Annotated in this window: 48 protein-coding genes (1 of these 48 cut by a window edge); 32 read left to right on the top strand and 16 right to left on the bottom strand. The window is 73.2% G+C overall.

What is annotated here, in order from left to right:
• Positions 1-760, bottom strand: partial view of a HelD family protein gene (locus ACWDX6_RS04595; protein WP_451483453.1) — the start only. 1,274 nt of this gene lie to the left of the window's left edge; 760 of the gene's 2,034 nt are visible here — the first part of the coding sequence; its start codon is at positions 758-760; its stop codon lies off the left edge, out of view.
• Positions 761-1,077: 317 nt separating this feature from the next.
• On the opposite strand from ACWDX6_RS04595, the gene ACWDX6_RS04590 reads away from it, so the two are divergent.
• Positions 1,078-1,422 carry a hypothetical protein gene (locus ACWDX6_RS04590; protein WP_451483452.1) on the top strand — a complete coding sequence of 115 codons (345 nt, stop codon included), beginning with the start codon at positions 1,078-1,080 and terminating at the stop codon, positions 1,420-1,422.
• Positions 1,423-1,437: 15 nt separating this feature from the next.
• On the opposite strand, the gene ACWDX6_RS04585 is transcribed toward ACWDX6_RS04590, so the two are convergent.
• Positions 1,438-3,093 (bottom strand): DNA repair helicase XPB, encoded by a 1,656-nt coding sequence (locus ACWDX6_RS04585; protein ID WP_451483451.1) that lies wholly within the window; start codon positions 3,091-3,093, stop codon positions 1,438-1,440.
• Positions 3,094-3,206: 113 nt separating this feature from the next.
• Between ACWDX6_RS04585 and ACWDX6_RS04580 the strand changes: the two genes are divergently transcribed.
• Positions 3,207-3,788 (top strand): Uma2 family endonuclease, encoded by a 582-nt coding sequence (locus ACWDX6_RS04580; protein ID WP_451483450.1) that lies wholly within the window; start codon positions 3,207-3,209, stop codon positions 3,786-3,788.
• Between the two features lie 338 nt (positions 3,789-4,126).
• On the opposite strand, the gene ACWDX6_RS04575 is transcribed toward ACWDX6_RS04580, so the two are convergent.
• Positions 4,127-6,772: a helicase-associated domain-containing protein gene (locus ACWDX6_RS04575; RefSeq protein ID WP_451483449.1), complete on the bottom strand. Its 2,646-nt coding sequence runs from the start codon at positions 6,770-6,772 to the stop codon at positions 4,127-4,129.
• A 63-nt stretch (positions 6,773-6,835) separates the two neighbouring features.
• Between ACWDX6_RS04575 and ACWDX6_RS04570 the strand changes: the two genes are divergently transcribed.
• Together ACWDX6_RS04570 and ACWDX6_RS04565 are read left to right on the top strand one after the other, a co-directional pair.
• The gene (locus tag ACWDX6_RS04570) at positions 6,836-7,798 is read left to right on the top strand and encodes a hypothetical protein (protein WP_451483448.1); all 963 of its coding nucleotides are present in this window, start codon (positions 6,836-6,838) and stop codon (positions 7,796-7,798) included.
• Positions 7,799-8,003: 205 nt separating this feature from the next.
• Positions 8,004-8,657, top strand: coding sequence for an HAD family hydrolase (locus tag ACWDX6_RS04565; RefSeq protein ID WP_451483447.1), 654 nt, complete (start codon positions 8,004-8,006; stop codon positions 8,655-8,657).
• Here ACWDX6_RS04565 and ACWDX6_RS04560 read toward each other — a convergent pair.
• Positions 8,645-8,914, bottom strand: coding sequence for a hypothetical protein (locus ACWDX6_RS04560; RefSeq protein ID WP_451483446.1), 270 nt, complete (start codon positions 8,912-8,914; stop codon positions 8,645-8,647). The two genes, ACWDX6_RS04565 and ACWDX6_RS04560, sit on opposite strands and share 13 nt — an antisense overlap.
• Before the next feature lie 159 nt (positions 8,915-9,073).
• On the opposite strand from ACWDX6_RS04560, the gene ACWDX6_RS04555 reads away from it, so the two are divergent.
• On the top strand, positions 9,074-9,457 hold the full coding sequence (locus ACWDX6_RS04555; protein ID WP_391143746.1) for a cold-shock protein: 384 nt from the start codon (positions 9,074-9,076) through the stop codon (positions 9,455-9,457).
• A 43-nt stretch (positions 9,458-9,500) separates the two neighbouring features.
• Here ACWDX6_RS04555 and ACWDX6_RS04550 read toward each other — a convergent pair whose 3' ends face one another.
• The 4 genes from ACWDX6_RS04550 to ACWDX6_RS04535 form a co-directional block, all read right to left on the bottom strand.
• On the bottom strand, positions 9,501-10,352 hold the full coding sequence (locus ACWDX6_RS04550) for a 1,4-dihydroxy-6-naphthoate synthase (protein WP_451483445.1): 852 nt from the start codon (positions 10,350-10,352) through the stop codon (positions 9,501-9,503).
• Positions 10,349-11,362, bottom strand: a complete 1,014-nt coding sequence (locus ACWDX6_RS04545; RefSeq protein ID WP_451483444.1) for a futalosine hydrolase — start codon at positions 11,360-11,362, stop codon at positions 10,349-10,351. The genes ACWDX6_RS04550 and ACWDX6_RS04545 overlap by 4 nt, the downstream gene beginning before the upstream one ends.
• A gap of 7 nt (positions 11,363-11,369) precedes the next feature.
• Positions 11,370-11,849, bottom strand: coding sequence for a DUF2771 domain-containing protein (locus tag ACWDX6_RS04540; RefSeq protein WP_451483443.1), 480 nt, complete (start codon positions 11,847-11,849; stop codon positions 11,370-11,372).
• Positions 11,850-12,029: 180 nt separating this feature from the next.
• Positions 12,030-13,394 (bottom strand): MFS transporter, encoded by a 1,365-nt coding sequence (locus ACWDX6_RS04535; RefSeq protein ID WP_451483442.1) that lies wholly within the window; start codon positions 13,392-13,394, stop codon positions 12,030-12,032.
• 387 nt (positions 13,395-13,781) lie between these two features.
• Between ACWDX6_RS04535 and ACWDX6_RS04530 the strand changes: the two genes are divergently transcribed.
• A complete protein-coding gene (locus tag ACWDX6_RS04530) occupies positions 13,782-14,693 on the top strand; it encodes a DUF3027 domain-containing protein (RefSeq protein ID WP_451483441.1) in 912 nt (303 codons plus the stop codon).
• A gap of 167 nt (positions 14,694-14,860) precedes the next feature.
• Positions 14,861-18,085 (top strand): sacsin N-terminal ATP-binding-like domain-containing protein, encoded by a 3,225-nt coding sequence (locus ACWDX6_RS04525; RefSeq protein ID WP_451483440.1) that lies wholly within the window; start codon positions 14,861-14,863, stop codon positions 18,083-18,085.
• Positions 18,086-18,097: 12 nt separating this feature from the next.
• Here the strand turns inward: ACWDX6_RS04525 and ACWDX6_RS04520 are convergent, their stop codons facing one another.
• Together ACWDX6_RS04520 and ACWDX6_RS04515 are read right to left on the bottom strand one after the other, a co-directional pair.
• On the bottom strand, positions 18,098-20,512 hold the full coding sequence (locus ACWDX6_RS04520; protein ID WP_451483439.1) for an HAD-IC family P-type ATPase: 2,415 nt from the start codon (positions 20,510-20,512) through the stop codon (positions 18,098-18,100).
• A 125-nt stretch (positions 20,513-20,637) separates the two neighbouring features.
• The gene (locus ACWDX6_RS04515; protein ID WP_451483438.1) at positions 20,638-20,901 is read right to left on the bottom strand and encodes a DUF2530 domain-containing protein; all 264 of its coding nucleotides are present in this window, start codon (positions 20,899-20,901) and stop codon (positions 20,638-20,640) included.
• 146 nt (positions 20,902-21,047) lie between these two features.
• Here ACWDX6_RS04515 and ACWDX6_RS04510 point away from each other — a divergent pair, with 146 nt between their 5' ends.
• Positions 21,048-22,499 carry an NCS2 family permease gene (locus ACWDX6_RS04510; RefSeq protein WP_451483437.1) on the top strand — a complete coding sequence of 484 codons (1,452 nt, stop codon included), beginning with the start codon at positions 21,048-21,050 and terminating at the stop codon, positions 22,497-22,499.
• Positions 22,500-22,532: 33 nt separating this feature from the next.
• On the opposite strand, the gene ACWDX6_RS04505 is transcribed toward ACWDX6_RS04510, so the two are convergent.
• The gene (locus tag ACWDX6_RS04505; protein WP_403287702.1) at positions 22,533-22,724 is read right to left on the bottom strand and encodes a ribbon-helix-helix protein, CopG family; all 192 of its coding nucleotides are present in this window, start codon (positions 22,722-22,724) and stop codon (positions 22,533-22,535) included.
• Between the two features lie 132 nt (positions 22,725-22,856).
• On the opposite strand from ACWDX6_RS04505, the gene ACWDX6_RS04500 reads away from it, so the two are divergent.
• From ACWDX6_RS04500 to thpR, 3 genes are all read left to right on the top strand, one after another.
• Positions 22,857-23,300, top strand: coding sequence for a MarR family winged helix-turn-helix transcriptional regulator (locus ACWDX6_RS04500; protein WP_451483436.1), 444 nt, complete (start codon positions 22,857-22,859; stop codon positions 23,298-23,300).
• A gap of 41 nt (positions 23,301-23,341) precedes the next feature.
• A complete protein-coding gene (locus ACWDX6_RS04495) occupies positions 23,342-24,679 on the top strand; it encodes an MFS transporter (RefSeq protein ID WP_451483435.1) in 1,338 nt (445 codons plus the stop codon).
• 115 nt (positions 24,680-24,794) lie between these two features.
• Entirely contained in the window at positions 24,795-25,364 is a 570-nt protein-coding gene (thpR, locus tag ACWDX6_RS04490; RefSeq protein ID WP_451483434.1) for an RNA 2',3'-cyclic phosphodiesterase, read from the top strand.
• 114 nt (positions 25,365-25,478) lie between these two features.
• Here the strand turns inward: thpR and ACWDX6_RS04485 are convergent, their stop codons facing one another.
• Positions 25,479-26,471 carry an aldo/keto reductase gene (locus ACWDX6_RS04485; RefSeq protein WP_451483433.1) on the bottom strand — a complete coding sequence of 331 codons (993 nt, stop codon included), beginning with the start codon at positions 26,469-26,471 and terminating at the stop codon, positions 25,479-25,481.
• Positions 26,472-26,595: 124 nt separating this feature from the next.
• Here ACWDX6_RS04485 and ACWDX6_RS04480 point away from each other — a divergent pair, with 124 nt between their 5' ends.
• On the top strand, positions 26,596-27,606 hold the full coding sequence (locus ACWDX6_RS04480) for an SGNH/GDSL hydrolase family protein (RefSeq protein WP_451483432.1): 1,011 nt from the start codon (positions 26,596-26,598) through the stop codon (positions 27,604-27,606).
• 71 nt (positions 27,607-27,677) lie between these two features.
• Here the strand turns inward: ACWDX6_RS04480 and ACWDX6_RS04475 are convergent, their stop codons facing one another.
• Complete coding sequence (locus tag ACWDX6_RS04475; protein ID WP_451483431.1) at positions 27,678-28,373, bottom strand: GDSL-type esterase/lipase family protein; 696 nt, start codon at positions 28,371-28,373, stop codon at positions 27,678-27,680.
• A gap of 149 nt (positions 28,374-28,522) precedes the next feature.
• On the opposite strand from ACWDX6_RS04475, the gene ACWDX6_RS04470 reads away from it, so the two are divergent.
• Positions 28,523-29,515: a WD40 repeat domain-containing protein gene (locus tag ACWDX6_RS04470; RefSeq protein WP_451483430.1), complete on the top strand. Its 993-nt coding sequence runs from the start codon at positions 28,523-28,525 to the stop codon at positions 29,513-29,515.
• 86 nt (positions 29,516-29,601) lie between these two features.
• Positions 29,602-29,967, top strand: coding sequence for a hypothetical protein (locus ACWDX6_RS04465; protein ID WP_451483429.1), 366 nt, complete (start codon positions 29,602-29,604; stop codon positions 29,965-29,967).
• A 58-nt stretch (positions 29,968-30,025) separates the two neighbouring features.
• Here ACWDX6_RS04465 and serC read toward each other — a convergent pair whose 3' ends face one another.
• Positions 30,026-31,144 carry a phosphoserine transaminase gene (gene serC, locus ACWDX6_RS04460; RefSeq protein WP_451483428.1) on the bottom strand — a complete coding sequence of 373 codons (1,119 nt, stop codon included), beginning with the start codon at positions 31,142-31,144 and terminating at the stop codon, positions 30,026-30,028.
• A gap of 50 nt (positions 31,145-31,194) precedes the next feature.
• Here serC and ACWDX6_RS04455 point away from each other — a divergent pair, with 50 nt between their 5' ends.
• The 13 genes from ACWDX6_RS04455 to ACWDX6_RS04395 all read left to right on the top strand — a co-directional run bounded on the left by ACWDX6_RS04455 (position 31,195) and on the right by ACWDX6_RS04395 (position 48,421).
• Positions 31,195-33,960 carry an FAD-binding and (Fe-S)-binding domain-containing protein gene (locus tag ACWDX6_RS04455; RefSeq protein WP_451483427.1) on the top strand — a complete coding sequence of 922 codons (2,766 nt, stop codon included), beginning with the start codon at positions 31,195-31,197 and terminating at the stop codon, positions 33,958-33,960.
• A gap of 1,241 nt (positions 33,961-35,201) precedes the next feature.
• Complete coding sequence (locus tag ACWDX6_RS04450) at positions 35,202-36,086, top strand: EamA family transporter (protein WP_451483505.1); 885 nt, start codon at positions 35,202-35,204, stop codon at positions 36,084-36,086.
• A 110-nt stretch (positions 36,087-36,196) separates the two neighbouring features.
• Positions 36,197-37,141, top strand: coding sequence for a TIGR03084 family metal-binding protein (locus tag ACWDX6_RS04445; protein WP_451483426.1), 945 nt, complete (start codon positions 36,197-36,199; stop codon positions 37,139-37,141).
• Positions 37,141-38,817: an acyclic terpene utilization AtuA family protein gene (locus ACWDX6_RS04440; RefSeq protein ID WP_451483425.1), complete on the top strand. Its 1,677-nt coding sequence runs from the start codon at positions 37,141-37,143 to the stop codon at positions 38,815-38,817. Before ACWDX6_RS04445 ends, ACWDX6_RS04440 begins: the two co-directional genes overlap by 1 nt.
• Positions 38,814-40,424, top strand: coding sequence for an acyl-CoA carboxylase subunit beta (locus ACWDX6_RS04435; RefSeq protein WP_451483424.1), 1,611 nt, complete (start codon positions 38,814-38,816; stop codon positions 40,422-40,424). The genes ACWDX6_RS04440 and ACWDX6_RS04435 overlap by 4 nt, the downstream gene beginning before the upstream one ends.
• 10 nt (positions 40,425-40,434) lie before the next feature.
• Complete coding sequence (locus tag ACWDX6_RS04430) at positions 40,435-42,414, top strand: ATP-binding protein (RefSeq protein WP_451483423.1); 1,980 nt, start codon at positions 40,435-40,437, stop codon at positions 42,412-42,414.
• Positions 42,411-43,544, top strand: coding sequence for an acyl-CoA dehydrogenase family protein (locus tag ACWDX6_RS04425; protein ID WP_451483422.1), 1,134 nt, complete (start codon positions 42,411-42,413; stop codon positions 43,542-43,544). The genes ACWDX6_RS04430 and ACWDX6_RS04425 overlap by 4 nt, the downstream gene beginning before the upstream one ends.
• A 46-nt stretch (positions 43,545-43,590) precedes the next feature.
• Positions 43,591-45,168, top strand: coding sequence for a 4-coumarate--CoA ligase family protein (locus ACWDX6_RS04420; RefSeq protein ID WP_451483421.1), 1,578 nt, complete (start codon positions 43,591-43,593; stop codon positions 45,166-45,168).
• Entirely contained in the window at positions 45,165-45,887 is a 723-nt protein-coding gene (locus tag ACWDX6_RS04415) for an enoyl-CoA hydratase family protein (RefSeq protein ID WP_451483420.1), read from the top strand. Before ACWDX6_RS04420 ends, ACWDX6_RS04415 begins: the two co-directional genes overlap by 4 nt.
• Positions 45,875-46,453 carry a TetR/AcrR family transcriptional regulator gene (locus tag ACWDX6_RS04410; RefSeq protein WP_451483419.1) on the top strand — a complete coding sequence of 193 codons (579 nt, stop codon included), beginning with the start codon at positions 45,875-45,877 and terminating at the stop codon, positions 46,451-46,453. Before ACWDX6_RS04415 ends, ACWDX6_RS04410 begins: the two co-directional genes overlap by 13 nt.
• Before the next feature lie 48 nt (positions 46,454-46,501).
• Positions 46,502-46,792: a hypothetical protein gene (locus ACWDX6_RS04405; protein ID WP_451483418.1), complete on the top strand. Its 291-nt coding sequence runs from the start codon at positions 46,502-46,504 to the stop codon at positions 46,790-46,792.
• Entirely contained in the window at positions 46,789-47,187 is a 399-nt protein-coding gene (locus ACWDX6_RS04400; RefSeq protein WP_451483417.1) for a DNA-binding protein, read from the top strand. Before ACWDX6_RS04405 ends, ACWDX6_RS04400 begins: the two co-directional genes overlap by 4 nt.
• Before the next feature lie 193 nt (positions 47,188-47,380).
• Complete coding sequence (locus ACWDX6_RS04395) at positions 47,381-48,421, top strand: isopenicillin N synthase family dioxygenase (RefSeq protein WP_451483416.1); 1,041 nt, start codon at positions 47,381-47,383, stop codon at positions 48,419-48,421.
• Here the strand turns inward: ACWDX6_RS04395 and ACWDX6_RS04390 are convergent.
• Positions 48,400-49,500, bottom strand: a complete 1,101-nt coding sequence (locus ACWDX6_RS04390; RefSeq protein ID WP_451483415.1) for a citrate synthase 2 — start codon at positions 49,498-49,500, stop codon at positions 48,400-48,402. The genes ACWDX6_RS04395 and ACWDX6_RS04390 overlap by 22 nt on opposite strands.
• Before the next feature lie 222 nt (positions 49,501-49,722).
• Between ACWDX6_RS04390 and pdxH the strand changes: the two genes are divergently transcribed.
• Positions 49,723-50,349: a pyridoxamine 5'-phosphate oxidase gene (pdxH, locus tag ACWDX6_RS04385; RefSeq protein ID WP_451483504.1), complete on the top strand. Its 627-nt coding sequence runs from the start codon at positions 49,723-49,725 to the stop codon at positions 50,347-50,349.
• Between the two features lie 419 nt (positions 50,350-50,768).
• Complete coding sequence (locus ACWDX6_RS04380; protein WP_451483414.1) at positions 50,769-52,133, top strand: PAS domain-containing protein; 1,365 nt, start codon at positions 50,769-50,771, stop codon at positions 52,131-52,133.
• A gap of 70 nt (positions 52,134-52,203) precedes the next feature.
• On the opposite strand, the gene ACWDX6_RS04375 is transcribed toward ACWDX6_RS04380, so the two are convergent.
• Positions 52,204-52,983 (bottom strand): SIS domain-containing protein, encoded by a 780-nt coding sequence (locus ACWDX6_RS04375; RefSeq protein ID WP_451483413.1) that lies wholly within the window; start codon positions 52,981-52,983, stop codon positions 52,204-52,206.
• A 149-nt stretch (positions 52,984-53,132) separates the two neighbouring features.
• On the opposite strand from ACWDX6_RS04375, the gene ACWDX6_RS04370 reads away from it, so the two are divergent.
• The 3 genes from ACWDX6_RS04370 (at position 53,133) to ACWDX6_RS04360 (ending at position 56,942) form a co-directional block, all read left to right on the top strand.
• On the top strand, positions 53,133-53,825 hold the full coding sequence (locus ACWDX6_RS04370) for a metal-dependent transcriptional regulator (protein ID WP_451483412.1): 693 nt from the start codon (positions 53,133-53,135) through the stop codon (positions 53,823-53,825).
• A gap of 423 nt (positions 53,826-54,248) precedes the next feature.
• Positions 54,249-55,127 carry an alpha/beta fold hydrolase gene (locus ACWDX6_RS04365; RefSeq protein ID WP_451483411.1) on the top strand — a complete coding sequence of 293 codons (879 nt, stop codon included), beginning with the start codon at positions 54,249-54,251 and terminating at the stop codon, positions 55,125-55,127.
• A 612-nt stretch (positions 55,128-55,739) separates the two neighbouring features.
• Entirely contained in the window at positions 55,740-56,942 is a 1,203-nt protein-coding gene (locus ACWDX6_RS04360; protein WP_451483410.1) for a S8 family peptidase, read from the top strand.
• The last annotated feature ends 65 nt before the right edge of the window (positions 56,943-57,007 follow it).

The following is a 57,007-nucleotide window of genomic DNA, read 5'->3' as shown; positions in this document are numbered from 1 at the left end:
CCGTCGCCTGCTTGACCTCCAACTCGCCGAGTGCGGGGAGCACTTGCTCGATGTAGTGGAGGAAGGAGCGGTTCGGGCCGATGACCAGGGTGCCGGTGCGGGCGAGCCGCTCGCGGTGCGCGTAGAGGAGGTACGCGACCCGGTGCAGGCCCACGGCCGTCTTTCCGGTGCCCGGCCCGCCCTGCACACAGACCGTGCCGGACAGGCCCGACCGTACGATCTCGTCCTGCTCGGGCTGGATGGTGGCGACGATGTCCCGCATCGGACCCACGCGGGGGCGCTCGATCTCCGCCTGGAGCAGTTTGCTCGTCCGCTCCAGCTCCGCGGGATCGGAGAGATGCTCGTCCTCGTACGCGGTGAGCTCGCCGCCCGTGTAACCGAACCGGCGCCGCAGCCCCACGTCCTGCGGGTCCTTCTTCGACGCGCGGTAGAACGGCTGGGAGACCGGTGCGCGCCAGTCGATCACCATCGGGTCGCCGTCGGCGTCGTGGACGTGGCGGCGGCCGATGTAGAAGCGCTGCCCCTCCTGCGTGGTGTGCAGATAGTCCAGCCGGCCGAAGAAGAGGGGCGTGTGGGAGAGGTCGGCGAGCGCCTTGATCCGCTCCTCGATCTGCGCCTCCAGGACCACGGCGTTGACCCAGTTCGCGGTGACGTCCTTGATGTCGAGCGCCTGCACGTCCTCGCGCATGGCGCGCAGCGCGGCGCGGGACGCGGTCAGATGGGCGCGCTCGCGCGCGAGCGGGTCGTCCGAAGCGGACATGGCGGTGCCTCCGGGGGTGTGACATGGCGGGACGGCCGCCGGTTTCCGACCGGACGGCGGGCTCTCCACTCAGGGAGGCGGGGAAGTCGGCGATTGTAGACGGATGCGGCGGACGGGGGCGAATGGTTTTCCACCGCTTCCGCCCACGCTTCCGCCACGGCTTCCCCAGCCTTCGGCGGCGCGGCCGTCGGCGTCGTCGTCCTCGGGGCGTACCCGGAGGAGGCGGGGGTCAGGAACCCCAGGCCTGAGTACCGGGGAGGCCCCGACTGAGTACGCCGACCGGTGCCCCCACCGCGTACGGCTGATGTGATCGGTCCATGACGCCACCCACCGCACCCGTGCCCACCGCACCCCTGCCCAGCGCGCCCGCCCCGTCGTCCTCCGCCCGCGCGCTGCGCTTCGCGGCCCTCGGCGGCTTCCTGGCCCTCTTCGCCTCGCTCGTCCTCACCGCGATCGTCGTGCTGAACGACGCCGTCGCGGGCGACGGCCGAGCGGGCTCGGCCGTCGACACGGCGTTCTGGGCCCTGGCGCTCGGCGCCGTCCTCGGCCTCCTGGCGGCGGTGCCGCCGCGCGCGGCGCTCGCGCACCGCGTGCGCAAGGGCGCCGTCCTCCTCCAGTACACGCTGGCCGTGATCGCCCCGCTCTTCGCCCTGATGGACTGACGGCCCCCCGCCCGGTCAGCCGGCCTGCCCGTCGCCCGCCAGCAGCTCGTCCGCGTCCACGATCCGGTACGCGTACCCCTGCTCCGCCAGGAACCGCTGCCGGTGCGCCGCGAAATCCTGGTCGACCGTGTCCCGGGCGACCACCGAGTAGAAGTGCGCCTGGTGCCCGTCGGCCTTCGGCCGCAGCACCCGGCCGAGGCGCTGCGCCTCCTCCTGCCGTGAACCGAACGTGCCCGACACCTGGATCGCGACCGTCGCCTCCGGCAGGTCGATCGAGAAGTTCGCGACCTTGGACACGACCAGGACGCTGATCTCCCCCTGGCGGAACGCCTCGAAGAGCTTCTCGCGCTGTGCGTTGGACGTCTCGCCCTTGATGACCGGCGCGTCCAGGTGCTCCCCGAGCTCGTCCAGCTGGTCGATGTACTGCCCGATGACGAGGATCTGCTGCCCGGCGAACCGCCGCACCAGCGCCTCCGTCACCTTCCGCTTCGTCGCCGTCGTCGCGCAGAAACGGTACTTCTCCTCGGTCTCGGCCGTCGCGTACGCGAGCCGCTCCGACTCCGTCAGATTGACCCGCACCTCCACACAGTCGGCGGGCGCGATGTACCCCTGCGCCTCGATCTCCTTCCACGGCGCGTCGAACCGCTTCGGACCGATCAGCGAGAACACGTCCGACTCGCGCCCGTCCTCCCGGACCAGGGTCGCGGTCAGACCGAGCCTGCGCCGGGCCTGGAGATCGGCCGTGAACTTGAAGACCGGCGCGGGCAGCAGATGCACCTCGTCGTAGACGATCAGGCCCCAGTCCCGCGAGTCGAAGAGCTCCAGGTGCGGATAGACACCCTTCCGCTTCGTCGTGAGGACCTGGTACGTGGCGATGGTGACCGGCCGGATCTCCTTGCGCGTTCCGCTGTACTCGCCGATCTCGTCCTCGGTCAGCGAGGTCCGCTTCACCAGCTCGTGCTTCCACTGCCGGGCGGACACGGTGTTCGTCACGAGGATGAGCGTGGTCGCCTTCGCCTGCGCCATCGCACCGGCGCCGACCAGCGTCTTTCCCGCCCCACAGGGCAACACGACGACACCGGAGCCGCCGTGCCAGAAGCCCTCGACGGCCTGCTTCTGGTACGGGCGCAGGGCCCAGCCGTCCTCGGCCAGGTCGATCTGGTGCGCCTCCCCGTCGACGTACCCGGCCAGGTCCTCGGCCGGCCAGCCCAGCTTCAGCAGCGTCTGCTTGATCTGCCCGCGCTCGGAGGGGTGCACGACCACCGTGTCGGCGTCGATCCGCGCGCCGACCAGCGGCTGCACCTTCTTCGACCGGAGGATCTCCTCCAGGACGGGCCGGTCGGTGGTGGTCAGCACGAGCCCGTGCGTGGGGTGCTTGGACAGGGTGAGCCGGCCGTAGCGGGCCATCGTCTCGGCGACGTCCACGAGCAGCGCGTGCGGCACGGGGTAGCGGGAGAACTCCACCAGCGCGTCCACGACCTGCTCGGCGTCATGACCGGCCGCGCGCGCGTTCCACAGCCCGAGCGGGGTCACCCGGTAGGTGTGGATGTGCTCGGGCGCCCGCTCCAGCTCGGCGAAGGGCGCGATGGCCCGACGGCAGGCGTCCGCCTGCTCGTGGTCGACCTCCAGAAGCAGCGTCTTGTCGCTCTGGACGATGAGTGGTCCGTTCACGTACGTACATCCCTTCCGCACGGGCCAAACGTCCAGTGTGCCTGACGCCCGGCCGTTGTCGGTGGGGCCTGCCACTCTGAAGGCGACCGGTTCCACGAGAGGGAGGTGGCGAGATGAGCGTCGCGCACGATCCGCACTACGGGCCCTGGACGATAGAGGAGGTCCTGGCACTGGGGGAGGACCGCGGTCAGCGTCGTGAATTGATGGGGGAAGCGCTGGTGCTGTCTCCGGCTCCGGGATTCAAGCACCAGAGGGCGTCCTCGAGGCTGTGGAGTCTGCTGGACGCGGCCATCCACGCCGCGGGGGCTCCCGCGGAGGTCCTGGAAGCCGTCAATCTCGTCCTGCCCGACGGGCTCTTCATCCCGGACATCGTGGTGGTCGAGGCGGCCGCCGCCGCCGAGGACCCTGTGACGTGCGATGCCGACGACGTGCTGCTCGTGGTGGAGATCGTCTCGCCGTCCTCCTCCGGTCGCCGCACCGACCGGCTGCTCAAGCCGCCGTACTACGCGGAGGCGGGCATCGAGCATCTGTGGCGCCTCGAACTGGAGCCGACGCCGACGCTGATCGTCTCCGAGCTGGAGGACGGCCGCTATGTCGAGCGGACGGTGGCCGAGGCCGGGCAGTCGACCCTCGTCGAGGGGCCGGGTTTCGTGATCAAGGTGGACCCCGGGCAGCTCGTGAACCCGAGCCGCTGACGTCCCGCGGCGCCGGCCCCACCGCGCCGGGGGCCGCCGCCGTCGGCCGGATCGTGCTGATCGGCATGCTGCTGACGGGGAACGTGCGCGCGCAGGACACCAGGTCCGACCTAGGGTCTTTCGTTTGGATCAGGCCGGATCAGGGAGCGGGGTCTGGTGCATGGGGTCTCCCCAGGCCCGCCAGGGCCGAGGGGACGGATCGCAAGGCGGAGGAGGGAGTCAACGCGCTGGGGGTACCGCCCGTGCCCGAAGGGCTACGGGGGAGTTGGCGACCGACGACAACGCGGCGAGGCGCGGTGCCAGGGCACGCGAGCCCGGCATGATCCAAACGAAAGACCCTAGACCTGGTCCTCCGCCAGTTCCGCGACGCCCGTGATCCGGTGCAGGGGGTACGTACGGACTTCGTCCGCCGTGTGGTCGTAGCCCGTGACGAAGCCGCCCTCCACCCGGACCGGGGCGATGACGCGCTGGCTGGCGGCGCCCTCCGCGTTGACGTAGCCGATCCACACCACGGAGCCGGTCATGGCGGCGGCCTGGACGGTGGCCAGGGTCTCCGCCGGGGACGTCCGGGGCAGTTCACCGCCGGCGAGCGGGGCGGCCTCCGGGCGTTCCTTCCGTACCGCCGTCGAGGCGAGGTCCCCGGCCCGGATCGCGCGGACGGCCGCCCCCAGCAGGGCCGGGTCGGGCAGGGGCGGCCCGTCCGGGACGGGCGCGGGCGCGGTGCGGGCGGGCGTGCGGTACGCGTGGGCCCGGGTGATCAGGACGTCCCCCTCCGCCGACTCGGCGGCCGGGGCGTACCCCATCGACCGCAGCCCGTCGAGCAGCGCCGCCGGGTCCGTCTGGGCGGCCAGGACGGTCGGCGCGAGCCGGCGCAGCCGCAGGGACGCGGACCGCTTGTCGGCCATGATCTCGCCGAGGAGCGCGTCGTCGTCGCAGCGCACGTACGCCGAGGCCGCCCCGATCCGCAGATGGCCGTGTCTGCGCGCCACGTCGTCGATGAGGTACGCGAGAGGCTGCGGGACCGGCGTACGGGAGTGCGCCGTCAGGAACGCGTGGAGGTCCGACGCGCTGCGGCCGGCGTCGAGCGCGCGCCGCACCGAGCCCGGAGTGAACCGGAAGACCGTCGCGCCACCCTTCGATTCCACGTCCGCGAGGACGGCGAGCATGTCGGCGAGCGGCCGCTGGAGCGGCCCGGGCGCGACGGCCGTCAGGTCGGCCTGGAGCAGGACGTGGTCGACGGCCTCGGGCAGCAGCGGCGCGAGCAGGGTCGCGGCCCGGGCGGCGGCCACGGACAGCTCGACCCCGCCACCGGTCACCGACTCCGGCGCCGGCTCGGTGAGGGGCAGGTTGAGCAGCGCCCGCGCGGGCGTGGAGAGGGCGCCGCGGCCGGTGATCCCGAGCATCTCGGCCTCGGTGAGGGTCCACAGGGCGATCCGGGACCGGAGGTCGGGGGAGTGGGCGCCGGTCTGGGCGCCGCGCGGGCCGCCGGTGACGGCCCCGGAGCCCGGTGCGTAACCCGTACCTCCGGCTCCCGCACCGGAGCCCGCGCCTCCTGCTCCGGCACCGCCCGCGCCCGGGGCGTTCGACGCCGTCCGCAGCGGGCGCTCCCAGCGCAGCCGGGCGAGCAGCGTCTCCGGGTCCGCCGCCGAGCCCGGCGGCAAGGTGGCCTGCAGGGTGAGGACCCGGCGGCGCACCTCCGGGGCCGCGGCGCGGTCGAGGTCCGGGCCGAGCGCGGACAGCGTGCGGCCTCTCGCGTCCTGGCCGCCGACCAGCCCCGCCGTACGGGTCGCGGTGAGCCAGACCGAGACGAGCCGGGCCCAGCGCTCCGCCGCCGGAAGGTCCAGCCAGTCGTCGTACGCGGGCGTCGGCGCGTACCGCTCGTCCGCCTCGCCGTCCGGGGCGAGCAGGCCCGCCCCGTAACAGAGCTCCAGCCAGAACGCCGCGACCTGCTCCGTCACGTCGAGCGCGGCGGCCGTCCGCTTGAGGTCCCGTACCGACAGGCCACCCGCCCGCAGGACGGCGGGCCCGCCCTGGTTCCAGCCCTTCAGCAGCTCCTCGACCGTCGCGAGCGCGGTGTACGCCTGTCCGGCCGCCGCGCTGTCCACCACCTGTGGACGGTACTCGCGCAGCACCGACAGCGCCGGAGGATGAGGTTCCGGCATCCGGTGCGCCCGGCCGCCGCGCAGATGGAGCGCCGCCTCCCGGGGCAGCACGACCGTGCGCGGGGAGGCGGGCAGCAGCAGGCCCCGGTCGCGCAGCCAGCGCACCGGCGGCGCCGGGTTCGCCGTCACCTCGCCGTACGGCGGACCCCACACCAGCCGGTCCAGGACGGCCAGCGCCTCCGAGGGCGCCGTGTCGAGCAGGGCGCCCATCCGCTCCCGGTCGGTGAACAGCCGCGTCAGCGCCGCCACCGCCGAGACCGGGTCGTGGGTCGCCGGCAGCCCGGCCGCCGCGAGGATCTCCTGGATCCGCCCCGGCGACATCCCGGACGTGGCTTCGGCGACCGTGGGGCCCAGGCCCGTCGGCGAGGGGTGCTGCGGCGACGGCGCGAGGAGTTCGCGGGCGGTCCGCACCAGCCGCAGCCGGTCGTCCTCGCCCCAGACCAGCGCCTGCTCGCGCAGCGCCTCCACCGCGCGCGGCAGCGCCGCCTCGATCTCCGGGTCCCCGTCGTCACCGGTGAGCAGGGCGAGGAGCACCGGGTACGGGGCGGGGTCCGGGGCCACGGCGAGCGCCTCGGCGGTCTGGAGCGTGAACCGGTCGAGCCGTTCCAGGGCGCGGACCACGGAGGCGCGGGTACCGGCCCGGGTGGCGAGCTGGGTCAGGTCGTTCGGCACCGGGGAGAGGAGGTCCGGCCGGGCGCGCAGCAGCGCGGCCAGCCCCTCGTCGCCTCGGGCGCGCAGCGCCTCCGCGAGCGTGCGCGGCGCGGCGGCGGCACTGGTTTCTGCGGGCACGTGCGCCTCCCGGTCGAGCTCACCGATCCCCATCCGCCCCACGTTAGCCCCTGCGCAGGCGCTAACGTCGGGGCGTACGGGCCGTGGAGGGGCATTGTGGGGATCGAGAGCGACCAGCTTGTCTTCGACTATCTGAGCCGGGTCGGCGATCTGGCTCAGCAGCGGCAGCTTCCGTCGGGTGCGCGGATGCGGCTGGTGGCGTCTCTGCGGAACGAGATCGACCGTCGGCGCGTCACGTCCGGCGAGGAGACCCCGGGTGCGGTTCGCGGCATCCTCCGGGAGCTGGGCACGCCCGACGAGGTGGTGGACCGGGCGGCGGGGAGCGCGTCGGTGCGCACGGCGCCGGAACCGCCTGTGGTGCCGCGGCCCCGTACGGCGGAGGGGTGGCCGACCCCGCCGCATCTGGCGGGAACGGACGAGGTCGGTGCCGCTGACACCGAACCGGACTGGTGGAGCACGGACGTACCCCGGGCACGACCGGGGGACGAGCTGGTGCCGGGGTTCAGGGGCGGGGTGGAGATCCCGGAGCTGCTGAAGCCGCCCCTCGATGACGAGGACGATGACGAGGCCAAGGAGGAGGACGAGGAGGGGGACGGGGCCGAGGCGCCGACGCCGCGGAGCCGCTTCGCCCGCCTCGTACGGTTCCGGCGGCGCGAGGCCCTCGTGCCGGCCGTCGAACCGGCCCCGGAAGCCGGCGCCGCGGGCCGCCGCCGCTTCCGTCTCGGGAGCCCGGTCCTTGTGCTGGCCGCGCTGCTGCTGCTCGGGGGCGCCGCCTTCGGCTCGCTCGTCGCCCTCGCGGTGGGCTGGCTCCTCGCCTACGCCTCCCGGCGGCTCACCCGCACCGAGGCCCGGTGGGCGGTCGTCATCCTGCCGGGGCTCGTGCTCACGGCGGGCGCCGTCTGGCTCTGGGGCCGGGTCGAGGGCCGGTGGGGTCTGCCGATCGCTCCGGGCGGCGAGGCGATGGGCGCGGCGCTGTCGGAGACCTGGCCGTGGGTGCTGCGCACGGCGGCCATCACCTCAGCGGCCTTCCTCCTCTGGCGCTCCCGCCGCCACACCTGAGCCCTGGGGAGGCCTGCGGCCGGCCTCCGCGCGCGGGGGGCGTCGCCAGGGCCAACAGTGTGTGCACCCCGGCGCCGCGCTCGGAGGGACGTGCGGAGGTGGGAACGTGCGGGCGTGGGGGTGGAGAGGCGTACGGGCATACGCAGGCAGGCTCGGCTCGGTCCGAGCAGCGGCCCGATTCGAACAGCCGGGCACAATGGCCCGCATGACTTCCGCCCCTTCCGCCCCACTGACCGCGCTCACCGTCGGCTTCGACCTCGACATGACGCTGATCGACTCCCGCCCCGGCATCAAGGCCGCCTACCAGGCGTTCTCCGCCGAGACGGGCGTCGCGATCGACGCCGATCTGGCCGTCTCGCGGCTCGGGCCGCCGCTCCAGCACGAGCTGGCGCACTGGTTCCCGGCCGAGGAGATCGACGAGAGGGTCGTGCAGTACCGGGCGCTCTACCCGGCGTACGCGATCACGCCGTCGCTCGCGATGCCCGGCGCCCGGGATGCGATTCAGGCCGTTCGGGAGGCCGGCGGCCGGGCGATCGTCGTCACCGCCAAGAACGAGCCGCACGCCAGGCTCCACCTCACCCACCTCGGCATCGACCCGGACGCCGTCATCGGGGGCCTGTGGGCCGAGGGCAAGGCGGAGGCGCTGCGTGAGCACGGCGCGGCCGTGTACGTCGGCGACCACATCGGCGACGTGCGCGGCGCCGCGCACGCGGGCGCCGTGTCGGTGGCCGTGGCCACCGGCCCGTGCGACGAGGCGGAGCTGCGGACCGCCGGCGCGGACGTCGTCCTGCCCGACCTGACGGAGTTCCGTGCCTGGCTGGCGGGGTACCGGGCCCGGGAGGCGTCCTACCGGCCCTGAGCGGACACGGTCCTCGCCTGACGCCGCTGGGCCGCGATCGAGCGCAGTACACCGGCGCCCGCGACCAGGAAACCGACGCCCATCAGCATGCACACCGCGTACGCGACGGGCGGGAACGGATCGGTCCCCAGGAACAGCGGGGCGACGGTGACCAGCGTGGCCACCGCGCCGATGATGAAGACGATCGCACCGGCGCGGACGAGCCCGTCACCCGGAGCGGTCTCGCCCGCCGGGGCCGAAAGGGTTTCATTACGCATTCGGCCAGGGTAGTTCCCAGGCCGAAGGAACAAACCGGCGACGTCTTGTCAGCAGCCGGAAGCCCATTAGCCTTGGTGCCGGCGGGTCGGGAGACCCGCTGTATCGCTCTCCAGGCCGGAATCCCGGCGCACCCATCGAGTACGAGGACGAGGACAGACGTGCCTACCGGCAAGGTCAAGTGGTTCAACAGCGAGAAGGGCTTCGGCTTTCTCTCCCGCGACGACGGCGGCGACGTCTTCGTCCACTCGTCGGTGCTCCCTGCCGGAGTCGACGCCCTGAAGCCGGGGCAGCGTGTGGAGTTCGGGGTCGTGGCCGGGCAGCGCGGCGATCAGGCGCTCTCCGTCACGGTTCTCGACCCGACCCCGTCCGTCGCCGCGGCGCAGCGCCGTAAGCCCGACGAACTGGCGTCCATCGTCCAGGACCTGACGACGCTCCTGGAGAACATCACGCCGATGCTGGAGCGCGGCCGGTACCCCGACAAGGTGCAGGGCAAGAAGATCGCGGGCCTGCTGCGAGCGGTGGCCGACCAGCTCGACGTGTGAGGTCCCGGTCGTTCCCACGGGCCGGGGGCCGGGGGTCGAGGCCCTAGGGGAACGCCAGCGCGTCCGGGCCGAGGGGCGGTACGAGCCCCTCGGCCGCGGCGCGCGTGAGCAGACCGCGGACCGCCGCGTAGCCGTGCTCGCCGAGGTCGGCGGTGAACTCGTTCACGTACAGCCCGATGTGCTGGTCGACCACCGCCGGGTCCATCTCCTGCGCGTGCTCCAGGACGTACGGGCGGGAGACGGCCGGGTCGTCCCAGGCCATCCGTACCGACGCGCGGGCCGCGTCCGCGAGGCGCCGCAGCGTGTCCGCGCCCAGCGAGCGCTTGGCGATGATCGCGCCGAGCGGGATCGGCAGGCCGGTGGTCTCCTCCCAGTGCGCGCCCATGTCGGCGAGCGCGTGGAGGCCGTAGTTCTGGTACGTGAACCGGGCCTCGTGGATGACCAGGCCCGCGTCGACCTTGCCGTCGCGTACGGCCGGCATGATCTCGTGGAACGGCAGGACCACGATCTCGCCGACGCCCTCGGGGACCACGTCGGCGGCCCACAGCCGGAAGAGCAGATAGGCGGTCGAGCGCTCGCTCGGCACCGCCACGGTCTTCCCCGTGAGGTCGACCCCCGGCTCGCGGGTGAGGACCAGCGGGCCGCAGCCCCGGCCCAGGGCGCCGCCGCAGGGCAGCAGCGCGTACTCGTCGAGGACCCAGGGCAGTACGGCGTACGAGACCTTCAGCACGTCGTACGAGGACGAGCCGCTCTCCGCCCATCCGTTGGTGAGGTCGATGTCGGCGAAGGTCACGTCGAGCCGGGGCGCGCCGGGGACGCGGCCGTGCGCCCAGGCGTCGAAGACGAAGGTGTCGTTCGGGCAGGGCGAGTACGCGATCTTGAGCTTGGGCGTCATGGGGCGGGCTCCACGAAGACGGAGTGGCTGAGCAGCTGGAAGGTGTACCGCAGCGAGTCCATGGCCTGGCCGATCCGCCAGGCGGCCCGGTCGCGCGGTCCGACGGCGTTGGAGACGGCGCGGATCTCGACGACGGGCACGCCGTGGGCGGCGGCCGCCTCGGCCACGCCGAAGCCCTCCATCGCCTCGGCGGCGGCGCCGGGGTGACGCCTCGCCAGTTCGGCGGCGCGCTCGGCGGTGCCGGTGACGGTGGAGACGGTGAGCACGGGCCCGACGGTGTGGCGTTGCGCGCCGCCGGTGAGCGCCGCGGAGATCCGCGCGGTCAGCCACTCCGGCACCCGGTGCACGGACCGCCCGAAGCCGAGCTCCTCGACGGCCAGATACCCGTCGGGCGTCTGCGCCCCGAGGTCGGCCCCGACGATCGAATCGGACACGACGACGGCCCCGAGCGGCGCGCCGGGCGGGAACCCGCCACCGATCCCGGCGGAGATGACGAGGTCGTACGGCCCGGGGGGCGGGGGCGCGGGGACCTTGGCGGGGGCCGACGGGTGGGGCCCGGGGCCCGGCGGGGTAGCGCCGGGCGCGGCCGTGGGGCCCCCCGGCCCGGCGATCGGCTGGGGCGTCGTGGCCCAGGGGGCCGTCCCGCCAGGGCGGTCCGGCCAGGCCTCCTCGCGGGAGGCCCAGGCGAGGGCGGTCGCGGTGGCGACCCCGGCCGCTGCCGGGCCGACGCCGGCGACGAGGACGTCGACGACGGGGCGGAGAGGCGTGGCAGGCGTGCGCGACCCGGCGACCGGTGTCGGGACCGGCTCAGCGCCCGGGCTACGGAACGCGTCGACCGGTGTCGGGATCGGCCCCTCGCCCGGTCTGGGGGTCGTGTCCGCGTGGCGGCGGAGGACGAAGCCGCCCGGGAGCGGGTGGTCGCCCGAGCCCGGGCCGCCGAAGGCGAGGCCGCGGGCGACGGAGTCCGCCTCCGCCGCCACGGCCGTCACGATCAGGATCCGGTGGAACACCGGAGGATCAGGAGTCCTTCTTCAGCGCGAAGTGCCAGATGCCGGTCAGCTTCTTGCCGTCGGTCTCGACCAAGGTGACCTGGGTGTCGTTGGGCGCCTCGCCGGTCTGGCTGGAGAAGAAGGCGCTGGCCGGAATGGTCCGGTACGTCTTCTTGTACGGCTCCTGCTCAGCGGCCTGGCCACCGAGGAAGATGGTCCAGCCCTTCTCGGCGATCTCCGGGTCGACACCGAACCGGATCTTGTCGTCCATGGAGACCGTGAGGGTCTTCTCGGCCTTCTTGTTGAGGCACTGCTGGATCTGCGACTCCTTGATGGCTTCGCCGTCGTTGTAGCAGGCGGCCTCGGAGTGGACGGAGTCGGTCCCGACCGTCAGGGTCGCGAGCGGAGTCGGCTTGTCGCAGGCGGAGAGTACGAGGAGCCCGGCGGAGACGGCCCCGAGGGCGACGGCGGCCCGGCGGCGCGAGCCGGTGAAGAACGCAACGGTCATGGCCCGAAGGCTATCGGGCGTGTCGAGCTGCGCCACGCGGGGGTGCGGCGCGCCGCGTTTTCCGTCCCGCCCGGCCCACCCGGCCCCATGTCCCGGCCCCACCGAGTCTCACGGCCCGGCCCGCCGAGTCCCACGTCCCGGCCCCACCGGCGAGGCCACCCGCCCCGCCGCCCAGCGGCGCTACGCGGGCCGCCGGAGCGGGAGCGGTCCGCGGGCCGCCCCGAGGAGGCCGCGGACCGCGAGAAGGGCGCCCAGGGCGAGGATGCCCGCCGCCACGGACATGCCCACCGTGCCGTTCAGCGGCAGCGCGATGCCGATCGCGCCGCCCACGACCCACGCCATCTGGAGCAGCGTCTCCGAGCGGGCGAACGCCGACGTGCGGACCACCTCCGGCACGTCCCGCTGGATCAGCGCGTCCAGCGAGAGCTTCGACAGCGCCTGGGTGAGGCCCGCCACCGCACCGAGGACCGCCACCATCACCCCGCCGAAGAACACCGCCGTACAGATCGCCGCGCCGAGCACCAGTGTGATCATCGTGGCGATGATCACTTCCGGGCCGTGGCCGCGTTCACGCAGCAGCGAGCCGACCGCCGTGCCGCACGCGTTCCCGACGCCGGCCGCCACGGCCACCACCGCCAGCGACACCGCGGCGCTCTGGCCCCCGAGCGGATGCTCGCGCAGCAGGAACGCCAGGAAGAAGATCAGGAACCCGGCGAGCATCCGCTGGGCCGCGTTGGCCTGGAGGCCGTGCAGCACGGACGGTCCGACCGTCCGCAGGCTCGGCTTCTTCTCGCCGTGCGTCAGCAGGTGCGCCCGGCGCTCACCCTTCGCCGAATCGACCTTGTGCGGCATCCGGAACGCCCAGAACGCGCCCAGCAGGAACAGCGCGCACGCCCCGTACAGCGGCCACGCGGGCCCGATCTGCTGGAGCCCCGCGCCCGCCGGCGCGGCGATCCCGGTGGCGAGGAGCCCCGCGAGCGTGACCCGGGAGTTGGCTCTGACCAGCGAGAAGCCGTGCGGCAGCAGGCGGGGCACGACCGCGCTGCGGACCACCCCGTACGCCTTGGAGGCCACGAGCACGCCCAGCGCCGCCGGATACAGCTCAAGCCCGCCCGTGGCCACCGCCGCGGACATGGTGAGGGCGAGGACCGCCCGGGTGAGCATCGCCCCCGCCATCGCCGCCCGCCGCCCGTGCGGGATGCGGTCCAGGAGGGGCCCGACGACCGGGGCGAGCAGCGTGAAGGGGGCCATCGTGATCGCCAGGTAGAGCGCGACCCGGCCGCGTGCCTCGTCCGTCGGTACGGAGAAGAAGACCGTGGACGCCAGCGCCACGGTGATCATCACATCACCGGCGCCGTTCACCGCGTGCAGCTCGATCAGCTTGCCCAGGCCGGATTCGCCCGCGCCGTGCGCGTGGGTCGCCTTCCTGATCCCCTTCGCCGTGCCGGTGAAGGGCAGGTGCAGGGCGCGCCCGACCGACCGGCCCGCTCTCCGGAGCGGCCCGGCATGATCGTGGGATCGTGCGGTCGACCGTGCGGCTGCCACTCCGTCATAGTGCCCCACGCCCCTCCCGTACGAACCGAAGCGCGGCCCGGCGATCTTCTCGGGTCCTCTCCGGGCCCCCGGCGACCTTCTTCGCTCCTCTTCGGGCCCGTCCCGGCGTCCGCGATACGGGCCACTTGGGACGGGCAGGTGGGCGGCGGGCGGCGGAGGGGGTAGCGTGCGTAGCGCGCCACCGGCGGAAGTTCTCGGCCGCGCGCCTCTTCGGCATCCCGCAGAATGGATGACGATAGGTGTGCCCGAGACACGCGAGACATGTCGGGTGCGGACGTCGATGCGGCCCCCCGGTCCGCTCCGCCCGCCGCCCGGTGATATCGCTCCCGCTCCTCGGCCGGCGCACCCGTGAGACGGCGTAGGAGAGAAGCGAGACCTGTGAGTGCTGCGACGACGCGAAGCCGTACCCCGCGTACCCCCGACCGCCTGTGCGCCGAGGCGGTAGACCTCGCGCGGGAGGCCGCCGAGGAGGCCGCCGCCCCCGGCATCGTGGGGGAGCATGTCGAGGTCGTCGCGGAGGGCGACCGGGTCGTCACGCACTTTTTCGAGTGCGAGGAGCCCGGCTACCGCGGCTGGCGCTGGGCGGTGACGGTCACCCGAGCCTCCCGGGCCAAGAACGTCACCCTCGACGAGACCGTCCTGCTGCCCGGCCCCGACGCGCTCCTCGCACCCGAGTGGGTGCCGTGGAGCGAGCGTCTGCGGCCCGGCGACATGGGACCGGGCGACCTGCTGCCCACGGAACAGGACGACCTGCGCCTGGAGCCCGGCTACACCGGTGAGGACGCCCCGCCGCCGAACTCCGTCGTCTCGGAGGACATGGCGGAGCACCTCGACGCCGAGGACGCCGAGATCGTCTCCCGTACGCCGTCCAGGGGCGCGATCGCCGCCGTCGCCGAGGAGCTCGGCCTGCGGCGGGCGCGCGTGCTGTCCCGGTACGGGCTGCACGTCGCGGCGGACCGCTGGGAGGAGGCCTTCGGCGCGAAGACGCCGATGGCGCAGGCCGCACCGGCGTCCTGCGAGTCCTGCGGGTTCCTGCTGCCGCTGCCCGGCTCCCTGAAGCAGGCGTTCGGCGTGTGCGCCAACGAGTTCTCCCCGGCGGACGGGCGGGTCGTGTCCCTCTCGTACGGCTGCGGCGGGCACTCCGAGGCGGCGGTCATGCCGAAGCCCCCGCGCCCGGCGCCGCCGGTGCACGACTCGATGGCGGCGGACGAGTTCCCGCTCCGGCCGGCCAAGGACTCCGGCTCGGTCACGGAACCCGACGGCACCCCGGAGGACCTGGGCCACTCGTAGGCTCCCCGCCCGCCGAGGGACCTCCCACCCGCACCCGTCGCGTCCCTTCGTCCCGCCGCGGGGCGTGGGCCCGCGCCGGGGCCGTCGGGCCGGCGGGGGTGGCCCTCGGCGCAGGACCGGCGCTGGTCGCGGTACCTTCGGGCCCCTGCCCCATACCGTTCCGCAGAGTGGAGTCAGACGTGAGCGTCAGCGTCAGGACGTCGACCGACGGAGCCGACCCCTTCGGTACCGCCCGGCTGCGGCGGGGCGTGCTCGATGCCTGGGGGGCCGGGCCCGCCCGGTTCCGGGAGGACGCCAACGCCGAGGAGGATCTCGCCCTCGGCGGCTACCGCGACCGTCTCGTCGTCGAACTCGCCCAGAACGCCGCCGACGCCGCCCGCCGCGCGGGCGTCACCGGCCGCCTCCGCCTCACCCTCCACCCGGCGGGCCCCGACGCCCCCGCCGTCCTCGCGGCCGCCAACACCGGTGCGCCGCTGGACGCCACCGGTGTCGAGTCGCTCTCCACCCTGCGCGCCTCCGCCAAGCGCGAGCACGACACCACCGCCGTCGGCCGCTTCGGCGTCGGTTTCGCCGCCGTCCTCGCCGTCAGCGACGAGCCCGCCGTCCTCGGCCGCCACGGCGGCGTCCGCTGGTCCCTCGCCGAGGCCCGCGAACTGGCCGCCGACGCCGCCCGCCACAGCCCCGGCCTCGGTGACGAGCTGCGCCGCCGCGACGGCCACGTGCCCCTGCTGCGGCTTCCGCTGCCCGCCGAGGGCACCGCGCCCGACGGTTATGACACCGTCGTCGTCCTGCCGCTGCGCGACGCCGCCGCCGTCGACCTCGCCGAGCGGCTCCTCGACTCGATCGACGACGCCCTGCTCCTCACCCTGCCCGGCCTCGCCGAGATCGTCGTGGAGACCGGGAACGGTGTCCGGGTCCTCAAGCGCTCCGAGGACGAGGGGTACGTCCGCATCGAGGACACCGCCTCCCCGGCCGGCGTCCACCGCTGGCGGACCGTCAGCCACGACGGCCCGCTCGACCCCGTCCTCCTCAAGGACCGGCCCGTCGAGGAGCGGCTGCGCCCGTACTGGACGGTGACCTGGGCCGTCCCCGTGGACGGCGAGGGCGCCCCGCAGTTCCCCCGTACCGCGTCCGTCGTCCACGCGCCGACCCCCACCGACGAACCGCTCGGCCTGCCCGCCCTGCTGATCGCCTCGCTGCCGCTGGACACCGCCCGGCGCCACCCGGCGCCCGGCCCGCTCACCGACTTCCTGGTCGAGCGCGCGGCCGACGCGTACGCCGAACTCCTCGCCGACTGGCAGCCCGTGACGGTCGCCACGATCGACCTGGTGCCCGGCCCGCTCGGGAAGGGCGCCCTGGACGGCGAGCTGCGCGCCGCGATCCTGCGGCGGCTGCCGCGCGTGGCGTTCCTGGCGCCCGCGGCCCCCTCCGAGGAACTGCCCGCGCTGCGGCCCGTGGAGGCGGAGGTGGTGGAGGGCGCGGGCGCGGACACCGTCGCCGTGCTCTCGGAGGTCTTCCCCACGCTGCTGCCGGCCGGCCTGGAGCGGCGGCCCGAGCTGCGCAACCTGGGCGTCGGGCGGGTGCCGCTGACGGAGGCGATCGACCGGCTCGCCGGGGTGGACCGGGCGCCGTCGTGGTGGTGGCGGCTGTACGACTCCCTCGCGGGCGTGGACCCGGACCGGCTGACCGGCCTGCCCGTGCCGCTGGCGGCCCCGGCCGGCAGCGCGGGCCAGGAGGCGTACGGCAGCGCGGGCCAGGAGGCGTACGGCACCGATCCGGAGGCGCCGGCCGCGCCCGCCGCCCGGGTGCGTACCACCATCGGGCCCCGGCACGTGCTGCTGCCCCAGGACCGCACCCCGGCCGACCTCACCCGCCTCGGGCTCAAGGTCGCCCACCCGGAGGCCGCCCACCCCCTCCTGGAGAAGCTCGGCGCCCTGCCCGCCACGCCTCGCGCGGTGCTGACGACGCCGCAGGTAAGGGCCGCGGTCGCCGCGTCCCTTGACGCGGGGGAGATCTGGGACGAGGACGCCGACACCCTGGACGCCGACGAGCTGGCCGAGACCGTCCTCGCGCTCGTACGGGACGCGGAGCTGGAACCGGGCGACGAGCCGTGGCTCGGCGCGCTGGCCCTGCCCGACGAGGACGGGGAGATGGCGCCCGCGGGCGAACTGGTGCTGCCCGGCAGCCCCTTCGCCGCCGTGATGCGCGAGGGCGAACTCGCCCTCTGCGACGCCGAACTGGCCGAACGCTGGGGCGAGCAGCCGCTGGCCGCCTGCGGGGTGCTCGCGAACTTCGCCCTCGTCCGGGCCACCGACCTGGTCCTCGACCCGGACGAACTGGAACCCCGGGAAGGGGACTTCGCCGAGCCCGACGACGCCGGACTGCTCGACGCGGTTGACGTGTGGTGCGAGGACGTCCTCGACCGGCTCCCCGACTCGCCGGTGCCCCCGGTGGCGACCGAGATCGTCGCCGTACGGGACCTGGACCTGGTCGACGACGACGCCTGGCCGCAGGCGCTGGCCCTGCTCGCCCGGCCGCCGCTGCGGGACGCGCTCACCCAGCCCGTACGGGTGCTGCTGCCGGACGGGACGACCGAGACCGTACGGCCGTACACCGCGTGGTGGCTGCGCGACCACCCCGTCCTGGACGGCCGCCGCCCGGCGGGTCTGCGGGCCGCGGGCACGGACCCGCTGCTCATCGGCCTGTACGACTCCGCCGACGCGACCGGCTTCGAGGACGAGCAGGTGCTGCGGGCCCTGGGGGTGCGCACCTCGGTCGCCGCGCTCCTCGACGAGCCGGGCGGCGCGGCCGAGCTCCTGGCCCGCCTCGCCGACCCGGAGCGTGAGGTGAGCGGCGCCCAGCTGCACGCCCTCTACACCGCGCTCGCCGACCTGGACCCCGACCAGGTCACCCTCCCGGACGAGCTGCGGGCGGTCGTGGACGGCGAGCTGGTGGTCGTGGACGCCTCCGACGCCCTGGTCGCCGACGCCCCCGACCTGCTGCCGCTCACCGACGGGCTGCCCCTGCTGCCGGTCTCCCTGTCCCGCGCGGCCGACCTGGCGGAGCTGTTCCAGGTCAGCCGCCTGAGCGAGGCCGTCGACGCCGAGGTGACCACGGTCGGCGAGGAGCACGACGTCCCGTCCTCGGTGCACGCCCTCCTCGGCCCGGCGACCCCGGACTCGTACATCGAGCACGAGGAACTCCACGCCGGCGGCGTCGAACTGGACTGGCGCCAGACCCCGGACGGCACCATCCACGCGGCGACGCTGGAGGGCGTGGCGGCCGGCCTGGCCTGGGCGGCGGGCCAGTGGCCCCGCCGTTTCGAGGTGGCGGCGCTCCTGGAGGACCCGTCCCGCACGGCGGAACTGGCGCGGGACCGCTGGTTCGACTGAGTCCCGGCCCCGTCACGCCGGGAACTTCCGGTCCACCCAGCGCCACGCGAACTCCAGCACCCCCGCTCCCGCCGCCGCGACCGCCACCGCCGCCCACGGCATCGTCACGCCCACCAGCTTCAGCGCGAAGAAGTCCTGGAGCCAGGGCACCACGAGGACCAGCAGGAAGCCGCCGGCCATCGTGGCGACCAGGCACAGGCGCCACCAGGTGTAGGGGCGGGCGACGATCGCGAGGACCCACAGGGAGACCAGGAAGAGGGTCAGGGTCGCCGCGCTCGTCTCGGCGTCGAGGGCGCCGGGGCCGGTGTAGTGGGAGCGGGCGAGCAGGTACGTGGTGAAGGTGGCCGCCGCCGCGACGACGCCCGCCGGGATCGCGTACCGCATCACCCGCTTCACGAAGTGCGGCCTCGCCCGCTCCTTGTTGGGGGCCAGCGCGAGGAAGAAGGCGGGCACGCCGATGGTGAGCGTCGACAGCAGGGTCAGGTGCCTCGGCAGGAACGGGTACTCGACCTGGGAGCAGACCACCAGGATGGCGAGGAGGACCGAGTAGACGGTCTTCGTCAGGAAAAGGGTCGCCACGCGCGTGATGTTGCCGATCACCCGGCGGCCCTCGGCCACCACCGACGGCAGCGTGGCGAAGGAGTTGTTCAGGAGGACGATCTGGGCGACGGCCCGGGTCGCCTCGGAGCCCGAGCCCATGGCGACGCCGATGTCGGCGTCCTTGAGCGCGAGGACGTCGTTCACACCGTCGCCGGTCATGGCGACGGTGTGCCCGTGCGACTGGAGGGCGCCGACGATGTCCCGCTTCTGCTGCGGGGTGACCCGCCCGAAGACGGCGCCCTCGTCGAGCGCCTCGGCCATCTCCTCCCGCTCGGCGGGCAGCTGCCGCGCGTCGACGGTGTTCTCGGCGCCGGACAGGCCGAGCTTTCCGGCGACCGCGCCGACGGAGACCGCGTTGTCGCCGGAGATGACCTTGGCGGCCACGTTCTGGTCGGCGAAGTAGGCGAGGGTCTCGGCCGCGTCGGGCCGCAGCCGCTGTTCGAGGACGACGAGGGCGGTGGGCCGCGCCTCGTCGGCGACGGCGGGGGAGTCGAGCTCGCGGGTCGTCCGGGCGAGGAGCAGGACGCGGAGCCCCTGTTCGTTGAGGTGGTCGATCTCGGCGAGGGCCGAGTCCCCCTCGGGCAGGAGCACATCCGGCGCGCCGAGCAGCCAGGAGGAGCTCTCGCCGTTGCCCTCGCTGAACGCGGCGCCGCTGTACTTGCGGGCGGAGGAGAAGGGCAGCGCCTCGGTGCAGCGCCACTCCTCGGCGTCCGGGTAGGCGTCGATGACGGCCTGGAGGGAGGCGTTGGGGCGGGGGTCGGACTCGCCGAGGGCGCCGAGGACCTTGCGTACGTACTCCTCGTCCGCGCCGTTCAGCGGGCGCAGCTCCGTGACGTCCATGCCGCCCTCGGTGAGCGTGCCCGTCTTGTCGAGGCAGACGACGTCGACGCGGGCGAGGCCCTCGATCGCGGGCAGTTCCTGCACGAGGCACTGCTTGCGGCCGAGGCGGATCACTCCGATCGCGAAGGCGACGGAGGTGAGCAGGACGAGCCCCTCCGGGATCATCGGGACGATGCCGCCGACGGTCCGGGCGATGGAGTCCTTGACGTTGGTGTCCTTGACGACGAGCTGGCTGATGATGAGGCCGATCGCGGTCGGGACCATCATCCAGGTCACGTACTTGAGGATGGTGGAGATGCCGGAGCGCAGCTCGGAGTGGACGAGCGTGAAGCGGGAGGCCTCCTCGGCGAGCTGGGCGGCGTACGCCTCGCGGCCGACCTTGGTGGCGGTGAACGCGCCGCCGCCCGCGACCACGAACGAGCCCGACATGACGGGGTCGCCGGGCTTCTTCACCACGGGGTCGGCCTCGCCGGTGAGCAGGGACTCGTCGATCTCCAGGCTGTCCGCCTCGGCCACCTCGCCGTCGACGACGACCTTGTCGCCGGGGCCGAGTTCGATCAGGTCGCCGAGGACGATCTCGGAGGTGGAGACGGCGGCGGTGACTCCGTCGCGCCGGACGGTGGGTTTCGCCTCGCCGATGACGGCGAGTCCGTCGAGGGTCTTCTTGGCGCGGAGCTCCTGGACGATGCCGATGGCGGTGTTGGCGATGATCACGAAGCCGAAGAGGCTGTCCTGGATCGGCGCGACGAAGAGCATGATCACCCAGAGCACGCCGATGATCGCGTTGAAGCGGGTGAGGACGTTGCCGCGGATGATGTCCGTGGTGGAGCGGCTGGAGCGGACGGGTACGTCGTTGACCTCGCCGCGGGCGACGCGTTCGGCGACCTCGGCGGAGGTCAGTCCGGCGGCGCGGTGCACGACGGGGGGCGCTGTCGCCGCGCTCTCCCCGCCGCCCGTGCCGGTATCGATCTTCGCCCGCTGAGTCATGGTTCCGACGGTACGGCCGGAATGGGGCGTTCACCCGCCGGGAGCCGGAAGATCGGACCGGGGGAGGACGGGGGATGGTCCGGAGGTACTACGGGGTGCCGCCCGTCCCACCTACGGGGTCGGGGTCAGGCCTCCGGGTCCCGTCCGGCCTCGACCCGCTTGATGGCCGCGTCGCGCTTGCGGACGTACCAGATGCCGATCAGACCGAGGCCCGCGCCGGCCAGGCAGGTCCAGATCCACCAGGTCAGGTCGCGGTCGTCGAACCAGCCGTAGAAGGGGACCTGGACGAGGAAGAGCGCGAACCAGAGGATCGTGCCGCCGGTGATGGTGCCGACGACGGGCCCCTCCAGGGGTTCCGGTGCCTCGTGCTTGGGGGTCCACTTCGCCATGCCAGTCAGTGTAGGTGTCCGCTCGCGGGGTCTACGCGCGGAGATGGACGGCCGTTCGTTCATGTGTTCATACTGAAACGGTTTGCCTCTGGCGGGTTTCCTTTGTACGAACCGCCAAATAGCACCCTCGAAGAGGAACCCCCCACATGAGCACCACGGCCGCCGCCAAGGCCACCGCCCCCGAGCCAGGCACCCCCCGCGGGCCGGTGTCGGGGCTCGACCGCTTCTTCAAGATCTCCGAGCGCGGCTCGACCGTCGCCCGCGAGGTCCGTGGCGGCTTCGCCACCTTCTTCGCGATGGCCTACATCATCGTGCTGAACCCGATCATCCTCGGCAGCGCCAAGGACATGTACGGGCATCAGCTCGACGGCGGCCAGCTCGTCACCGCGACCGTCCTCACGGCGGCCTTCTCGACGCTCCTCATGGGTGTGATCGGCAACGTCCCGATCGCGCTCGCGGCCGGCCTCGGCGTCAACACGGTCGTGGCCCTCCAGCTCGCGCCCAGGATGTCCTGGCCCGACGCGATGGGCATGGTCGTCCTCGCCGGCATCGTCGTGATGCTGCTGGTGGCCACGGGACTGCGCGAGCGCGTGATGAACGCGGTCCCGCTCGGCCTGCGCAAGGGCATCGCGATCGGCATCGGCCTGTTCATCATGCTCATCGGCCTCGTCGACTCCGGCTTCGTCTCCCGTATCCCCGACGCCGCGCACACCACCGTCCCGCTCCAGCTCGGCGGCGGCGGCCACCTCACCGGCTGGCCGGTCCTGGTCTTCGTCCTGGGCGCCCTGCTGACCCTCGCCCTGATCATCCGCAAGGTGCCGGGCGCGATCCTCATCTCCATCGTCGTGATGACGATCGCCGCGATGGTGATCAACGCCGTGGCCACCGTCCCGTCCTGGGGCCTGACCACCCCGACCTGGCCCGGCAACCCGGTCGCCTCGCCCGACTTCGGTCTGGTCGGTGAGGTGAGCCTGTTCGGCGGCTTCGAGAAGGTCGGCGTCCTGACCGGCTGCCTCTTCGTCTTCACCGTCCTGCTCTCCTGCTTCTTCGACGCCATGGGCACGATCCTGGGCGTCGGCGACGAGGCGAAGCTGGTGGACGAGGACGGCAACTTCCCCGGCATCAACAAGGTCCTGCTGGTGGACGGCCTGGCGGTCGCCTCCGGTGGTGCGACCTCCTCCTCGGCCACCACCTGCTTCGTGGAGTCCACGGCGGGCGTCGGCGAGGGCGCCCGCACGGGTCTCGCCTCGGTGGTGACCGGCGGCCTGTTCTCGGTGGCGCTGTTCCTCACGCCGCTGGCGACGATGGTCCCGTCCCAGGCGGCCACGCCCGCGCTGCTCGCGGTCGGCTTCCTCATCCTGGCCGGATCGGTCAAGGACATCGACTGGAGCGACTTCACCATCGCGGTGCCGGCGTTCCTGGCGATGGTGATGATGCCGTTCACGTACTCGATCACGAACGGCATCGGCATCGGCTTCATCGCGTTCAGCGTGCTGCGGCTCGCCGCGGGCCGGGGCCGCGAGGTCCCGGTGGCGATGTACGTCGTGTCGGCGGTGTTCGTCTTCTCCTACGCGATGCCGGCGCTCGGCCTCACGTAGCCCGCAACCGCGCAGCCCGCGACGGGTTCGGCCTCACGTGGGCCGCGTCAGCCCGTAGAACTTCTCCGTCTCGTCGACGGCGGTCTGGAACCGCTCGTCGAAGTCATCGCGAATGAGCGTCCGGACGACATAGTCCTGGACGCTCATTCCGCGTTTGGCGGCATGTCCCCTGAGCCGGTCGAGCAGCTCACCGTCGATGCGCAGGCTGAGCACGGTCGATCCCATGCCCGTCAGGGTCGCCGCACGGACGCGCCCGTCGCGTCACTTTCCGGAGGCATCTCACTCGTACGGGTGACACAGGTGGGCGCCACCATTCCGGATGGTATTTAGCGAGAGTAATGAGTTATGCTAATGAACATGCCTGACCTGTCCCACGGCACCGCAGACGACGTCGCGGCCGTGAACGCGCTCCGCTCCTCCGTCATGCGGCTGAGCCGACGCCTCAAGCACCAGCGCGTCGACGAATCACTGAGCCCGACCGAGATGTCGGTGCTCGGCACGCTGTCGCTCTGCGGCTCGGCCACCCCCGGCGAGCTGGCCCGCAAGGAGCACGTCCAGCCGCCGTCGATGACCCGGATCGTCGCGCTCCTCGAAGCCAAGGGCCTGGTCAGGCTGGAGCCCCATCCCGACGACCGCCGGCAGAAGGTCGTCAGCCAGACCGAGCGGGCCGAGGCCATGCTCGAGGAGTCCCGCCGCAAGCGGAACGCCTGGCTGGCCACCCTCGCCGAAAGTCTGGACGAGGACGAGTGGGCCAAGCTGCGCGCCGCCGCCCCCGTCCTGGAGAAGCTCGCACACCTGTAGACATCCGACTGGACATCCCGACGCCGAGGAGGCGACGCACTTTGAGTACGGGACCCGGAGCAGACTCCGCACCCGTCCACAAAACCGACACCGACACCCGTGGGCGGGGGGAAACTTTCTCCTCACTCCGCATACGCAACTACCGGCTCTTCTTCACCGGCGCCATCGTCTCCAACACCGGCACCTGGATGGCCCGGATCACCCAGGACTGGCTGGTGCTCAGCCTCACCGGCTCCGCCGCCGCCGTCGGCATCACGACGGCGCTCCAGTTCCTGCCGATGCTGCTCTTCGGCCTGTACGGCGGTGTCATCGCCGACCGCTACCCCAAGCGGCGCATCCTCCTGATCAGCCAGGCCGCCCTCGGCCTCTGCGGACTCGCGCTCGCCGCCCTGACCCTCTCCGGACACGTCCAGGTCTGGCACGTCTACCTCGTCGCCTTCCTGCTCGGCATGGTCACCGTCGTCGACAACCCGACCCGGCAGTCCTTCGTCTCCGAGATGGTCGGCCCCGGCCAGCTGCGCAACGCCGTCTCGCTGAACTCCGCCAACTTCCAGTCCGCCCGGCTGGTCGGCCCGGCCGTCGCCGGTCTGCTGATCGCCACCGTCGGCAGCGGCTGGTCGTTCCTCCTCAACGGCCTGTTCTTCCTCGCCCCGCTCACCGGCCTGCTGCTGATGCGCCCCGCGGAGTTCCACAAGGTGGAGCGGGCGCCGCGCGGCAAGGGCCAGCTGCGCGAGGGACTGCGGTACGTCGCGGCGCGGCCGGACCTGATCTGGCCGATCGTCCTCGTGGGCTTCGTCGGCACCTTCGGGTTCAACTTCCCGATCTGGCTGACCGCCTTCGCCGACGACGTCTTCCACGTCGGCGCCGGGACGTACGGCTTCCTCAACACCCTCATGGCGGCCGGCTCGCTCGGGGGTGCCCTTCTCGCGGCCCGGCGCGGCAGCTCCCGGCTGCGGACGGTGGTGGGCGCGGCGGTGGTCTTCGGCCTCCTGGAGATCGCGGCCGCCTTCTCGCCGTCGTTCTGGCTCTTCGCGCTGCTGCTCGTCCCGATCGGCATGTTCGGCCTGACCGTCAACATCACCGCCAACTCGGCCGTGCAGCTGGCCACGGACCCGGTCATGCGGGGCCGCGTCATGAGCCTCTACATGATGGTCTTCGCCGGCGGCACCCCGATCGGCGCGCCGCTCCTCGGCTGGATCACCGACACCTACGGCGCCCGCGTCGGCTTCGCCACCGGCGGCGTGCTCTCCCTGACGGCGGCCGGCGTCGTCGGCCTGGTCCTGGCGCGGGTCGGCGGCCTGAAAATGTCCTTCACCTGGCACCACGGCCACCCCCAGGTCCGCTTCGTGGCCCGCGAACGCCTGGCGACGGCGGCGTAGTGCCCCTCCGGAGGGGGCGGCAGCCGGCCCCCGGCCCCTGGCCGGACCCGCCCCTCACCGGTGGACGGGCCGGGAGCTCCGGCGAACGCCACCGGGAGGCTGACAGACTTTCCCCATGAGGCTTTTCGCTGCCGTCCCGCTGCCCCGCGCCCAGGCCGACGAGCTCGCCCGCGTGGTCGACCGGCTGGGCCGCCTCCCCGGCGCCGAGCAGCTGCGCTGGACCTCCCGGCCCGGCTGGCACTTCACCCTCGCCTTCATGGGCGAGGTCGACGAGGGACTGCTTCCCGACCTCCGCGAGCGCCTCGCCCGCGCCGCCCGACGCACCGAGGCGTTCCCCCTGCGCCTCCACGGCGGCGGCCACTTCGGCCGGCGCGCACTGTGGGTGGGGGCCGCGGGCGGTCTCGACGAGCTGCGGCTGCTCGCCGAGCGCGCCGACGCCGCCGCCCGGCGGGCGGGCGTGGCGATGGGGGAGCACCGCCGCTACCAGGCCCACCTGACCATCGCCCGGCCCCGCGTGGACACGGACCTGCGCCCGTTCGTCGACGGGCTCGCGCCCTTCGAGGGCGCTCGCTGGCAGGTGCCGGAGCTGGTGCTCGTCCGCAGCCGCCTCCCGGCGGGCGGTGCGCCGGGAGAGCAGCCGCGGTACGAGGCGGTCGGCGCCTGGCCGCTCGGCGGGGCGGGTTAACCTCGAAGGGTGGACCCGAAAACCCGTAACCGGATCATGGCCGGCGTGCTCGTACTGATGTTCCTGATCGTCGCGGTGGCCTCCGTGGTCGGTTAGCGGACCCGCGGCCGCCGCCTACCAGGCGAACGCCTCCGGGGACGGCCCCGGCCCCGGGAAGACCTCGTCGAGCCCGGCCAGTACCTCCGGCGACAGCTCCAGCTCGACGGCCCGCAGGGCGCTGTCCAGCTGCTCGGGCGTGCGCGGGCCGACGATCGGTCCGGTCACCCCGGGCCGGGTGAGCAGCCAGGCCAGCGCCGCCTCGCCGGGCTCGAGTCCGTGCTTGTCGAGGAGATCCTCGTACGCCTGCACCTGCGCGCGTACGGAGGTGTTGGCCAGCGAGTCCGCCGACCGTCCCGCCGCCCGCCGCTTGCCCTCGCTCTCCTTCTTCAGGACTCCGCCGAGCAGTCCGCCGTGCAGCGGCGACCAGGGGATGACCCCGAGGCCGTACTCCTGGGCGGCCGGGATGACCTCCATCTCGGCGCGCCGCTCGGCGAGGTTGTAGAGGCACTGCTCGCTGACGAGCCCGACCATCCCGCGCCGGGCGGCGGCCTCGTTGGCCTGGGCGATCTTGTAGCCGGGGAAGTTCGAGGAGCCGGCGTAGAGGATCTTGCCCTGCTGGATCAGGACGTCGATGGCCTGCCAGATCTCGTCGAAGGGGGTCCGGCGGTCGATGTGGTGGAACTGGTAGACGTCGATGTAGTCCGTCCGCAGCCGCTTGAGGCTCGCCTCGACGGCGCGGCGGATGTTGAGGGCGGAGAGCCGGTCGTGGTTGGGCCAGACATGGTCGGCGTCGGCGGACATGTTGCCGTACACCTTGGTGGCGAGCACGGTCCTGTCGCGGCGGCCGCCGCCCTGGTCGAACCAGCTGCCGATGATCTCTTCGGTGCGGCCCTTGTTCTCGCCCCAGCCGTAGACGTTGGCGGTGTCGAAGAAGTTGATCCCCGCGCCGAGCGCGGCGTCCATGATCGCGTGGCTGTCGGCCTCGTCGGTCTGGGGTCCGAAGTTCATAGTGCCGAGGACGAGTCGGCTGACCTTGAGTCCGGTGCGTCCGAGCTGCGTGTACTTCATGGTTGTACAGCCAAGGCGTTGGAGTGCGCTCGAAGCAAGGGTTTGGATCCGGTCACCTCGCTCGTGCGGGTGAGTGGTGCCCGCGCGCGTTGAGCCGGCCCGGCCGGAGCGCTTCAATGCGGCCATGGGGCTGAGAAGCAGGGCGTGGACGGCGGCGGCGGCGCTGATGGCGGTGGTGGGAGCGGGTGTTCCAGGCGCGGGGTCGTCGGGGGCGGCCGGGAAGGTGCCGACGGTCTTCCTCGGTGACGCGTCGATCGGCAGCTACGGCATCGCCCCCGTCGACGGGGACGGGCTGCTGTGCGTACGGGCCGCGGAGAACCTGCCGGACGTGATCGAGGACCAGCTCGCCGACCAGGCGATCCTGCTCGACATCACGGCGGACGTCTCCTGCGCGGGCGCCCGGCTGAACCACGTCTGGGAGGAGCAGGACCTCGGCGGCGGGCTCACGGCCGCACCCCAGAAGCGGGCCCTGACGAAGGACACCCGGCTGGTGGTGGTGGGGCTGGGCGCGGAGACGGCGGGGCTCGACCGGGTGCTCGGACAGTGCTCGGCCCGGCTGCGCGGGACGGAGGGCGAGCTGCTGCCGGACGCTCCGGTGGACGCGAGGTCACCGGCGGGGGAGTGCGCCGCGTACTTCACGAACGGCGCGGGCGCCGCGTGGCTGGAGGCGCGGTTCGAGGAGACGGCCAAGGACCTGGACAAGTTGTTCTCCGAGATCGGCAGCGAGTCCCCTTCGGCGGATGTCGTCATGGTGGGCTACCCCCGGCTGGTTCCGAAGGACCGCAAGCGCTGCCGTACGGAACTACCGGGAGGGGCCGGACGTCCCCTGGCGGACGTGCCGGAGGCGGCGTGGCCGGTGCTCGACGACAAGGTCCAGGCGCGGCTGAACACCCTGACGGCGGCGAAGGCCAAGCGGCACGGGGCCCGCTTCGTGGACCTCTACGCGACGACGGGCGCGGCGACGGCGTGCGACGGCACGGACCGCGCGGTGGGAGGCCTGCTGGAGCCCTCGGGGGTGACGTTGCACCATCAGACCTTCCCGTGGTTCCTCCGGGCGAACGAGACGGGCCGGGACGGGAACGGGGACGCGGTGGCGCAGTCGATCGCGGCGATGTACGGGCGAGGACCGGCGTAGGGGGATCGCGGCGGGGCCGGCCGGCGGCGCGGTCGGCGGTCGTGGTGCGGACCCCGCCGGACAGGCCGTTCTCACGGGGCGGCCGCGACCGCCCCGTACGCAGGGCCGAGCCCCCACGCCTGGTGCATCGCGTCCGCGAAGGCGGCCGCCAGTTTGTGTTCGCCCGAGGGGGCGGGGTGGGTGCCGTCGTAGGTGTCCGTGTGGATGTCGTACGTCTCCGGGGTCGCCGCCAGCAGCAGCGGGGACGCCGCCGTGTCCAGGTCGGCGACCGTCTTCGCGAGCAGCTCGTTGAAGCGGTCGCACTCGGCGGCGAAGGGGGCGTCGGACTCCGCGCGGACGTTGGGGATGACCGGCATCACCACGGCCCGGACGCGCGGGTTCGCCGCCCGGGCCGCGGCCACGAAGGCGCGGACGTTGGCGGCCGTCTGGTCGCTGTTCGTGTAGAAGCCCAGGTCGATCAGGCCCAGGAAGACCAGCAGGACGTCCGCCCTCGACGCGGTCACCGCCTCGCCGATCAGCGGCGCCATGTGCAGCCAGCCCTCTCCCCAGCCGGCCAGATGGCGCCGGGCGGCCACCGGAAACGCCGGATCCGCGTACGCGTCCGAGTCGGCCGCGCCGGTCTCCTTGTCGTACAGCCCGGTGCGCGGGCCGACGATGTCGTACGGGCCGTCGAAGCCGGATTCCAGGTGCTGCCACATCCGGTAGCGCCACGTGCAGTCGCCGGCGCTGCCGATCGTGCAACTGTCACCGACGAACATGAAACGCATGGCGACCATCATCACCGACGCCCGCCGCGGCCTGCGACGTGATCCCGGACACGGCCAGTCGGACACGGCCCCGCGTCGCGCCCCCACCGAGGCCGAACCCCGCGCCCCGCGGGGCCGGTTCGCCCCGCGCCCGTGGCAGGCTTGGGCCCATGCGCTCGTTCCTGTACGCCTCCGGTGCCGCGGCCCTCGTCCTGCTCATGGCGGCCGCTCCGGCCGGAGCGGCCGAGGCGGACCAGGACTTCACGATCAAGGACCCCCGGATCACCGAGTCCAGCGGTCTGGCGGCCAGCCGCGCCCACCCCGGCGTCTACTGGACGCACAACGACCAGGACGCCGCACTGATCTACGGCATCGACTCCCGCACCGGTGAGACGGTCGCGACGCTCACCATGAAGGGCGTCGGCACCCCCCGCGACATGGAGGCCGTCTCCGTCGGCCCGGACGGGAACATCTACGTCGGAGACATCGGCGACAACCTCGACGGCTCCTGGGACCACGTGTGGATCTACCGCTTCCCCGAGCCCAAGCGGCTGGGGGACCAGACCGTCCAGGCGCGGCAGTACGACGTGAAGTACGCCGACGGCCCCCGCAACGCCGAGGCGCTGATGGTCCATCCGAAGACCGGCCGGGTCTACATCGCCAGCAAGAACGAGGACGGCGGCGGGCTGTACGCCGGCCCCGAGCGGCTCTCGTCGGCCGGGACGAACGTCTTCCGGCGGATCGGCGAGGTGCCGTGGGTGACGGACGGGGCCTTCTCCCCGGACGGCGGAACCCTCGTCCTGCGCGGCTACTTCTCGGCCAGGTCCCACGCGTGGAAGGACGGCCGCCTCGCGGACGGCGAGGGGGAGTCCGTCGGCGCGCCCTTCCAGGGGCAGGCGGAGTCGGTGACGTACACGAAGGACGGCTCGGCGCTGATGTTCGGCTCGGAGGGGAAGGAGAGCCGGGTGGTACGGGTGGATGTGGAGCCCCCGTCCCCGGAGAGCGGCGGACCCGCTCCGTCGGCGTCCGGCACGGCGACCACCCCGCCGGGGAAGGGACAGGGCGAGCAGGGCGAGGAGGGGGACTTCACCCTCGGTGTGGTCGTCCTCGGCCTCGCCACCGCCCTCGTCATCGGCGGGAAGCGCCTCCTGCGGCGCGGCTGACCGACCAGCGTCCCGAAGCCGTGCCCGCGTCGACCGGGCGGCGATCCGGGTCGAGACTGGAAGGGGGCCGGACGAGTGGAGGAGTCATGACGGGATTCACGCGCGAGGACACCCCCGTCGCCATGAAGGGCGACGGCCTGGACTTCCGTATGCAGGAGGCCGGAGGCGACATGACCGTCTCCTTCATGCACCTTCCGCAGGGCGCCGACATGGCACCCGCCCTCAAGGGCCTGGAAGGGGATCTGTGCCAGTGCCCCCACTGGGGGTACGTGCTGAAGGGACGCCTCCGGATGCGGACGGCTTCGGGCGACGAGTTCTACGAGGGCGGACAGGCCTACTACTGGGGGCCCGGCCACGCCCCCGAGGCCCTGGAGGACACCGACCTCGTGGAGTTCTCACCGACCGCCGAGTTCCACGCGGTGATCGACCACGTGAAGGCACAGGCCGGCTGAGCCACGCGAAGGGCCCGGCATCGGACATCCGATGCCGGGCCCCTCGTCGTCGAAACCGCTAGAGCTTCTCGATCACGTAGTCGACGCAGGCCGTCAGCGCCTGCACGTCCGCCGGGTCGATCGCCGGGAACATCGCGACCCGCAGCTGGTTGCGGCCCAGCTTGCGGTACGGCTCGGTGTCCACGATGCCGTTGGCGCGCAGCGCCTTCGCGACGGCCGCCGCGTCGATCTCCTCCGAGAAGTCGATCGTGCCGATGACCTGCGAGCGCTTCGCCGGGTCCGTCACGAACGGCGTCGCGTACTTGGACTCCTCGGCCCAGCCGTACAGGTTCTGCGAGGACTGCTTCGTACGGGCCACGGCCCAGTCCAGACCGCCCTGGCCGTTGATCCACTTCAGCTGCTCGTTCAGCAGGAAGAGGGTCGCCAGAGCCGGGGTGTTGTACGTCTGGTTCTTCAGCGAGTTGTCGATCGCCGTCGGCAGCGAGAAGAACTCCGGGATGTGCCGGCCGGACTCGTGGATCTTCTTCGCCCGCTCCAGCGCGGCCGGGGAGAACGCCGCCAGCCACAGACCGCCGTCGGCGGCGAAGGACTTCTGCGGGGCGAAGTAGTACACGTCCGACTCGGTGATGTCGACCGGGAGGCCGCCCGCGCCGGAGGTCGCGTCGACCAGGACGAGTGCGCCCTCGTCGGCGCCCGCGACCCGCTTGACGGGGGCGGCGACACCGGTGGAGGTCTCGTTGTGGGTGAACGCGTAGACGTCGACGCCCGCCTCGGCCCGCGGCTCCGGGTGCGTGCCCGGGTCGGAGGAGATCACGGTCGGCTCGGCCAGCCAGGGGGCCAGCTTCGCGGCCTTCGCGAACTTGGAGGAGAACTCGCCGAAGTTGAGGTGCTGGGACTTCGACTCGATCAGCCCGTGGGTCGCGATGTCCCAGAAGGCGGTCGAACCGCCGTTGCCCAGGATCACCTCGTAGCCCTCGGGCAGCGAGAAGAGGTCACGCACTCCGGCACGTACCTCGCCGACCAGGTTCTTGACCGGGGCCTGGCGGTGGGACGTGCCGAGGAGGGAGGTGCCGGTGGCGGCCAGGGCGTCCAGCGCCTCCGTACGCACCTTGGAGGGGCCCGCGCCGAAACGGCCGTCGGCGGGCTTGATGTCAGCGGGAATCTGGATCTCAGCCACGAGGCGGAGCGTATCCGGTCGGAACGGTCGCGTCAGACGATGTCCGCCGGATGAGACGACGAGTGATCCATCCTGGACTGGTGGGAAAAGACGAGGCACTGGAAGCGGCCCTGCGCGCGGCGGGCTTGGGAGACGTCGACTTCGGCGCCACGGCACGCGCCCTGATGACGATGGACGCGTCCAACTACCGGCGCGTACCGCTCGGTGTGGTCGCCCCGCGCGACGCGGGGGAGGTGGCCGCCGCGCTGGCCGTCTGCCGGGAGTTCGAGGTGCCGGTCGTGGCACGCGGCGGCGGCACGTCGATCGCCGGACAGGCGACCGGCACGGGCGTCGTCCTCGACTTCACCCGCCACATGCGCGCGATCGTGTCCGTCGACCCCGAGGCGCGGACGGCCGTCGTCCAGCCGGGGGTCGTCCTCGACCGGCTGCGGGAGGCGGCACGCCCGCACGGGCTCACCTTCGGGCCCGACCCTTCCACCCACAGTCGCTGCACCCTCGGCGGCATGATCGGCAACAACGCGTGCGGAGCCCATTCGGTGGCCTGGGGGACGACCGCCGACAACGTCCTGGGCCTCGACGTCCTCACCTACGGCGGCGAGACGCTGCGCCTCGGCCGGGACTGGGCGGGGGCGCCGGACGGGCTGCGGGAGCTGGTCGGAGCGAACCTGGCGGCGCTGCGGACCGGCTACCCGGCGGGCCTGCCGCGCCGCATCTCCGGCTACGCCCTCGACGCGCTGCTGCCGGAGCGGGGCGCGGACGTGGCCCGGTCGTTCTGCGGCAGCGAGGGCACGCTGGGGATCCTGACCGAGGCGACCGTACGGCTCGTGGCGGCACCGTCCTCGCCCGTCCTGGCCGTGCTCGGGTACGCGGACGAGAGCGCGGCGGCCGACGCGGCGGCCGGGCTGCTGGCGCACGGGCCGCTGACGGTGGAGGGCATGGCGGCCGACCTGGTGCCGGACGCGGTGGGGCTGCCGCGGGGCGGGGCGTGGCTCTTCGTCGAGACGGACGGGGAGGCGGCGGCGCGGGCCCTGGTCCGGGCGGCGGACGCGCTGGACGCGGCGGTGATGACCGACCCGGCCGGGCAGCGGATGCTGTGGCGGATCCGCGAGGACGCCGCCGGGACGGCCACCCGGATGCCGGACGGCGGCGCGGCCTGGCCCGGGTGGGAGGACTGCGCGGTGCCGCCCGCCCGCCTCGGGGCGTACCTGCGGGACTTCCGGGCGCTGCTCGCCGAGCACGGGCTGCGCGGGACGCCGTACGGGCACTTCGGCGACGGCTGCATCCACGTCCGTATCGACTTCGACCTGTGGACGGACGCGGGGGTCGGGCGCTTCCGGGCGTTCTCGGAGGAGGTCGCGGACCTGGTCGTCGCGCACGGCGGATCGCTGTCGGGGGAGCACGGGGACGGGCAGGCGCGCGCCGAGCTGCTGCCGAGGATGTACGGCCCTGAGCTGGTCGGCCTCTTCGGGCGGGTCAAGGACGTGTGGGACCCGGACGGCGGCCTGAACCCGGGGACCCTGGTGCGGCCGGCGCGGCTGGACGAGAACCTGAGGTTCACCGGGCTGCCCATGGCTCCGGCGCTGGTGCCGGCCGTGGCGCGGTGTGTGGGGGTCGCCAAGTGCCGGGAGGAGGGCCCGAGTTCGGGGCCGGGCGTGATGTGCCCCTCGTACCGTGCGACGGGGGAGGAGCGGCACTCCACGCGAGGACGGGCGCGGCTGCTGCACGAGATGGCGCTCGGCGAGGTCGTCACCGACGGCTGGGGGTCGGAGGAGGTCAGGGAGGCGCTGGACCTGTGCCTGTCGTGCAAGGGGTGCCGGAGCGACTGCCCGGTGGGCGTCGACATGGCCGCGTACAAGGCGGAGTTCCTGCACCGCTACTACGGGGGCGGGGGCGGGGGCAGAGGTCGGGGAGGGGGCAGGGGTCGGCGGAGGCCGTGGGCACATGTGTCGATGGGTCGGCTGCCGCAGTGGCTGCGGTGGTTCGGGCCGGCGCTGAACATCGGCCGGGCGCTGCCCTTCGCCGCCCGCCTGGCGGGGGTGACCCCCGAGCGGGAGCTGCCGCGCGTGGCGGCCCGGACGTTCGTCTCGTGGTTCGGGGCGAGGCTCGGGGCGGCGTCGGACGTGGTGCTGTGGCCGGACACGTTCACCAACCACCTGGCGCCGGAGGTGGGCAAGGCGGCCGTCCGGGTCCTGGGCGCGGCGGGGGTGAGCGTGAGCCTGCCGCCGGGACGGGTGTGCTGCGGCCTGACGTACGTCTCGACGGGCCAGCTCGACCGGGCCCGCAAGACGATGCGCCGGACCCTGGACGCGATGGAACCGGTGCTGGGGCAGCCAGTGGTCGTCCTGGAGCCGTCCTGCGCGGCGGCGCTGCGGACCGATCTGCCCGAACTGCTCGCCGACGACCCGCGCGCGGCCCGGCTGGCCTCGTCCGTACGCACCTTTGCCCAGGCCGTGGAGGAGTTCGCGCCGGAGTGGGCACCGCCGCGCCTGGACCGCGAGGTGGTCGGCCAGACCCACTGCCACCAGCACGCGGTCCTGGGCGACGCGGCCGAGCGGCGCCTGCGGGGACGGGCGGGGCTGACGGGGGAGCTGAGTGGCGGCTGCTGCGGCCTGGCGGGCAACTTCGGCTTCGAGCCCGGCCACTACGAGGTGTCGGTGGCCTGCGCCGAGGACCAGCTCCTCCCGGCGCTCCGGGGGGCGGGCGAGGGCGCGGTCGTGCTCGCGGACGGCTTCTCGTGCCGTACGCAGATCAGCCACCTGACGAACCGGCGGGGGAGGCACCTGGCGGAGGTCCTCGCGGAAGGGCTGGCGCCTTGAGGCTCTTGGGGTGGGCGTTGCCTGTTCGTGTCGGGCGGGTGGCCGCCCTCTTGTCGAGTGTGGCTTCCTGCGCCGTCCGGTCAAGGGCGCTCCTCGTTCCTCGTCGCGTCGGCTTCGCCGATTGCGCTGCGCTTCACCCTTGACCGGCCGGCTTCGGGCGCCTTTTCACACTCGGAGGGCGGCCGGGGGGTGGGGGCCAGGCGCGGGGGGCGGTGATTGCTGTTCGGCTCCGTGGGCGGCTGTCGGGTTCGTGGATGGGGTGCGCGGGAGTGGTGTGGGGTGGCGGGGCGGTGCTCAGCGGATGACGGTCGTCGGTGGGTTGGGCTTCATGCCCGGCTGGTCACTGCCGGTGGGGGGTTGCGTGGTGCGGGCGAACCCTTGGCGCGCCGTCACCGGCCCTGGGTGGGGTGGGGTGAACCGTAAGTGCGCCGTCGCGGCCCCCGGGTGGGTGTTTTGCCCCGCTTCGCCCCCTTCGTGGGGTGGGTTACGGAGAGTAGGGCGTGGTTGTGGTTGGTCGGGCGGCGCGGGGTGGTGCTTCTCGGCTGCCCGTCCCGTTCTTCTCGGGGCCGGGTGCGTCGGCCGGGGGCCTCACCCCCGCCGGTGGTGACCAGCGGGGCATGAAGCCCCGCCGCCCACCGGGCGCAGCACGCTGAGCACAGCCGGGCCGCCCCATGCCACTGCCGCGCAAAGCCGCCCACGGGCCCGACGGCCGCCGCACGGACCGGTAGGACAGACGGGCTCCCGGCGCCGCCGCCCCCCCGGGCCGCCCTCCGAGAGTTTTCACGCGCCCGGAGGTGGCGGGTCAAGGGTGGAGCGAAGCGGAGTCGCGCAGCGACGCGACGAGGAACGAGGAGCGCCCTTGACGCGTCGCCGGAGGGCGCGACTCTCGGCAGGAAGGGCGGTCCGTGCCAGGTACTCGCGGAGACCGCCCGCGCGCAGGGCCCCTCCAGGCACCAGGCGCCAGGACCACCGAGGGCAGCACCAAAGCAGGCCGCAGGCCGCAGGTGGCACGTACGGCCGCCCCCCTGCCGGGACCCCGCGGCAGCCCAATCGGCATTTTCCGAGCCGCGCACAGGCTCGTAGCGTTATAGGCGGGCCGTCGCGCGATGGGTGCACTATCCTGTATCGAAAGTCCAATGTAATGAACCATGCAAGCAGGGAGTGAGCCGGTGGACAGCCCGGTCAAGGACATCGCCGCCGTCTCGGTACCCGAAGCCGTCGCGGCGCCCGAAGCGGTCTCCATACCCGGAGCCGCGGCGGCCCCCGGTGGCCCCACGCGCGCCAACCGTTTCGGCCCCGTCGCGCTCGTCGTCGCCGGTGGCCTGTCCGTCCAGTTCGGATCGGCACTCGCCGTCCTGCTGATGCCTCGGGCCGGCGCCCTCGGGGTCGTGACCCTGCGGCTGGTGCTCGCCGCCGCCGTCCTGCTGATCGTCTGCCGCCCCAAGGTGCGCGGCTACGGCCGCGCCGACTGGGGCACCGTCGTCGCCTTCGGTACCGCGATGGCGGGCATGAACATCCTCTTCTACCAGGCGGCCGACCGGATCCCGCTCGGCGCCGCCGTGACCCTGGAGGTCCTCGGCCCCCTCGCCCTCTCGGTGGTCGCCTCCCGGCGCCTGGTCAACCTCCTGTGGGCCGGCCTCGCCCTCGGCGGTGTCGTCCTGCTCAGCGGTGGCGGCTTCGACCGGCTCGACCCCGCGGGCGCGGCGTTCGCGCTCGCAGCGGGCGCGATGTGGGCGGCGTACATCGTCTTCAGCGCCCGTACCGGCCGGCGCTTCCCCCAGGCGGACGGCCTCGCGCTCGCCATGGCATTCGGCGCCGTCCTCAGTCTGCCGCTCGGCCTCGCGGAGGCCGGCGACAAGCTCTTCGTACCGTCGACGATCGGCCTCGGCCTCGCCGTCGCGCTGATGTCCTCCGTGCTGCCCTACACCCTCGAACTCCTCGCCCTGCGCCGCCTGCCCGCCCCCACCTTCGCGATCCTCATGAGCCTGGAACCCGCGATCGCCGCGACCGCCGGCTTCCTGCTGCTGAGCCAGGCCCTGTCCCTGACGGACGCACTCGCCATCGCGCTCGTCATCGCGGCCAGCATGGGCGCGGTCCGCACCCAGATGAAGCGCGCCGAACGCTAGGGAGTGTCCCCTCCAAGTTTTCAAGCAAGCATGCTTGCTTGTTTTGTTGTGCGCTGCCATGCTCCTCGGCACACGCCCGTGGCCCGCCCGTCCCCCGAGGGGAGCACACCGTGTCCGACCCCGTCGTCGTCCTCGACGATCTGCGCAGCGAGAGCGAAGAAGTCGACCGGCTCGTCAGACGGTTGAGCGACGAGCGGTGGGCGGCTCCCACCCCCGCCGCGGGCTGGACCGTCGCCCACCAGATCGCCCACCTCGCCTGGACCGACAGGGCCGCGCTGCTCGCCGTCACCGACCCGGGCGCCTTCGCCGCCGAGGCCGAGAACGCCCTCGCCGCGCCTGACCGCTTCGTCGACGACGGCGCGGCGGAGGGCGCCGCGCTCCCGCCCGCCGTGCTTCTCGACCGCTGGCGCGACGGGCGCGAGCGGCTCCAGCGCGCCCTGCGCGAGGCCCCGCCCGGCGCCCGCTTCCCCTGGTACGGGCCGCCCATGAGCGCGGCCTCCATGGGGACCGCCCGGCTCATGGAGACCTGGGCGCACGGGCAGGACGTCGCCGACACCCTCGGCGTCGTGCGCGCACCGACCGCCCACCTGCGCCACGTGGCCTGGATCGGCGTCCGGGCCCGCGACTACGCCTATCTCGTACGGGGGATCCAGCCGCCGACCGAGCCGTTCCGGGTCGAGCTCGTCGCTCCCGGCGGCGAGGAGTGGGCCTACGGCCCGCCCGGCGCCGCACAGCGGATCACCGGGCCCGCCCTCGACTTCTGCCTCCTCGTCACCCAGCGCGTCCACCGCGACGACACCGCGCTCACCGCCGAAGGCGAGGACGCCGAGCGGTGGCTCTCCATCGCCCAGGCCTTCGCCGGCCCGGCCGGCCCCGGCCGCCCTCGCGCAGCCACGGACCGCGAATCCCCCGCACCCGGCCCCACACCCGCCGCCTCCGACCACGAATCCCCCGCACCCTCAGCCTCCGGCCCCACACCCGCCGCCTCCGGCCGCCAACCCGCAGCCACCGACCGCGAATCCCCCGCGCCCGGCCCCACCGCCAAGGGGGCCTGATGGTCCTCCGTATCGGCAACGCCTCCGGCTTCTACGGCGACCGCTTCGACGCCGTCCGCGAGATGCTCACCGGCGGCGAACTCGACGTCCTCACCGGCGACTACCTCGCCGAACTGACCATGCTCATCCTCGGTCGGGACCGCCTCAAGGACCCGGCCGCCGGGTACGCCAAGACCTTCCTGCGCCAGATGGAGGAGGGTCTCGGCCTCGCCCACGAACGCGGAGTCCGCGTCGTCACCAACGCGGGCGGCCTCAACCCCGCAGGGCTCGCCGACGCCCTGCGCGCCCTCGCCGAACGGCTCGGCGTCCCCGCCCGGATCGCCCATGTCGAGGGCGACCGACTCCCCGCCCCCGACGGCGTACTGACGGCGAACGCCTACCTCGGCGGCGCCGGGATCGCCGCCTGTCTGGACGCCGGAGCCGACATCGTCGTCACCGGCCGCGTCACCGACGCCGCCCTCGTCACCGGGCCCGCGCAGTGGCGGTTCGGATGGGGGCCGGAACAGTACGACGAGCTCGCCGGCGCGGTCGTCGCCGGGCACGTCCTGGAGTGCGGTACCCAGGCCACCGGCGGCAACTACGCCTTCTTCACCGGCCACGACGTACGCCGTCCCGGCTTCCCCGTCGCCGAGATCCACCCCGACGGCACCTGTGTCATCACCAAGCACCCCGGCACCGGCGGCGTCGTCGACATCGGTACCGTCACCGCCCAGCTCCTCTACGAGACGGCCGGCGCCCGCTACGCCGGACCTGACGTGACCGCCCGGCTCGACACCGTACGGCTCACCCGCCAGGGCCCGGACCGGGTCAGGATCGACGGCGTACGCGGCGAGGCCCCGCCGCCCACCCTCAAGGCCGGGCTCATCCGGCTGGGCGGCTTCCGCAACGAGGTCGTCTTCGTCCTCACCGGCCTGGACATCGACGCCAAGGACCAGCTCGTACGGGACCAGATCGAGGACGCCCTCGACCGGGCCGGGTCGCGCCCCGCCGACCTCCGCTGGGAGCCGGCCCGCACCGACCGCGCCGACGCCGACACCGAGGAGACCGCGAGCGCGCTGCTCCGGCTCGTCGTACGCGACCCCGCCCCGGAGCCGGTCGGCCGCGCCCTCACCGCCGCCGCCGTCGAACTGGCCCTCGCCTCCTACCCCGGCTTCCACGTCACCGCCCCGCCCGGCAAGGGCGCGCCGTACGGAGTCTTCGAAACCGCCCACGTGCCCGCCGCCGACGTGCCGCACGTGGCCGTCCTCCCCGACGGGACCCGCCGCACCCTCCCCGTACCCGCACAGACGCGAGCGCTCGAGCCGCTGCCCGCACCGCCGCTGCCCGAGCCGCTGCCGCCCGGCCCGGTCCGGCGTGCCCCGCTCGGGCTGGTCGCCGGGGCCCGCAGCGGCGACAAGGGCGGCGACGCGAACGTCGGCGTGTGGGTCCGGACCGACGCGGCCTGGCGATGGCTCGCCCACACCCTCACCGTGGAGCGGTTCCGGCGGCTCCTGCCGGAGACCGCCGCCCTGCCCGTCGTACGGCACGACCTGCCCGGACTGCGGGCGGTGAACTTCGTCGTCACCGGACTCCTCGGCGAGGGCGTCGCCTCCCAGGCACGCTTCGACCCCCAGGCCAAAGCCCTCGGTGAATGGCTCCGCTCCCGGCACCTGGACATCCCGGAGGAACTGCTGTGACCGTCCTCGCCTCCGCCCTCGACACGGACGGGCCCGACTACGCCGCCCACCGCGCCGCCATGCTCGACAAGCTGGCCGCCCTCGACGCCGAGCACGCCAAGGCGCTCGCGGGCGGCGGGGAGAAGTACGTCGAACGGCACCGCCGGCGCGGCAAGATGCTCGCCCGCGAGCGGATCGAGCTGCTGCTCGACCCCGACACCCCCTTCCTCGAACTGTCGCCGCTCGCCGCCTGGGGCAGCGACTACCCGGTGGGCGCGTCGATCGTCACCGGCATCGGCGTGGTCGAGGGCGTCGAGTGCCTGATCACGGCCAACGACCCGACCGTCCGGGGCGGCGCCTCCAACCCGTGGACGCTGAGGAAGGCCCTGCGCGCCAACGAGATCGCGTACGCCAACCGGCTGCCGGTCGTCTCGCTCGTCGAGTCCGGCGGCGCCGACCTGCCCTCGCAGAAGGAGATCTTCATCCCGGGCGGGGCGCTCTTCCGTGACCTCACCCGGCTGTCCGCCGCCGGTATCCCCACGATCGCGGTCGTCTTCGGCAACTCGACGGCCGGCGGGGCGTACGTCCCCGGCATGTCCGACCACACCGTGATGATCAAGGAGCGGTCGAAGGTCTTCCTCGGCGGCCCGCCGCTGGTGAAGATGGCGACGGGGGAGGAGAGCGACGACGAGTCGCTCGGCGGCGCCGAGATGCACGCCCGTACCTCCGGGCTCGCCGACCACTACGCCGTCGACGAGGCGGACGCGCTGCGCCAGGCGCGGCGGATCGTCGCCCGCCTCAACCACCGCAAGGCGCACCCCGATCCGGCCGGACTCGCGGAGCCCCCGAAGTACGCCGAGGACGAGCTGCTCGGGATCGTGCCGGGCGACCTGAAGACCCCGTTCGACCCGCGCGAGGTGATTGCCCGGGTCGTGGACGGCTCGGACTTCGACGAGTTCAAGCCGCTGTACGGGCCGAGTCTGGTGACCGGCTGGGCGGCCCTGCACGGCTATCCGGTCGGCATCCTCGCCAACGCGCGGGGGGTGCTGTTCTCCGCCGAGTCGCAGAAGGCGGCGCAGTTCATCCAGCTCGCCAACCAGCGGGACATCCCGCTGGTCTTCCTGCACAACACCACCGGTTACATGGTCGGCAGGGAGTACGAGCAGGGCGGCATCATCAAGCACGGCGCGATGATGATCAACGCGGTGGCGAACAGCCGCGTGCCGCACCTCTCCGTCCTCATGGGCGCCTCGTACGGCGCCGGGCACTACGGCATGTGCGGCCGCGCCTACGACCCGCGCTTCCTCTTCGCCTGGCCGAGCGCCAAGTCGGCCGTCATGGGCCCGCAGCAGCTCGCCGGCGTGCTGTCGATCGTGGCGCGGGCCTCGGCCGCCGCCAAGGGGCAGCCGTACGACGACAAGGCTGCCGAGGCGGACGCCGCGCTGCGCGCGATGGTCGAGGCGCAGATCGAGTCGGAGTCGCTGCCGATGTTCCTGTCGGGGCGGCTGTACGACGACGGCGTGATCGACCCCCGCGACACCCGCACGGTCCTCGGGCTGTGCCTGTCCGCCATCCACACGGCACCGGTCGAGGGCGCGCGCGGCGGCTTCGGCGTCTTCCGAATGTGAGGCCACTTCGATGATTTCGACTGTGCTGGTCGCGAACCGGGGCGAGATCGCCTGCCGGGTGTTCCGTACGTGCCGGGAGCTCGGCATCGGGACGGTCGCGGTGTACTCGGACGCGGACGCCGCTGCGCTGCACGTACGGGAGGCCGACGCGGCGGTACGGCTGCCGGGCGCCGCGCCCGCCGAGACGTATCTGCGCGGTGACCTGGTGGTGAAGGCGGCGCTGGCGGCCGGGGCGGACGCGGTCCACCCCGGGTACGGCTTCCTGTCGGAGAACGCGGGGTTCGCGCGGGCGGTCGAGGACGCGGGCCTGGTGTGGATCGGGCCGCCTCCGGCCGCGATCGAGGCGATGGCGTCGAAGACCCGGGCGAAGGAGCTCATGGGGGTCGCCCCGCTGGGGGAGGTCACGGAGGCGGACCTGCCGGTCCTGGTGAAGGCGGCGGCGGGTGGCGGCGGCCGGGGCATGCGGGTCGTCCGTGACCTGGCCGCGCTCCCCGGGGAGCTGGCGGCGGCCTCGGCGGAGGCGGCGAGCGCGTTCGGCGACGGCGAGGTGTTCGTCGAGCCGTACGTCGAGAACGGCCGCCATGTCGAGGTGCAGATCATGGCCGACGCGTACGGGACGGTGTGGGCGCTGGGGACGCGCGACTGCTCGCTCCAGCGCCGCCACCAGAAGGTGATCGAGGAGGCCCCGGCGCCGGACCTGCCGGCGGGTCTCGTCGACTCCCTGTACGAGCGGTCCGTGGCGGTGGCGAAGGCCGTCGGCTATACGGGGGCGGGCACGGTCGAGTTCCTGGTCGCGGACGGCCGGGCGCACTTCCTGGAGATGAACACCCGCCTCCAGGTCGAACACCCGGTGACCGAGGCGGTCTTCGGCGTCGACCTGGTCGCCCTGCAGCTGGCGGTGGCGGAAGGCACGCCGCTGCCCGCCGAGCCCCCCGCGGCCCGGGGCCACGCGATCGAGGCCCGCCTCTACGCGGAGGACCCGTCCCGGGGCTGGACCCCGCAGACGGGCCGCCTGCACACGCTGGAGTTCCCGGACGGCGGGCCGGGTCTGCGTGTCGACACGGGGTACGTCTCCGGTGACACCGTCGGCGTCCACTACGACCCGATGATCGCCAAGGTCGTCGTCCACGCGCCCACCCGCGCCGAGGCCGTCCGCAGGCTCGCGCACACCCTCGCCCGGGCCCGGGTGCACGGGCCCGTCACCAACCGGGACCTGCTCGTCGCCTCCCTGCGGCACGGGGAGTTCGCTGATCCGGGGCGGGTGGACACCGGCTTCTACGAGCGGAACCTGGCCGGTCTGACCCTCCCCGCGACCGGGGAGGCGTACGCCGCCGTCGCCGCCGCGCTCGCCGAGGCGGCGGCGCGGACGGGCCGCTTCGGCGGCGGGTGGCGCAATGTGCGCTCGCAGGACCAGAGCCGGGCCTACGGGGAGCACGAGGTCCGCTACCGGCCCGCCCGGGACGGCGGCTACACCGTCACCGCGCCCGAGGGGGTCCGTGCCGTCGGCGTCACACCGCACCGCGTCCGGCTCGAAGTCGAGGGAGTCGTACGGGACTTCGACGTCGCCCGGTACGGCGACACGGTCCATGTCGGCGCCCACCGGCTGACCGCGCGCCCCCGCTTCCCCGACCCCCGCGACCAGGCCGCTCCCGGCTCGCTGCTCGCGCCGATGCCCGGCACCGTCGTCCGGGTCGCGGACGGCCTCGCGGTCGGCGACGCGGTCACCGCCGGGCAGCCGCTCCTCTGGCTGGAGGCCATGAAGATGGAGCACCGCGTCACCGCTCCCGCCTCCGGCCGGCTCACCGCGCTCCACGCCGCCCCCGGCCGCCAGGTCGAGGTCGGCGCCCTGCTCGCCGTCGTACAGGCCGACGCACCGGCCGACGCCCCGGGCGGCCCAACAGCCGACGCCCCGGCCGACGCACAGCGCCATGCGCAGACCCGCGCCCCGGCCGACGCACCCACCGACGCACAGGAGGAACAGTCCGCATGAGCACCCTCATCGAGTCTCCGGAACACACCGCCCTGCGTGCCGCCGTCTCCGCCCTCGGCCACCGCCACGGCCGCGACTTCGACCGGGCCGCCCTCTGGGCCGAGGCCGGGAAGCTCGGCTACCTCGGGGTGAACCTGCCCGAGGAGTACGGCGGCGGGGGCGGCGGCATCGCCGAACTCTCCATCGTCCTGGAGGAGGCGGGCGCGGCCGGCGCGCCCCTGCTGATGATGATCGTCTCGCCGGCGATCTGCGGCACCGTCATCGCCCGGTTCGGCACCGAGGGGCAGAAGCGGGAGTGGCTGCCGGGCCTCGCCGACGGCACCCGCACCATGGCCTTCGGCATCACCGAGCCCGACGCGGGATCCAACTCGCACCGCATCACCACCACTGCCACCAGGACCGAGGACGGTTGGGTCCTCAACGGCCGCAAGGTCTTCGTCTCCGGCGTCGACATCGCCGACGCCACCCTCATCGTCGGCCGCACCTCCGACGCCCGCACCGGCAGCCTCAAGCCGTGCCTCTTCATCGTCCCGCGCGACGCCCCCGGCTTCGGGCGCCAGGTCATCGACATGGAACTCGCCGCCCAGGAGAAGCAGTTCGAGCTGACCCTGGACGACGTCCGCCTCCCGGCGGACGCCCTGGTCGGTGACGAGGACGCCGGGCTCCTCCAGCTCTTCGCCGGCCTCAACCCCGAGCGGATCATGACCGCGGCGTTCGCCATCGGCATGGGACGCTACGCCCTCGCCCGGGCGGTGGCCTACGCCAGGGAGCGCCAGGTCTGGAAGAGCCCGATCGGCGCCCACCAGGCCATCGCCCACCCGCTCGCCCAGGCCCACATCGAGCTCGAACTCGCGAAGCTGATGATGCTGAAGGCCGCCCATCTCTACGACGCAGGCGACGACGCCGGCGCGGGCGAGGCCGCCAACATGGCGAAGTACGCGGCCGGCGAGGCGTGTGTGAAGGCCGTCGACCAGTCCGTCCACACGCTCGGCGGCAACGGCCTCACCCGCGAGTTCGGCCTGGCCCGGCTCGTCACCGCCTCCCGCGTCGCCCGGATCGCGCCCGTCAGCCGGGAGATGATCCTGAACTACGTGTCCCACCAGTCCCTGGGTCTCCCCAAGTCGTACTGACCCGCGGGATTCTGGCGACCACCTTTCACCTCTCCAGGGGGCACGCATGGTGTTTCACAGCGAGTACGCGGATGTCCGGGCCGTCTCCCTGCCCATCCACGACGCCGTCCTCGGCGGGGCGGCCGAGCGCGGCGACACCCCGGCCCTGATCGACGGGGCCGGGGAGCTCACCCTCACGTACGCGCAGGTCGACGCGTTCCACCGGCGGGTCGCCGCCGGGCTGGCCGAGGCCGGAGTCCGCAAGGGCGACGTCCTCGCCCTGCACAGCCCCAACACCGTCCTGTTCCCGATCGCGTTCTACGCCGCCACCCGGGCCGGGGCCTCGGTCACCACCGTCCATCCGCTCGCCACGCCGGAGGAGTTCGCCAAGCAGCTCCGCGACTCCTCCGCCCGCTGGATCGTCACCGTCTCCCCGCTGCTCGCGGTGGCGCGCCGGGCCGCCGAACTCGCCGGCGGCGTCGAGGAGATCCTCGTCTGCGACGAGGCGGCCGAGGGCCACCGGTCGCTGCGGTCGATGCTCGCCACCACCGCTCCCGAGCCGGCCCCCGCCATCGACCCCGACGAGGACGTCGCCGCCCTCCCGTACTCCTCCGGCACCACCGGCGTCCCCAAGGGCGTGATGCTCACCCACACCTCCATCGCCACCAACCTCGCCCAGCTCGAACCCTTCGTCCCGATGGGTCCCGGCGACCGCATCCTGGCCGTGCTGCCGTTCTTCCACATCTACGGCCTCACCGCCCTGATGAACGCCCCGCTGCGGCAGGGCGCCACCGTCGTCGTGCTGCCCCGCTTCGAGCTCGACCAGTTCCTCGCCGCCATCGAGAAGCACCGCGTCAACGGCCTGTACGTGGCGCCGCCGATCGTCCTCGCCCTCGCCAAGCACCCGGCGGTCGCCGACCACGACCTGTCCTCGCTGGAGTACATCGTCAGCGCCGCCGCCCCGCTCGACGCCTCCCTCGCCGAGGCGTGCTCGGCCCGGCTGAAGCTGCCGCCGGTGCGGCAGGCGTACGGCATGACCGAGCTGTCCCCGGGCACGCACGTCGTCCCCCTCGACGCCGTGGACCCTCCGCTCGGCGCGGTCGGCAAGCTCCTCCCGAGCACCGAGATGCGGATCCTGTCCCTCGACGACCCGGAGAAGGACGCCGCGCCGGGCGCGGACGGCGAGGTCGCCATCCGGGGGCCGCAGGTCATGAAGGGGTACCTGGGCCGCCCCGACGCGACCGCCGCCATGATCGACGCCGACGGGTGGCTGCGCACCGGCGACATCGGCCGGGTCGACGAGAACGGCTGGCTGTTCGTCGTCGACCGGGTCAAGGAGCTGATCAAGTACAAGGGCTTCCAGGTCGCCCCGGCCGAGCTGGAGGCGTTGCTGCTCACCCACGAGGGGGTGGCGGACGCGGCGGTGATCGGCGTGTACGACGAGGACGGCAACGAGGTGCCCAAGGCGTACGTCGTCCGGCAGCCGCACGCGAGCGGTCTGTCGGCCGAGGACATCATCGGCTTCGTGGCCGGGCAGGTTGCTCCGTACAAGAAGATCCGGCGGGTGGAGTTCGTCGACGGGGTGCCGAGGGCCGCGTCGGGGAAGATCCTGCGCCGCGAGTTGAGGGAGCGAGAAGGCTCATGACCCTGGTCTCCGTCGCCGAGGAACGCGGCATCACCACCCTGACCCTGGACTCCCCGGGGAATCGCAACGCGCTCTCGGCGGCCCTGGTCGCCGAGCTCGCCGAGGCGCTGAAGGCGTGCGGCAAGGATCCGGCTGTACGGGCGGTGGTGCTGACCCACGCCGGTGCCACCTTCAGCGCGGGCGCGGACCTGAAGGCGCCGCCCAGTCCGTACACCTTCGTGGCGCTGCTGCGGCAGATCGTGGAGCTGCCGAAACCGGTGGTGGGGGCGGTGCGCGGCCATGTACGGGCGGGGGGTCTGGGCCTGCTGGGCGCCTGCGACATGGTGGTGGCGTCCCCGGAGGCGGACTTCGCCCTGACGGAGGTACGGATCGGGGTGGCCCCGGCCGTGATCTCGCTGACGCTGCTGCCGAGGCTGGAGCCGCGCGCGGCGGCGCGGTACTACCTGACGGGCGAGCGTTTCGGCACGGACGAAGCGGTACGGATCGGTCTCGTCACGGCGGGGGAGGAGCGGCTGGAGGCGATCCTGGACGGGCTGCGCAGGGGCTCGCCGCAGGGCCTGGCGGAGTCCAAGCGCCTGGTCACGGCTAAAGTCCTGGAGACCTTCGAACAGCACGCGGAGGAGCTGGTGCGGCGCTCGGCGTCGCTGTTCGCCTCCGCCGAGGCGCGCGAAGGGATGACGGCCTTTCTCGAACGACGGGAACCCGAATGGGCGTTGTGACCGCTCCCAAGCAGGACCGCAGCCGGGCCACCCGGCAGCGGCTCCTGGAAGCGGCGGTGTCCTGCCTGGCCGAACACGGCTGGGCGGGCTCCACCGTCTCCGTCGTGGCCGAACGCGCGGGGGTCTCGCGCGGCGCGGCCCAGCACCACTTCCCGACCCGGGAGGACCTCTTCACGGCGGCCGTCGAGTACGTCGCCGAGGAACGCTCCCAGGCCCTGCGCACCCTCGCGGCCCGCGACCGCCGCGAGGTCGTCGCCGCGCTCGTCGACCTCTACACGGGCCCGCTGTTCCGCGCCGCGCTCCACCTGTGGGTCGCGGCCTCCGACGAGGACCAGCTGCGCGCCCGCGTCACGGACCTGGAGGCCCGCGTCGGCCGCGAGTCGCACCGCATCGCCGTGGAGCTCCTGCGCGCCGACGAGTCCGTCCCCGGCGTCCGCGAAACGGTCCAGGGCCTCCTCGACATGGCCCGCGGCCTGGGCCTCGCGACGCTCCTGACGGACGACCGGGCGAGACGGGAACGGGTGGTGGCGCAGTGGGCGACCCTTTTGGATGAAGCGCTGGGCTGAAACGTCTCTGCATACTCCAGGTATGCATCGCGGCGGTACGCTTTTCACATGGCCGAGACGACGCGCATCACGGTGACGATCCCGACGGAGCATGTGGAGGCGATGAAGAAGCTGACGGACAACGTGTCCGCGTATGTGGCGGAGGCGGTGGCCCGGCACATCAGGCGCGAGCTGATCGGTGAAGAACTGCGGCTCTACGAAGAGGAGCACGGGGAGTTCACCGAGGAGGAGCTGGAGGCCGCGCGTCGCGAGATCGACGCCGCGCTCAGGCCTCGTACCTCCGACTCCGGCTTCGGGTCCGACGCCGACTCCATGAACACCGAGGCGAGGGCGGCGTGAGCGACATCAACACGGTTGTCCTGGACTCCGGAGGGCTGTCCGCCTGGATCGCCAGGGACCGGAAGGCCGAGGCCAGGATCCAGGTCTTTTACGAGAGGGGCGCGGACCACATCATCAGCGCCAACACCGTCGTCGCGGTCATGCACGACAAGGTGAACCTGTCCCGCCTCGACTGGCTCCTCTCCCGCGTCAAGGTCGAACCCGTCACCGAACAGTCCGCCCGGGCGGCGGCCAAGCTGCTCAAGAACACCGGCCTGCACGGCCACAAGTACGCCATCGACGCCACCGTCGCCGAGATGGCGCTGCGCCAGCCCGGCCCGGTCGTGATGCTCACCTCGGACGTGGACGACATGTCCCGCCTGTGCGGCGACAAGGTACGGCTCCTGCCCCTGTGACCGCTGCCACCTCCGTGCCGCCCGCCCCGCAGTACGCTGGGCACATGCTCGCGCTCGTACGCCGCCGTCACGTGGACTTCCTCCGTGTCGCCGGCATGGGCTGTCGGTCCGCGCCCTGACCCCCGACGCCCCCTCCCGGTGACCGGCGGCCACCCCGCCCCCCGGGCCCCGTACACGACCCCGCGGACGCACCATGTCGTACTACTCCCAGCTCCCCATCGTCGACCTCGCCGCCGCCCACCGCGGCCCCCAGGCCCGGAGGCTGCTCCACGCCCAGCTGCACTCCGCCGCCCACGACGTCGGCTTCTTCCAGCTCGTCGGGCACGGCGTCACCGAGGCCGACACCCGGGCGCTCACCTCCGCCATGCGGGCCTTCTTCGCGCTGCCGGAGGCCGACCGGCTCTCCATTGACACCACGCTCTCGCCGCATTTCCGCGGCTACACCCGCGTCGGCGACGAACGCACCGGCGGCACCCGCGACTGGCGCGATCAGCTCGACATCGGAGCCGAGCGCCCCGCGCACGTCCCCGCCCCCGGCGAAGCCCCCTACTGGTGGCTCCAGGGCCCCAACCAGTGGCCCGCCGCGCTCCCCGAACTGCGCCTCGCCGCCCTCAACTGGGTCGAGCGGCTCAGCGGCGTGGCCGAGCGGCTGCTGCACGAACTGCTCGCCTCCATCGGCGCCCCCGCCGACTTCTACGACGACATCTTCGGCCCCCGCGCCCACCCGCACCTCAAGCTGGTGCGCTACCCCGGCAGCAGCGGCGACGGCGACGACCAGGGCGTCGGCGCCCACAAGGACTACGGCTTCCTCACCCTGCTCCTCCAGGACCACGTCGGCGGGCTCCAGGTCGAGCGGGAGGACGGCGTCTTCCACGACGTACCGCCGCTGCCCGGCGCGTTCGTCGTCAACCTCGGCGAACTCCTCGAAGTGGCCACGAACGGCTACCTCCGCGCCACCCACCACCGGGTCGTCTCCCCGCCCGGCGCGACGGAACGCTTCTCCGTCCCGTTCTTCTACAACCCGCGGCTCGACGCCCGGATCGCCCCGCTGCCCTTCCCGTACGCGCCGTACGCGCCCGGCGTGACGGCCGACCCGGCGAACCCCCTGTTCGCCGAGTACGGCCGCAACGAGCTCAAGGGCAAGCTGCGGGCCCACCCCCTGGCGGCGGCCCGCCACCACGCGGACCTGCTGCGCGACGAGAGCCGGTGGGCTCAGCCCACGATGTCGGCGTAGCCCTCGATGTCCCGCGGGTCGCGCTGGCCCGGGCCGATGTAGCGCGCCGACGGGCGCACCAGGCGGCCCGTGCGCTTCTGCTCCAGGATGTGCGCCGACCAGCCCGCCGTACGGGCACAGGTGAACATCGAGGTGAACATGTGCGCCGGGACCTCGGCGAAGTCGAGCACGATCGCCGCCCAGAACTCCACGTTCGTCGCCAGGACCCGGTCCGGGCGCCGGTTGTGCAGCTCTTCCAGGGCCGCCTTCTCCAGCGCCTCCGCGACCTCGAAGCGCGGCGCGGCCAGCTCCTTGGCCGTACGGCGCAGGACGCGGGCGCGCGGGTCCTCGGCGCGGTAGACGCGGTGGCCGAAGCCCATCAGCCGCTCGCCCTTGTCCAGGGCCTGCTTGACGTACGCCGTGGCGTCGCCGGTCTTCTCGATCTCCTCGATCATGCCGAGGACGCGGGACGGGGCGCCGCCGTGCAGCGGCCCGGACATGGCGCCCACCGCGCCGGACAGCGCGGCGGCCACGTCCGCGCCCGTCGAGGCGATCACGCGCGCGGTGAAGGTGGAGGCGTTCATGCCGTGCTCGGCGGCCGACGTCCAGTACGCGTCGACGGCCTTGACGTGCTTGGGGTCCGGCTCGCCGCGCCAGCGGATCATGAACCGCTCGACCACCGACTGGGCCTTGTCGATCTCGCTCTGCGGCACCATCGGCAGGCCCTGCCCGCGCGCCGACTGGGCGACGTACGACAGCGCCATGACGGCTGCCCGGGCGAGGTCGTCGCGGGCCTGCTCGGCATCGATGTCGAGGAGCGGTTTGAGGCCCCACACCGGCGCGAGCATGGCGAGCGCGGACTGCACGTCCACGCGGATGTCGCCGGAGTGCACGGGGATCGGGAACGGCTCGGCCGGCGGCAGACCGGGATTGAACGCCCCGTCGACCAGCAGGCCCCAGACGTTGCCGAACGAGACGTGACCGACCAGATCCTCGATGTCGACGCCGCGGTACCGAAGAGCGCCGCCTTCCTTGTCAGGTTCGGCGATCTCCGTTTCGAACGCGACGACTCCCTCGAGTCCGGGTACGAAGTCGGACATCAGGCGGCTCCTCTATCGATGATCAATCATCCGGTGGGACGGCATGGCGGGAAGTAACAGTCATCCAGCCGAAGAGTCTGTACGGTTCCGATGATGCGGGGAAGCGTGACATCCGGCACACTCCGCCGATCCGGCGAGGGAGGATTAACGGCCCGCGGTGCCGGGCAAACTCCGCCGCTACGGCAGGATGAACCCGTGACCGACGCTCTCGATCCCGCCGACATGCGCGAGCAGTACCGGACTCCGCGGTTGTCCGTGGCCGACCTCGCCCCCGAACCGATCGAACAGTTCGCGCGCTGGTTCAAGGAGACCGCCACCAACCCGGCGATCCACGAGCCGAACGCGATGGTCGTCTCGACCGCCACCCCCGACGGCCGCCCGTCCGTCCGGACCGTGCTGCTCAAGCACTTCGACGAGGCCGGCTTCGTCTTCTACACCAACTACGGCTCCCGCAAGGGCGGCGAGCTGGCCGCCAACCCGAACGTCGCGCTGCTCTTCCCCTGGCACCCGCTGGCCCGCCAGGTCATCGTCACGGGCCGGGCGGCCCGCACCGGCCGCGACGAGACGGTGGCGTACTTCCGCACCCGCCCGCACGGCTCGCAGCTCGGGGCGTGGGCCAGCCACCAGTCGTCGGTGATCGAGTCGCGCGAGGAACTCCTGGTGCGGTACGCGGAGTTGGCCGCGCGCTACCCGGAGCACGAGGAGGTCCCGGTGCCGCCGGAGTGGGGCGGCTTCCGGGTGTTCCCGGAGACGGTCGAGTTCTGGCAGGGCCACGAGAACCGCCTGCACGACCGGCTGCGGTACGTCAGGACCGGCGAGGGCTGGCGGGTGGAGCGCCTGTCACCCTGAGGCCGCTGTGAGGCCGGGGGCGGCCCTGAGAACGCGGACGACCCGTGGGCCTTGGTCCCGTCCGCTCGAGTTCGGACGAGAGCCGGCCGGACTTACCGGCGGCCCACGGGTCGGGTGACTGCTTGGGTTTCGGCAGCTGACCTGCCGAGGCACAGAGTGCGACGGCAGGCGTTAGCCCGCAGTCACCTCACGAGTCCGAAAAGAAACCATTTTTTCGGATCACCTCCTTTCGCGTGTACCCACACCCTAGGAACCCCGTGGCGCGCGCTCAAGTGTTTTTTCCGGGGCTGTTTTCTCCGGGCTGTTTCTCCGGGGCGAAGATTTCCGCGAAGGGGGTGTGTCCTGCGTCACGTTCCAGTTGAATTGGGTCGGGGCGTGCGGGTAGCACGCGCTTACACCGTCCTGCCAGGGGGTCCGGGATGAGTGCTTCCACGAGCGAGACCGCGGAACGGGCGGCCGACGGGCACGGGCCCGGGTCGGATCTGCTGGCCGCGCTGCTCGACGGGATGGACGCGGCGCTCTGCGCCTTCGATGCCGACGGCACCGTCACGCACTGGAACCGCGAGGCCGAGCGGATCCTCGGCTGGTCGGCCGAGGAGGCCGTCGGGCGCCGCGGATTGGCGGGATGGGCGGCCAGGAGCGCGGACGCGGCGGAGGCGCTCGGGCGGCTGATGGGGGCGATGGGCGCTCCGGGCCGGCAGGTGCACGAGTTCGCGCTGCTGCGCAAGGACGGCGGCCGGGTGCTCGTACGGACCCAGTCGGCGGGCGTGCGCGGACCGGACGGAACACCGGCCGGGGTGTACTGCGCCTTCAGCGAGGTGCACGCGCAGATCGACCTGGAGCGGTCGATCGCGCTGAGCGAGGCGCTGTTCGACGACGCGCCCTGGGGTGTCGTCGTCGTCGACGTCGATCTGCGGCCGGCCGTCGTCAACGCGCACGCGGCGCGGGCGATGGGCGTCGGCCCCAGGGCCCCGCTCGGCCGGCCGCTCGGGGAGCTGGTCGGCCAGGGCGTGGAGGAGTTGGAGGGAGCGCTCCAGCACGTGCTGGCGGAGGGGGCGCCGCGGGCGGCGGCCGATGTGTGGGTGACGCTGCGGACGGCGGCGGGCGAGCGGAGGTGCTGGCGCAGCGGGTTCGTGCGGCTGGCGTCGCCGCTGGCGGAGGAGCCTGTGCCGCTGGGCGTGGGATGGCTGTTCCAGGACGTGACGGAGGAGCGGCTGGCGGAGCAGGAGGCGGACCGCTTGCGCTTCCGGTACAGCCAGTTGCACCGGGCGGGCGCGGCGGCGGCGGAGTGCGAGGACCCGATGGAGGCGGCGACCGTGCTGCTGGACTTCGCCCTGGCCGGTTTCGCCGACCACGCGCTGATCGACGCGGCGGCGGGGGAGCGGCGCCTGACCCGCGCGGCGGCGACCCCGGAGGGCGCCCCGGGCCCGGTCGCCGCGGTCGCGGGCGGCGGCATCCCGCTCCGCTACCCCTCCGGCCACCCCGCCCTCCAGGCCCTCTCCCGTACGGGCCCGGTCCGCGCCTCGGCGACGGCGTCCCGGCAGCCCGCGCATGAGTGGGCCGCCGAACGCCACTGGCCGCGCGACGCCGTCCACGCCCTGTGCATGCCCCTGCGCAGCCGGGGCCGCACGGTGGGCGTGGCGACCTTCCTCCGCTCGGCCTCCCGCCCGCCGTTCGAGCGCCCGGACGCGGTGTACGCGGAGACGGTGGCGGTCCGCGTGGCAGCGTCCCTGGACCTGGCGGGCGGGCCGGACGGGGCGGACGCGGCCCCGGTCGCGGACTGAGCCCCCACCCGGAGACCGCCGTCCCGGACGCGGCTCCCCGCCCCGCCCCCGGCCGCCCCGCCTACGGGTTTCAGTGCCGGTAGAAGATCCGGTCGCGGTACTCCGTCATCACGCGGCCGTTCCACTCGTGCCCGCCGTCGACGTTCCCCGACCGCAGCAGCGGCGGCTCGATGCCCAGGCGGACCAGCTCCTCGGCGGCCGCGGCCATCGTGGCCTGCATCAGGGCGCTCGTGACGACCGTCGAGGCCGGGGCGAAGGGCGCCTCGATGGACTCGTGGGTGAGTTCGGCGTCGCCGACGGCGATCTTGGAGTCGAGGACGATGTCGCAGTGGTCCTTCAGATACGTGCCCGAGACGTGCCGGGACTTCGTCTCGGTCGCGTACGCCACCGACGTCACACCGATCACGGTGAGGCCGAGCGCCCGCGCGTTCATCGCCATCTCGACGGGCAGGGCGTTGCGCCCGGAGAGGGAGATGATGATCAGGACGTCGCCCGACGTGGCGGGGGAGGAGTCGAGGACCGCGCCCGCCAGACCGTCGACCCGTTCCAGGGCCGAGCCGAGGGTGGCCGGCATGACGTCGACGCCGACGACCCCGGGCACGGTGAGCAGGTTCATCAGGGCCAGTCCGCCCGCCCGGTAGACGACGTCCTGGGCGGCGAGCGAGGAGTGTCCGGCGCCGAAGGCGAAGAGGCGGCCGCCCGCGGCGACGGCCTCGGCGATGGCGGTGCCGGCCGCGGCGATGTCCTCGGCGTCCTCGTCCCGGACACGCCGCAGCAGGCCGATCGCGGCGTCGAAGAACTGCCCGGCCAGCTTGCTCTCGCGGCTGCCTTCGCGCGCGCTGTCGCCCATTCCCGAAGCTCCTTGTCGTCGTGTCGCGGATCACGTTGCGGTCTGGACCATTGCGCTGTCAATACCGCCTTGCCTCGGCGCGACCCGGTTGTCGTCGCGATGCGTCAGAATTGGGTCAGGGCCAGCGCACGACTCATCGAGGGGCACGTATGTCCGGACTGATCGACACAACGGAGATGTATCTCCGCACCATCCTCGAGCTGGAGGAGGAAGGTGTGGTCCCTATGCGCGCCCGGATCGCCGAGCGGCTCGACCAGAGCGGCCCGACGGTGAGCCAGACGGTGGCCCGTATGGAGCGCGACGGCCTGGTGGCCGTGGCGAGCGACCGCCATCTGGAACTCACGGACGAGGGTCGCCGTCTGGCCACCCGCGTCATGCGCAAGCACCGCCTCGCCGAGTGCCTGCTCGTCGACGTGATCGGCCTGGAGTGGGAGCAGGTCCACGCGGAGGCGTGCCGCTGGGAGCACGTGATGAGCGAGGCCGTGGAGCGGCGCGTCCTGGAGCTGCTGCGGCACCCGACGGAGTCGCCGTACGGCAACCCGATCCCGGGTCTGGAGGAGCTGGGCGAGAAGGCGGAGGCGGAGTCCTTCCTGGACGACTCGATGGTCTCGCTGGCCGATCTGGACGCGGGCCGGGAGGGCAAGACGGTGATCGTCCGCCGGATCGGCGAGCCGATCCAGACGGACGCCCAGCTGATGTACACGCTGCGGCGGGCGGGCGTGCAGCCCGGCTCCGTGGTGAGCGTGACGGAGTCGGCGGGCGGTGTCCTGGTCGGCAGCAGCGGCGAGGCGGCCGAGCTGGACGCGGACGTCGCGGCGCACGTCTTCGTCGCCAAGCGCTGAGCCCCACCCCCCATCGCCCCCACCGCCCCCGGAACCTGTCGGCCCGATTTACGTCGGAATCACCACGGCCGGACTCTCGCCGTGCCACGCTGGGGTCAGCCGTGCGAGGCCGGGAGGGGTGTGCGATGCGGGCGTCGGGGGCGGTGCGACAGAAGACAGAGGGCCCCGGCGCCCATGGGCGCCGGGGCCTGTCCTCCCCTGTGCTGACCCGGAGCCCCGAGCTCTCAGGGTCATTCCCCTCGGACCGTTTTCCCCGAGCGGTCCGCCTCCCGCTGAAGATCTCCCCCCGGCAGCGCGCGTCAACCCTTGAAGCCCGTCACTCGAACGAGGGGTGTTACGCGGCAGAACCCAATTTTCGAATACAGGTTCGATAGTCTGGCGGGGCTCGACACGCTCGATGGGAAAGAGGGGGTGCCAGGGAACATGGTGCGACGTCTGGACGTCACCGGAGCCGCCGGCGTACGCCTGGCTGCCTGGGAGTTCACGAACGAGCGGGCGCGGGGGGAGCGGCGCGAGCAGGCACCGCGCGCCCCCGAGCCCGGGGTATTACTGCTCCACGGCCTGATGGGACGCGCCTCCCACTGGGCCCCGACCGCCCGCTGGCTGGCGGACCGTCACCGCACGGTCGCCCTCGACCAGCGCGGCCACGGCCTCAGCGACAAGCCCCCGGCCGGCCCCTTCACAAGGGAGGCGTACGTCGCCGACGCGGCCGCCGCCGTCGAACAGCTGGGCCTCGGGCCCGTCACGCTCATCGGCCACTCCATGGGCGCCCTCACCGCCTGGCAGCTCGCCGCCGAACGCCCGGACCTCGTCCACGCCCTGGTCATCTGCGACATGCGGGCCTCGGCCCTCGGCGCGGCCACCCAGCGGGAGTGGCAGGACTGGTTCCGCCGCTGGCCGGTGCCCTTCGCCTCGCTCGCGGACGTCCGCACCTGGTTCGCCCAGGACGATCCCTGGGTCGAGCGGCCCAACCCCGCCCGAGGCGAGTTCTTCGCCGAGGTGATGACCGAACGCCCCGACGGCTGGTACCCGGTCTTCGACCCGGCCCAGATGCTGACCTCCCGCGAGACCTGGGTCCACGACGCCCACTGGGAGTCGCTCGCCCAGGTCCGCTGCCCGACCCTCGTCGTGCGCGGCCTGGACGGCGAACTGGGCCGCGCGGAGGCCCAGGAGATGGTCCGCGTCCTCCCCCACGGCGCCTACGCCGAGATCCCGGACGCCGGCCACCTCCTCCACTACGACCACCCGGAAGCCTGGCGCGAGGCCATCGAGCCGTTCCTGAACGGCGTCCTGACGTCCTGACGGCCGCTCACCTTCGTGGCGCCGATACGATGATCGTTCCCAACGGCAAGCGGTCCCTAGGTCGGTCTGTGTCGGAACTCTCCCGTCGAGCGATCCTGCGCACAGCCGGAGTCGGGGCTGTCGCCGTCGCCGGCACCACTACGCTGACGTACGCGACCGAACAGGACCTGCGCGACGGGCGCGTCGACCCTGCTCGGTACACCGCTGCGTCTCCTCAGGGGCGGCGCGGGACACGGCAAGTTCCCGGAGTGCCCGCGCCGCGCTGGACCGCGGGACCGACCGGCTCAGCAGTCGTCCCGCCGGACCTGCCCGAGCACCGGGACTACCCCCGCATCCTCGCCGTCTTCAAGGACGCGACGATCCCGCGAGGCCGCAGCAGACGAACGGCCCGGGACGCATCCGGCATCTTGCGGGCGCTCGATACCCCATGGCACTGTCATGCACGGCTCAAACAGGGCGCGCGACTGCCCGGGGGTGATGAGCCGCACGTCCCCATATGCCCGTTCGCGGCCTGACCACCCGCGGCCGGGAGCCGACCGGAGACCCCGGACGGCGACACCCGCACGACCCGGATTGCCCGTAACCCGGACAACGAAAGGTCTGGTTCATCACATGAGATCCCCTGCGCGACACCTTCGCGTGCTCATCCCCGCCGCCGCTCTGGCCGCCGGACTGCTCGCCACCACCGCTCCCGCGCACGGCGCGGACCGTCCCGACGTCCGCCTGGCCCCCGCCGCCACCGCCGTCGCCGACGGCTGGATCGTGGTCCTGAAGGACACCCACAAGGCATCCGTACGGCCGACCGCCGAGGCCCTCACCAGCGCGTTCGACGGCAAACTCACTCACGTGTACGGGTCCTCGGTGCGCGGCTTCGCGGCGAAGATGTCCGCCGCCCAGGCCCACCGCCTTGCCGCCGATCCCCGGGTCGACTACGTCGAGCAGGACGCCACGGTCCGCATCAACGCCACTCAGTCCAATGCCACCTGGGGTCTGGATCGCATCGACCAGCGCCAGTTGCCGCTCGACGGCTCGTACACCTACAACACCACCGCCTCCGGCGTCCGCGTCTACGTCATCGACACCGGCGTACGCGTCAGCCACAGCGAGTTCGGCGGCCGGGCCAGCATCGGCACCGACACCATCGGCGACGGCCAGAACGGCAACGACTGCAACGGCCACGGCACCCACGTCGCCGGAACCACCGCCGGTTCGACGTACGGCGTCGCCAAGGCCGCCCAGGTCGTCGGCGTCCGCGTCCTCGACTGCAACGGATCGGGGACCTGGTCCGGCGTCATCGCCGGCGTCGACTGGGTCACCGCCAACGCCGTCAAGCCGGCCGTGGCCAACATGAGCCTCGGCGGCGGAGCCAGCTCCTCCCTCGACGCGGCCGTACAGAACTCCATCGCCTCCGGCGTGACGTACGCCGTGGCAGCGGGCAATGGCAACCAGGGCGGCAAGGCCCAGGACGCCTGCAACTACTCCCCCGCCCGCGTCCCCCAGGCCCTCACTATCGGCGCCACCGACAAGACCGACACCAAGGCGTCCTGGTCCAACTACGGAACCTGCCTGGACCTCTTCGCCCCCGGCGTCGGCATCACCGCCGCCTGGAACACCGGCGACACCGCCACCAACACCATCAGCGGCACCTCCATGGCCACCCCGCACGTCGCCGGCGCGGCCGCCCTCTACCTGGCCGCCCACCCCTCGGCCACCCCGGCCCAGGTCGGCGACGCCATGACGGCCAACGCCACCACCGGCGTCGTCAAGAGCGCCGGCAGCGGCTCCCCGAACAGGCTCCTGTACTCCCTGTTCTGACCCGGACCGGTGCACAGCCGCGGCCGCCCGGCGCTCAACGCCGGGCGGCCGTTCGCGCTGGGAAA

Source organism: Streptomyces sp. NPDC003027, from assembly GCF_053591435.1.
This window is presented reverse-complemented; position numbering and strand designations above follow the sequence as displayed.

Bases quoted from the DNA above. Each gene is read 5' to 3' on its own strand.
- ACWDX6_RS04465 (WP_451483429.1), top strand. From the start codon at position 29,602: ATGACGGGATTCACGCGCGAGGACACCCCCGTCGCCATGAAGGGCGAC.
- ACWDX6_RS04455 (WP_451483427.1), top strand. From the start codon at position 31,195: ATGAGACGACGAGTGATCCATCCTGGACTGGTGGGAAAAGACGAGGCA.
- ACWDX6_RS04500 (WP_451483436.1), top strand. From the start codon at position 22,857: ATGCCTGACCTGTCCCACGGCACCGCAGACGACGTCGCGGCCGTGAAC.
- ACWDX6_RS04390 (WP_451483415.1), bottom strand. From the start codon at position 49,500: ATGTCCGACTTCGTACCCGGACTCGAGGGAGTCGTCGCGTTCGAAACG.
- ACWDX6_RS04375 (WP_451483413.1), bottom strand. From the start codon at position 52,983: ATGGGCGACAGCGCGCGCGAAGGCAGCCGCGAGAGCAAGCTGGCCGGG.
- ACWDX6_RS04550 (WP_451483445.1), bottom strand. From the start codon at position 10,352: ATGACGCCCAAGCTCAAGATCGCGTACTCGCCCTGCCCGAACGACACC.
- ACWDX6_RS04590 (WP_451483452.1), top strand. From the start codon at position 1,078: ATGACGCCACCCACCGCACCCGTGCCCACCGCACCCCTGCCCAGCGCG.
- pdxH (WP_451483504.1), top strand. From the start codon at position 49,723: ATGCGCGAGCAGTACCGGACTCCGCGGTTGTCCGTGGCCGACCTCGCC.
- ACWDX6_RS04380 (WP_451483414.1), top strand. From the start codon at position 50,769: ATGAGTGCTTCCACGAGCGAGACCGCGGAACGGGCGGCCGACGGGCAC.
- ACWDX6_RS04475 (WP_451483431.1), bottom strand. From the start codon at position 28,373: ATGCGTTTCATGTTCGTCGGTGACAGTTGCACGATCGGCAGCGCCGGC.
- ACWDX6_RS04405 (WP_451483418.1), top strand. From the start codon at position 46,502: ATGGCCGAGACGACGCGCATCACGGTGACGATCCCGACGGAGCATGTG.
- ACWDX6_RS04425 (WP_451483422.1), top strand. From the start codon at position 42,411: ATGAGCACCCTCATCGAGTCTCCGGAACACACCGCCCTGCGTGCCGCC.
- ACWDX6_RS04540 (WP_451483443.1), bottom strand. From the start codon at position 11,849: ATGACCGTTGCGTTCTTCACCGGCTCGCGCCGCCGGGCCGCCGTCGCC.
- ACWDX6_RS04580 (WP_451483450.1), top strand. From the start codon at position 3,207: ATGAGCGTCGCGCACGATCCGCACTACGGGCCCTGGACGATAGAGGAG.
- ACWDX6_RS04370 (WP_451483412.1), top strand. From the start codon at position 53,133: ATGTCCGGACTGATCGACACAACGGAGATGTATCTCCGCACCATCCTC.
- ACWDX6_RS04360 (WP_451483410.1), top strand. From the start codon at position 55,740: ATGAGATCCCCTGCGCGACACCTTCGCGTGCTCATCCCCGCCGCCGCT.
- ACWDX6_RS04515 (WP_451483438.1), bottom strand. From the start codon at position 20,901: ATGGCGAAGTGGACCCCCAAGCACGAGGCACCGGAACCCCTGGAGGGG.
- ACWDX6_RS04505 (WP_403287702.1), bottom strand. From the start codon at position 22,724: ATGGGATCGACCGTGCTCAGCCTGCGCATCGACGGTGAGCTGCTCGAC.
- ACWDX6_RS04395 (WP_451483416.1), top strand. From the start codon at position 47,381: ATGTCGTACTACTCCCAGCTCCCCATCGTCGACCTCGCCGCCGCCCAC.
- ACWDX6_RS04565 (WP_451483447.1), top strand. From the start codon at position 8,004: ATGACTTCCGCCCCTTCCGCCCCACTGACCGCGCTCACCGTCGGCTTC.
- ACWDX6_RS04420 (WP_451483421.1), top strand. From the start codon at position 43,591: ATGGTGTTTCACAGCGAGTACGCGGATGTCCGGGCCGTCTCCCTGCCC.
- ACWDX6_RS04480 (WP_451483432.1), top strand. From the start codon at position 26,596: ATGGGGCTGAGAAGCAGGGCGTGGACGGCGGCGGCGGCGCTGATGGCG.
- ACWDX6_RS04410 (WP_451483419.1), top strand. From the start codon at position 45,875: ATGGGCGTTGTGACCGCTCCCAAGCAGGACCGCAGCCGGGCCACCCGG.
- ACWDX6_RS04520 (WP_451483439.1), bottom strand. From the start codon at position 20,512: ATGACTCAGCGGGCGAAGATCGATACCGGCACGGGCGGCGGGGAGAGC.
- ACWDX6_RS04510 (WP_451483437.1), top strand. From the start codon at position 21,048: ATGAGCACCACGGCCGCCGCCAAGGCCACCGCCCCCGAGCCAGGCACC.
- ACWDX6_RS04440 (WP_451483425.1), top strand. From the start codon at position 37,141: ATGGTCCTCCGTATCGGCAACGCCTCCGGCTTCTACGGCGACCGCTTC.
- ACWDX6_RS04485 (WP_451483433.1), bottom strand. From the start codon at position 26,471: ATGAAGTACACGCAGCTCGGACGCACCGGACTCAAGGTCAGCCGACTC.
- thpR (WP_451483434.1), top strand. From the start codon at position 24,795: ATGAGGCTTTTCGCTGCCGTCCCGCTGCCCCGCGCCCAGGCCGACGAG.
- ACWDX6_RS04430 (WP_451483423.1), top strand. From the start codon at position 40,435: ATGATTTCGACTGTGCTGGTCGCGAACCGGGGCGAGATCGCCTGCCGG.
- ACWDX6_RS04560 (WP_451483446.1), bottom strand. From the start codon at position 8,914: ATGCGTAATGAAACCCTTTCGGCCCCGGCGGGCGAGACCGCTCCGGGT.
- ACWDX6_RS04415 (WP_451483420.1), top strand. From the start codon at position 45,165: ATGACCCTGGTCTCCGTCGCCGAGGAACGCGGCATCACCACCCTGACC.
- ACWDX6_RS04575 (WP_451483449.1), bottom strand. From the start codon at position 6,772: ATGGGGATCGGTGAGCTCGACCGGGAGGCGCACGTGCCCGCAGAAACC.
- ACWDX6_RS04470 (WP_451483430.1), top strand. From the start codon at position 28,523: ATGCGCTCGTTCCTGTACGCCTCCGGTGCCGCGGCCCTCGTCCTGCTC.
- ACWDX6_RS04365 (WP_451483411.1), top strand. From the start codon at position 54,249: ATGGTGCGACGTCTGGACGTCACCGGAGCCGCCGGCGTACGCCTGGCT.